General features: G+C 72.2%; 50 protein-coding genes, 1 pseudogene and 2 riboswitches (1 of these 53 only partly in view). Of the genes and pseudogenes, 30 read left to right on the forward strand and 21 right to left on the reverse strand.

Features of this window, described 5'->3' with window-relative positions; all coding sequences use genetic code 11:
- On the reverse strand, window positions 1-708 hold a 708-nt coding region (locus ACZ67M_RS35350; RefSeq protein WP_469854114.1), incomplete at its 3' end, for a maltotransferase domain-containing protein.
- A 414-nt stretch (window positions 709-1122) separates the two neighbouring features.
- Here ACZ67M_RS35350 and ACZ67M_RS35355 point away from each other — a divergent pair.
- A complete protein-coding gene (locus ACZ67M_RS35355) occupies window positions 1123-3741 on the forward strand; it encodes a glycosyltransferase family 1 protein (RefSeq protein ID WP_469854115.1) in 2619 nt (872 codons plus the stop codon).
- A 34-nt stretch (window positions 3742-3775) separates the two neighbouring features.
- Here the strand turns inward: ACZ67M_RS35355 and ACZ67M_RS35360 are convergent, their stop codons facing one another.
- The 8 genes from ACZ67M_RS35360 to glgX form a co-directional block, all read right to left on the reverse strand.
- Window positions 3776-4282, reverse strand: a complete 507-nt coding sequence (locus ACZ67M_RS35360; protein WP_125489476.1) for a DUF1990 family protein — start codon at window positions 4280-4282, stop codon at window positions 3776-3778.
- Window positions 4283-4352: 70 nt separating this feature from the next.
- Window positions 4353-5990 (reverse strand): M4 family metallopeptidase, encoded by a 1638-nt coding sequence (locus tag ACZ67M_RS35365; protein WP_392016453.1) that lies wholly within the window; start codon window positions 5988-5990, stop codon window positions 4353-4355.
- A gap of 306 nt (window positions 5991-6296) precedes the next feature.
- Window positions 6297-8348 (reverse strand): M4 family metallopeptidase, encoded by a 2052-nt coding sequence (locus tag ACZ67M_RS35370; protein WP_467321357.1) that lies wholly within the window; start codon window positions 8346-8348, stop codon window positions 6297-6299.
- Window positions 8349-8638: 290 nt separating this feature from the next.
- Window positions 8639-10408 (reverse strand): ABC transporter ATP-binding protein, encoded by a 1770-nt coding sequence (locus ACZ67M_RS35375; protein WP_392016457.1) that lies wholly within the window; start codon window positions 10406-10408, stop codon window positions 8639-8641.
- Window positions 10405-12186: an ABC transporter ATP-binding protein gene (locus ACZ67M_RS35380; protein WP_392239666.1), complete on the reverse strand. Its 1782-nt coding sequence runs from the start codon at window positions 12184-12186 to the stop codon at window positions 10405-10407. Before ACZ67M_RS35380 ends, ACZ67M_RS35375 begins: the two co-directional genes overlap by 4 nt.
- Window positions 12187-12223: 37 nt before the next feature.
- Complete coding sequence (locus ACZ67M_RS35385) at window positions 12224-14095, reverse strand: ABC transporter ATP-binding protein (protein WP_469854116.1); 1872 nt, start codon at window positions 14093-14095, stop codon at window positions 12224-12226.
- Window positions 14092-15933: an ABC transporter ATP-binding protein gene (locus ACZ67M_RS35390; protein ID WP_469854117.1), complete on the reverse strand. Its 1842-nt coding sequence runs from the start codon at window positions 15931-15933 to the stop codon at window positions 14092-14094. The genes ACZ67M_RS35385 and ACZ67M_RS35390 overlap by 4 nt, the downstream gene beginning before the upstream one ends.
- Window positions 15934-16034: 101 nt before the next feature.
- On the reverse strand, window positions 16035-18302 hold the full coding sequence (gene glgX, locus ACZ67M_RS35395) for a glycogen debranching protein GlgX (protein WP_469854118.1): 2268 nt from the start codon (window positions 18300-18302) through the stop codon (window positions 16035-16037).
- A 155-nt stretch (window positions 18303-18457) separates the two neighbouring features.
- Between glgX and ACZ67M_RS35400 the strand changes: the two genes are divergently transcribed.
- The 7 genes and pseudogenes from ACZ67M_RS35400 to ACZ67M_RS35430 form a co-directional block, all read left to right on the forward strand.
- The gene (locus tag ACZ67M_RS35400; protein WP_392016469.1) at window positions 18458-19684 is read left to right on the forward strand and encodes a L,D-transpeptidase; all 1227 of its coding nucleotides are present in this window, start codon (window positions 18458-18460) and stop codon (window positions 19682-19684) included.
- A 150-nt stretch (window positions 19685-19834) separates the two neighbouring features.
- Window positions 19835-21034: a L,D-transpeptidase gene (locus ACZ67M_RS35405; RefSeq protein ID WP_385803884.1), complete on the forward strand. Its 1200-nt coding sequence runs from the start codon at window positions 19835-19837 to the stop codon at window positions 21032-21034.
- A 124-nt stretch (window positions 21035-21158) separates the two neighbouring features.
- Complete coding sequence (locus ACZ67M_RS35410) at window positions 21159-21926, forward strand: enoyl-CoA hydratase/isomerase family protein (protein ID WP_361366847.1); 768 nt, start codon at window positions 21159-21161, stop codon at window positions 21924-21926.
- Window positions 21927-22188: 262 nt separating this feature from the next.
- Window positions 22189-22692: an ATP-binding protein gene (locus tag ACZ67M_RS35415; RefSeq protein ID WP_163015966.1), complete on the forward strand. Its 504-nt coding sequence runs from the start codon at window positions 22189-22191 to the stop codon at window positions 22690-22692.
- 98 nt (window positions 22693-22790) lie between these two features.
- A complete protein-coding gene (locus ACZ67M_RS35420) occupies window positions 22791-23402 on the forward strand; it encodes an ADP-ribosyltransferase (protein WP_385803888.1) in 612 nt (203 codons plus the stop codon).
- A gap of 92 nt (window positions 23403-23494) precedes the next feature.
- On the forward strand, window positions 23495-23710 hold the full coding sequence (locus tag ACZ67M_RS35425) for an EF-hand domain-containing protein (RefSeq protein ID WP_064729931.1): 216 nt from the start codon (window positions 23495-23497) through the stop codon (window positions 23708-23710).
- A 184-nt stretch (window positions 23711-23894) separates the two neighbouring features.
- Window positions 23895-24566 (forward strand): annotated as a pseudogene (locus tag ACZ67M_RS35430) (NADPH-dependent F420 reductase); the annotation flags it as partial.
- A 4-nt stretch (window positions 24567-24570) separates the two neighbouring features.
- On the opposite strand, the gene ACZ67M_RS35435 reads toward ACZ67M_RS35430, so the two are convergent.
- Window positions 24571-25128 (reverse strand): glycoside hydrolase family 25 protein, encoded by a 558-nt coding sequence (locus ACZ67M_RS35435; RefSeq protein WP_376303264.1) that lies wholly within the window; start codon window positions 25126-25128, stop codon window positions 24571-24573.
- A 177-nt stretch (window positions 25129-25305) separates the two neighbouring features.
- On the opposite strand from ACZ67M_RS35435, the gene ACZ67M_RS35440 reads away from it, so the two are divergent.
- Together ACZ67M_RS35440 and ACZ67M_RS35445 are read left to right on the forward strand one after the other, a co-directional pair.
- Entirely contained in the window at window positions 25306-26040 is a 735-nt protein-coding gene (locus ACZ67M_RS35440) for a D-Ala-D-Ala carboxypeptidase family metallohydrolase (protein ID WP_385799867.1), read from the forward strand.
- A gap of 78 nt (window positions 26041-26118) precedes the next feature.
- Window positions 26119-26712 (forward strand): TetR/AcrR family transcriptional regulator, encoded by a 594-nt coding sequence (locus tag ACZ67M_RS35445; RefSeq protein ID WP_361366858.1) that lies wholly within the window; start codon window positions 26119-26121, stop codon window positions 26710-26712.
- A 12-nt stretch (window positions 26713-26724) separates the two neighbouring features.
- Here the strand turns inward: ACZ67M_RS35445 and ACZ67M_RS35450 are convergent, their stop codons facing one another.
- A complete protein-coding gene (locus ACZ67M_RS35450) occupies window positions 26725-27753 on the reverse strand; it encodes an SMP-30/gluconolactonase/LRE family protein (protein WP_469854119.1) in 1029 nt (342 codons plus the stop codon).
- Between the two features lie 172 nt (window positions 27754-27925).
- Here ACZ67M_RS35450 and ACZ67M_RS35455 point away from each other — a divergent pair, with 172 nt between their 5' ends.
- A complete protein-coding gene (locus ACZ67M_RS35455) occupies window positions 27926-29734 on the forward strand; it encodes a flavin-containing monooxygenase (RefSeq protein WP_469854120.1) in 1809 nt (602 codons plus the stop codon).
- Between the two features lie 33 nt (window positions 29735-29767).
- Here the strand turns inward: ACZ67M_RS35455 and ACZ67M_RS35460 are convergent, their stop codons facing one another.
- Complete coding sequence (locus tag ACZ67M_RS35460; protein WP_469854121.1) at window positions 29768-30556, reverse strand: SDR family NAD(P)-dependent oxidoreductase; 789 nt, start codon at window positions 30554-30556, stop codon at window positions 29768-29770.
- A 164-nt stretch (window positions 30557-30720) separates the two neighbouring features.
- Here ACZ67M_RS35460 and ACZ67M_RS35465 point away from each other — a divergent pair, with 164 nt between their 5' ends.
- The gene (locus ACZ67M_RS35465; RefSeq protein ID WP_392103913.1) at window positions 30721-31347 is read left to right on the forward strand and encodes a TetR/AcrR family transcriptional regulator; all 627 of its coding nucleotides are present in this window, start codon (window positions 30721-30723) and stop codon (window positions 31345-31347) included.
- Between the two features lie 55 nt (window positions 31348-31402).
- On the opposite strand, the gene ACZ67M_RS35470 is transcribed toward ACZ67M_RS35465, so the two are convergent.
- The 4 genes from ACZ67M_RS35470 to gcvT form a co-directional block, all read right to left on the reverse strand.
- Entirely contained in the window at window positions 31403-32770 is a 1368-nt protein-coding gene (locus ACZ67M_RS35470; protein WP_469854122.1) for an L-serine ammonia-lyase, read from the reverse strand.
- A 98-nt stretch (window positions 32771-32868) separates the two neighbouring features.
- Window positions 32869-34146, reverse strand: coding sequence for a serine hydroxymethyltransferase (gene glyA / locus ACZ67M_RS35475; protein ID WP_361366875.1), 1278 nt, complete (start codon window positions 34144-34146; stop codon window positions 32869-32871).
- A gap of 14 nt (window positions 34147-34160) precedes the next feature.
- Window positions 34161-34538 (reverse strand): glycine cleavage system protein GcvH, encoded by a 378-nt coding sequence (gcvH, locus tag ACZ67M_RS35480; RefSeq protein WP_122617587.1) that lies wholly within the window; start codon window positions 34536-34538, stop codon window positions 34161-34163.
- A 110-nt stretch (window positions 34539-34648) separates the two neighbouring features.
- Complete coding sequence (gene gcvT / locus ACZ67M_RS35485) at window positions 34649-35767, reverse strand: glycine cleavage system aminomethyltransferase GcvT (protein WP_361366878.1); 1119 nt, start codon at window positions 35765-35767, stop codon at window positions 34649-34651.
- 43 nt (window positions 35768-35810) lie between these two features.
- A riboswitch (glycine riboswitch) is annotated at window positions 35811-35927 on the reverse strand.
- Window positions 35928-36022: riboswitch (glycine riboswitch) on the reverse strand. It lies immediately after the preceding riboswitch.
- A 178-nt stretch (window positions 36023-36200) separates the two neighbouring features.
- Between gcvT and ACZ67M_RS35490 the strand changes: the two genes are divergently transcribed.
- The 9 genes from ACZ67M_RS35490 (at window position 36201) to ACZ67M_RS35530 (ending at window position 46114) form a co-directional block, all read left to right on the forward strand.
- Entirely contained in the window at window positions 36201-36869 is a 669-nt protein-coding gene (locus tag ACZ67M_RS35490; protein ID WP_392103921.1) for an AAA family ATPase, read from the forward strand.
- A gap of 74 nt (window positions 36870-36943) precedes the next feature.
- Window positions 36944-37720, forward strand: coding sequence for an enhanced serine sensitivity protein SseB (locus ACZ67M_RS35495; protein WP_361366883.1), 777 nt, complete (start codon window positions 36944-36946; stop codon window positions 37718-37720).
- Between the two features lie 165 nt (window positions 37721-37885).
- A complete protein-coding gene (locus ACZ67M_RS35500) occupies window positions 37886-38683 on the forward strand; it encodes an enhanced serine sensitivity protein SseB C-terminal domain-containing protein (protein ID WP_361366885.1) in 798 nt (265 codons plus the stop codon).
- 314 nt (window positions 38684-38997) lie between these two features.
- Complete coding sequence (locus tag ACZ67M_RS35505; protein ID WP_361366887.1) at window positions 38998-40005, forward strand: ABC transporter permease; 1008 nt, start codon at window positions 38998-39000, stop codon at window positions 40003-40005.
- Window positions 40006-40075: 70 nt separating this feature from the next.
- On the forward strand, window positions 40076-41869 hold the full coding sequence (locus ACZ67M_RS35510; RefSeq protein ID WP_361366890.1) for an ABC transporter substrate-binding protein: 1794 nt from the start codon (window positions 40076-40078) through the stop codon (window positions 41867-41869).
- A gap of 108 nt (window positions 41870-41977) precedes the next feature.
- Window positions 41978-42976, forward strand: coding sequence for an ABC transporter permease (locus ACZ67M_RS35515; protein ID WP_064729945.1), 999 nt, complete (start codon window positions 41978-41980; stop codon window positions 42974-42976).
- On the forward strand, window positions 42973-44070 hold the full coding sequence (locus ACZ67M_RS35520; protein ID WP_361366893.1) for an ABC transporter ATP-binding protein: 1098 nt from the start codon (window positions 42973-42975) through the stop codon (window positions 44068-44070). The genes ACZ67M_RS35515 and ACZ67M_RS35520 overlap by 4 nt, the downstream gene beginning before the upstream one ends.
- A gap of 29 nt (window positions 44071-44099) precedes the next feature.
- Complete coding sequence (locus ACZ67M_RS35525; protein ID WP_392103923.1) at window positions 44100-45386, forward strand: ABC transporter ATP-binding protein; 1287 nt, start codon at window positions 44100-44102, stop codon at window positions 45384-45386.
- A gap of 68 nt (window positions 45387-45454) precedes the next feature.
- Window positions 45455-46114: a trimeric intracellular cation channel family protein gene (locus ACZ67M_RS35530; RefSeq protein ID WP_125489431.1), complete on the forward strand. Its 660-nt coding sequence runs from the start codon at window positions 45455-45457 to the stop codon at window positions 46112-46114.
- A 4-nt stretch (window positions 46115-46118) separates the two neighbouring features.
- On the opposite strand, the gene ACZ67M_RS35535 is transcribed toward ACZ67M_RS35530, so the two are convergent.
- The gene (locus tag ACZ67M_RS35535; RefSeq protein ID WP_469854123.1) at window positions 46119-47339 is read right to left on the reverse strand and encodes an erythromycin esterase family protein; all 1221 of its coding nucleotides are present in this window, start codon (window positions 47337-47339) and stop codon (window positions 46119-46121) included.
- 58 nt (window positions 47340-47397) lie between these two features.
- On the opposite strand from ACZ67M_RS35535, the gene ACZ67M_RS35540 reads away from it, so the two are divergent.
- Both ACZ67M_RS35540 and ACZ67M_RS35545 read left to right on the forward strand, forming a co-directional pair.
- Window positions 47398-48189: a TioE family transcriptional regulator gene (locus tag ACZ67M_RS35540; RefSeq protein ID WP_469854124.1), complete on the forward strand. Its 792-nt coding sequence runs from the start codon at window positions 47398-47400 to the stop codon at window positions 48187-48189.
- 76 nt (window positions 48190-48265) lie between these two features.
- Window positions 48266-49126, forward strand: coding sequence for a thioesterase family protein (locus tag ACZ67M_RS35545; protein ID WP_392016513.1), 861 nt, complete (start codon window positions 48266-48268; stop codon window positions 49124-49126).
- A gap of 45 nt (window positions 49127-49171) precedes the next feature.
- On the opposite strand, the gene ACZ67M_RS35550 is transcribed toward ACZ67M_RS35545, so the two are convergent.
- Entirely contained in the window at window positions 49172-49798 is a 627-nt protein-coding gene (locus ACZ67M_RS35550) for a TetR family transcriptional regulator (RefSeq protein ID WP_361366907.1), read from the reverse strand.
- Window positions 49799-49903: 105 nt separating this feature from the next.
- Here ACZ67M_RS35550 and ACZ67M_RS35555 point away from each other — a divergent pair, with 105 nt between their 5' ends.
- The 3 genes from ACZ67M_RS35555 to ACZ67M_RS35565 are packed head-to-tail and all read left to right on the forward strand — an operon-like array spanning window position 49904 to window position 51593.
- Window positions 49904-50071 carry a hypothetical protein gene (locus tag ACZ67M_RS35555; protein ID WP_122617602.1) on the forward strand — a complete coding sequence of 56 codons (168 nt, stop codon included), beginning with the start codon at window positions 49904-49906 and terminating at the stop codon, window positions 50069-50071.
- Window positions 50072-50091: 20 nt separating this feature from the next.
- Window positions 50092-50367 (forward strand): DUF4190 domain-containing protein, encoded by a 276-nt coding sequence (locus ACZ67M_RS35560; protein ID WP_469854125.1) that lies wholly within the window; start codon window positions 50092-50094, stop codon window positions 50365-50367.
- Window positions 50368-50423: 56 nt separating this feature from the next.
- On the forward strand, window positions 50424-51593 hold the full coding sequence (locus ACZ67M_RS35565) for a cysteine desulfurase family protein (RefSeq protein WP_122617604.1): 1170 nt from the start codon (window positions 50424-50426) through the stop codon (window positions 51591-51593).
- An 18-nt stretch (window positions 51594-51611) separates the two neighbouring features.
- On the opposite strand, the gene ACZ67M_RS35570 is transcribed toward ACZ67M_RS35565, so the two are convergent.
- Window positions 51612-52340 (reverse strand): N-acetylmuramoyl-L-alanine amidase, encoded by a 729-nt coding sequence (locus tag ACZ67M_RS35570; RefSeq protein WP_469854126.1) that lies wholly within the window; start codon window positions 52338-52340, stop codon window positions 51612-51614.
- Window positions 52341-52401: 61 nt separating this feature from the next.
- Between ACZ67M_RS35570 and mnmA the strand changes: the two genes are divergently transcribed.
- Complete coding sequence (mnmA, locus tag ACZ67M_RS35575; protein ID WP_385799895.1) at window positions 52402-53532, forward strand: tRNA 2-thiouridine(34) synthase MnmA; 1131 nt, start codon at window positions 52402-52404, stop codon at window positions 53530-53532.
- 70 nt (window positions 53533-53602) lie between these two features.
- Here the strand turns inward: mnmA and ACZ67M_RS35580 are convergent, their stop codons facing one another.
- Entirely contained in the window at window positions 53603-54382 is a 780-nt protein-coding gene (locus ACZ67M_RS35580) for an alpha/beta hydrolase (protein ID WP_469854127.1), read from the reverse strand.
- Window positions 54383-54435: 53 nt separating this feature from the next.
- Complete coding sequence (locus tag ACZ67M_RS35585) at window positions 54436-54759, reverse strand: DUF427 domain-containing protein (protein ID WP_392016524.1); 324 nt, start codon at window positions 54757-54759, stop codon at window positions 54436-54438.
- Window positions 54760-54848: 89 nt separating this feature from the next.
- Between ACZ67M_RS35585 and ACZ67M_RS35590 the strand changes: the two genes are divergently transcribed.
- The 3 genes in view from ACZ67M_RS35590 to ACZ67M_RS35600 are tightly spaced (at most 30 nt apart) and all read left to right on the forward strand, a layout consistent with a single transcriptional unit that may run on beyond the window.
- Complete coding sequence (locus ACZ67M_RS35590; protein WP_385799899.1) at window positions 54849-55388, forward strand: LOG family protein; 540 nt, start codon at window positions 54849-54851, stop codon at window positions 55386-55388.
- 18 nt (window positions 55389-55406) lie between these two features.
- Window positions 55407-56105, forward strand: coding sequence for an SDR family oxidoreductase (locus ACZ67M_RS35595; RefSeq protein ID WP_469854128.1), 699 nt, complete (start codon window positions 55407-55409; stop codon window positions 56103-56105).
- 30 nt (window positions 56106-56135) lie between these two features.
- On the forward strand, window positions 56136-56784 hold the 5' portion of the coding sequence (locus tag ACZ67M_RS35600; RefSeq protein WP_361366926.1) for a methionine synthase. Its footprint extends 359 nt past the window's final position; the window shows 649 of its 1008 coding nt (coding positions 1-649); its start codon is at window positions 56136-56138; the stop codon falls past the right edge of the window.

The raw sequence follows: 56784 nt of genomic DNA on the forward strand, positions 1-56784 counted from the left end.
GGTGCCGTGGGGCTGCTCGGGGGTGCCCTCGGAACGGGGGAAGAACTCGTACCAGGCGCCGTACAGGGCCCGTTCGCGTTCGACCAGCAGGGGCATCGGGTCGGAGGAGGTGACCAGTTCCCGCAGTGGATGGCGGGCCAGGACCGCGTCCACCTCCGGCGTCAGCGCCGCCGCCAGCCGGGTGGCGGCCGGCCGGGTCTCGTCCCGCAGTGCCTCGACGGCGGCCAGCAGCACCCGCCGGTCCTCGGTCCCGGGCACGTCGGCGGCGGCCCGCTCGTACAGCTGGACGCCCTCGTCGAGGACCAGGTCGGTGTCGATGCCGGCCGGGATCTTGATGCGCGCGTGGTGCCGCCAGGTGGAGACCGGGTCGCCCCACGCCTCCACGGTGTACGACCACGTGCCGGGCTCGCCCGCGGTGACGGTCGCCCCCCAGCGGTCGGTGCCCGGCGCCAGCTCCCGCATCGGCGTCCAGGGCCCCGGCCGGCCCCGCGGATCTCGGAGGACGACGTTGGCGGCGACCGCGTCGTGGCCCTCGCGGAACACGGTGGCGGAGACCTCGAAGGACTCGCCGGTGACGGCCTTGGCGGGCCGGAGACCCTGCCGGACGGCCGGGCGCACGTCCAGGACGGGGATGCGTCCGACGGAGGTGGTCCGGTCCGCGCCGGTGCTGTCCGGCTCGGTCGGTGACGAGTGGTGCGTGGCGGGCATGACCGCTCCTGTCCGCGTCAACATGGGTGGGCGGATGACTCTGGGGAGGTGGGTCCTGCGGGTTCGTGCGGGGCGTACCGCAGGAGCCTTCCCACACTCTTCTGGTGGGCAATCCGGCACTTTGTTAACTACTCGTGCGTATGTCGACATACATGACGCGCCGACACGCACGACGGGCCTGTCCCAACGCCTTCCCGGATGCCGTTGCCGCAATCAGCGCCTTCGCGACATGTGCAGCCTTTCGCGCTGGAGCGAAGTGCCACAAGAAGGCCGACGGGAGGAGATCCGGCCATATCGCCGGGCCGGTCCGCATTAGCCCGTCCGGCGTTTGCCGGCGAGGCCGTTCAGGCCGAATCGGAGGCCTGCGGGCGAAGCCCCCGGCGAGGGACACATCGCCCCGGTAACGTCGTGGAGGTGAAGGCGATCCGTCGACTGACCGTCCGTCCCGTTCTCCCCGACCCCCTCCGGCCGCTCAGTGACCTGGCCCGCAATCTGCGCTGGTCCTGGCACCCGGAGACCCGTGACCTCTTCCAGTCCGTCGACCCCGCGTGCTGGGCCTCGTCCGGCCGCGACCCGGTGAGACTGCTCGGCACCGTGCCGCCCGCGCGCCTCGCGGAGCTGGCCGAGGACCGGCGCTTCCTGCGCCGGCTGACCGCGGTGGCCGACGACCTCGACCACTACATGACCGGCGACCGCTGGTACCAGGCCCAGTCCGGCCGACTGCCCGCCGCCGTCGCCTACTTCTCGCCCGAGTTCGGCATCACCGCCGCCCTGCCCCAGTACTCCGGGGGACTCGGCATCCTGGCAGGCGACCACCTCAAGGCGGCCAGCGACCTGGGCGTGCCGCTCATCGGCGTCGGCCTGCTCTACCGGCACGGCTACTTCCGGCAGTCCCTCTCCCGGGACGGCTGGCAGCAGGAGCACTACCCCGTCCTCGACCCCCACGAGCTGCCCCTGGCGCTCCTCAAGGAGCCCGACGGCACCCCCGCCCACGTCGCCCTCGCCCTGCCCGGCGGCCGGGAGCTGCGGGCCCGTATCTGGCTGGCCCAGGTCGGCCGGGTGCCCCTGCTGCTCCTCGACTCGGACGTCGAGGAGAACGACCTCGGCGAACGGGGCGTCACCGACCGGCTCTACGGCGGCGGCAGCGAGCACCGGCTCCTCCAGGAGATGCTGCTCGGCATAGGAGGTGTCCGGGCGGTGCGCACGTACTGCCGGCTCACCGGACACGCCGGTCCCGAGGTGTTCCACACCAACGAGGGCCACGCCGGCTTCCTGGGGCTTGAACGCATCGCCGAACTCTGCTACGAGGGCCTTGAGTTCGGCTCGGCGCTGGAGGCGGTGCGGGCCGGGACCGTGTTCACCACCCACACCCCCGTGCCGGCCGGCATCGACCGCTTCGACCGCGAGCTGGTCGCCCGCCACTTCGGCCCCGACTCCGAACTGCCGCGCATCGACGTCGAGCGCATCCTGCGGCTCGGCATGGAGACCTACCCCGGCGGCGAACCCAACCTGTTCAACATGGCCGTGATGGGCCTCAGACTGGCCCAGCGGGCCAACGGCGTCTCCCTGCTGCACGGCGGGGTCAGCCGCTCCATGTTCGCCGGACTCTGGCCCGGCTTCGACGCCGACGAGGTGCCGATCACCTCCGTCACCAACGGCGTGCACGCCCCCACCTGGGTGGCGCCCGAGGTGCTCCGGCTCGGCGCCCGGCAGATCGGCGCGCAGCGGGCCGAGGACGCCCTGGCCGTCGGCGGCTCGGACCGCTGGGACTCGGTCGCCGACATCCCCGACCAGGACATCTGGGAGCTGCGGCGCACCCTGCGCGAGCAGTTGGTCGAGGAGGTGCGGGAGCGGCTGCGCGCCTCCTGGCGGCAGCGCGGCGCCGGCACCGCGGAGCTGGGCTGGATCGACGACGTCCTCGACCCGGACGTGCTCACCATCGGCTTCGCGCGGCGCGTCCCCTCGTACAAGCGGCTGACGCTGATGCTGCGCGACCGCGACCGGCTGATGGACCTGCTGCTCCACCCCGAGCGGCCGATCCAGATCGTCGTCGCCGGCAAGGCCCACCCGGCCGACGACGGCGGCAAGCGGCTGGTCCAGGAACTGGTGCGGTTCGCGGACGACCCGCGGGTGCGGCACCGCATCGTGTTCCTGCCCGACTACGGCATGGCGATGGCGCAGAAGCTCTACCCGGGCTGCGACATCTGGCTGAACAACCCCCTGCGCCCCCTGGAGGCGTGCGGCACCTCCGGCATGAAGGCGGCGCTCAACGGCTGCCTCAACCTGTCGGTCCTCGACGGCTGGTGGGACGAGTGGTTCCAGCCCGACTTCGGCTGGGCGATCCCCACCGCCGACGGACCGGGAACCGACCCGGACCGGCGCGACGCCATAGAGGCCGCCGCCCTCTACGACCTGCTGGAGCAGCGGGTGACCCCCCGCTTCTACGAGCGGGCGGCGAGCGGGCTGCCCGACCGGTGGATCGAGATGGTCCGCGGGACCCTCAGCCTGCTGGGCCCGAAGGTGCTGGCCGGCCGCATGGTCCGCGAGTACGTCGAGCGGCTCTACGCCCCGGCCGCCGAGGCCCACCGCGCGATGGACCCGGACTCCGCCCGCGGCCTCGCGGAGTGGAAGACCCGGGTGCGGGCCGCCTGGCCCGGCGTGAGCGTCGACCACGTGGAGACGGGCTCCGCCACCGCGCTGGCGGAGCTGGGCTCGACGCTCGGGCTGCGGGTGCGGGTGAAGCTGGGCGATCTCGCGCCGGAGGACGTCGAGGTGCAGGCGGTCTCCGGGCGGGTGGACTCCGAGGACCGGATCACCGACGCGTCGAAGGTGCCGCTGAAGCCGGTGGGCGGGCCCGACATGGAGGGCCGCTGGGTGTACGAGGGCCCGCTGGCCCTGGACCGCACCGGCCCGTTCGGCTACACGGTCCGTGTGCTGCCCGCGCACCGTCTGCTGGCGTCCGGCGCGGAGACGGGGCTCGTGGCCGTGCCCTCCGACGACCTGGCCCAGGCTGCGGGGCTGCTGATGAGGTGAGTGCGGGCGGCCGGGCGGCGGCAGGCCGGGGCGTTCAGTCCTCGTCGCCGCCGCTCAGCCGTCGCAGCACGCTGCCGCACCGGCGGGCGTAGGCGTGCTGGAAGGCCCGGGCGGCCGGGCCGCCGGCCTTGGCGTACCACTTGGCGGGCCGGCTGAAGGCGCTCACCGTGAGCCACACCGTGCCGTCACCGGTGCGGTCCACCACGAAGGCCTCCTCGCCGGACTCCGGGTGACCGGGCAGCGTGCCGTAGGCCCAGCCGGCCCGGCGGGGTTCGTCCAGCGTCCACACCACCCGGCAGGGCGCCTTGATCATCCCGGCGAGGGTGACGGTGACGTCGACGCCCGGCGCGGCCCGTTCCGCGCTCGCGTCGATGCCGACGCCCATCTCCCGGTGCATCTCCCAGGTGAGTACGGCCTCCACGGCCCGCTGGAACACCGGTTCGCCCTCACCGAGGCGGGTGCGTACGTGCATATGGCGGAAGCCGGGCGGGCAGTGGCCCTGCTCGCGGGTGGCGCCGACGTCGTCGTACGTGAAGGACATGGGCACCAAGACTAGGACGGCACCCGGGAACCGCTGGTCCCGGGTGCCGTCCGCCGCGTGTTGGGGTCGGTCAGTTCACGCTGATCGCGGTCCAGGCCGCGCCCACCGTCTTGTACTCGGTGCTGTCGGCGCCGTACAGGTCGGACGCCGCGCTCAGGGTGGCCGTACGGGCCGCCTTGTAGTTCGTCGTCGACGTCATGTACGTGGTCAGCGCCTTGTACCAGATCTGCAGCGCCTTCTCGCGGCCGATGCCGGTGACGGTGGAGCCGTCGGAGGTCGGGGAGTCGTACTGCACCCCGTCGACCGTGCGCGCCCCGCTGCCCTCGGCCAGCAGGAAGAAGAAGTGGTTGGCCGGGCCCGAGGAGTAGTGCACGTCGACGCCGCCGAGGCCGGAGGACCAGTAGTCCTTGGACGCGCCGTCCTTGCTGGGCTTGTCCATGTAGCGCAGCGGGGTGCCGTCGCCGTTGATGTCGATCTTCTCGCCGATGAGGTAGTCGCCCTTGTCGGCGGCGTTCTTCGCGAAGTACTCCACCCCGGTGCCGAAGATGTCGCTGGTCGCCTCGTTGAGGCCGCCGGACTCGCCGCTGTAGTTGAGGCCCGCGGTGTTGGAGGTGACACCGTGGCTCATCTCGTGCCCGGCGACGTCCAGCGAGGTGAGCGGGTTGGTGTTGCCCGTGCCGTCGCCGTAGGTCATGCAGAAGCAGGCGTCGGACCAGAAGGCGTTGACGTAGTTGTTGCCGTAGTGGACGCGGGAGTAGGCCGCCTTGCCGTCGTTCTTGATGCCGCTGCGCCCGAAGGTGTCCTTGTAGAAGTCCCACGTGGTCTGCGCGCCGTAGGCGGCGTCGACGGCGGCGGTCTGGTCCTTGGCGTCGGCGGAGGCGGTGCCGGTGCCCCACGCGTCGTCCGCGTCGGTGAACAGGGTGCCGGTGCCGGACGTGCCCCGGTTGAGGTTGTACGTCTTGTGGCCGCCGCGTCCGGTGTCGTACAGCTGGTACGACGAGCCCGACTTGGTGGTGCCGAGGGTCACCTCGCCCGAGTACAGGCTCTTGCCGGAGCCGGTCTCGATGCCCTGGTACTCGTACAGCTTGGCGCCGGTGGCGGCGTCGGTGATCACGTGCAGCTCGTTCGGGGTGCCGTCGTCCTGGAGGCCGCCGACCACGGTCTCGTAGGCGAGGACCGGCTTGCCGGTGGCCGCCCAGATGACCTTGCGGGGCGCGGAGTCGGCCGCCGTCTTCGACGAACCGGCGTCCTCGGCCGCGGACAGCGCCTGCCGCTCGGCCTTGGCCGCGTCGACCTTCGGCGTCACGGTGGCGACCTTGACGGCGGCCTTCGTCGCTCTGGTCACGCCCTCGGCCGCGCCGGACTCCGAGCGGTGCACGACGAGGTCGCCGCCGAGGACGGGCAGTCCGTCGTAGGTGCGCTCGTAGCGGGTGTGCACGGTGCCGTCGCGGTCCTTGACCACGTCCTTGACGACCAGCTTCTCCTTGGCGCCGAGGCCTATCTCGCGCGCGGTGCCGGCCGCGCCGGCCTGCTGCTCCTGGATGAGCGCGGTGCGGGCGGTGTCCGACAGCAGGAGGGGGGCGCCCGGCAGGGCGGGGCTCGCGGTGGCGCTGCCCGCGCCCAGTGCGGTGCTGAGCAGTGCGCCGGCGGCGACCGCGGTGGCGAGGGCGAGGGTGGTGCGCTTGTGGCGCGCGATGTGGGGGGACACACAGACTCCTTCGGTGGGGGATCCGGTCGGCGTGGGGTGTCCGGCCGGAGTTGACTGCGAAGTTGTGCGGCGGATCACCGAAGACTGACACCCGGGGCGCGTACATGTCAGGAGGGTCGAATGATGTTGGCCGAAAGTTGACGGCCGGGTGAATGTTGCGGGTGTGTGAACCCGTGTGACCTCGGCAAAGCGGCAACCCTCGGTGCGTATGGCCTTGGCAAAAAAGAGGGCGGACGCGGGAGGGCGCCGCCCCGGGGATTCGAACCACCGGGACGGCGCCCTGACCGTGGGGCCCCGTGTGCGGGCCTACGGGAAGGTGAGCTTGAAGGAGTTGATGTAGCCGGTGTCGCGGGCCGCCACGTCCTGGACGCGCAGCTTCCAGGTGCCGTTGGCGGTCTCCGAGGAGGCGTTCACCGTGTACGTCTGGTTCACGTTGTCCGCCGAGTCGGAGGAGCTGGAGTTCTTCAGGCGGTACGCGGTCCCGTCCGGGGCCAGCAGGTCGACCACCAGGTCGCCGCGCCAGGTGTGCACGATGTCCACCGCCGCCTGGAGGTTGGCGGGCGCGTTGCCCGCCCGGCCGGTCACGGTGACCGACGAGGTGACCGCCGCGCCGTTGTCCGGGATCGCCACGTCGGCGGCGTTCTCGAAGGAGGTGCCGCCACCGCCGCCGCCGGAGCGGGCGCCGACGTTGATGCCGGCCCACGCGTCCTGCACCCGCTTGTACTCGGTGCTGTCGGTGCCGTACAGCTCACCGGCGGCCGCGAGGGTGCCGGTGCGGGCCGCCGCGTAGTTCGTCGTCGACGTGAACTTCGTGGTCAGCGCGCGGAACCAGATCTTCGCGGCCTTGTCGCGGCCGATGCCGGTGACCGGGAGGCCGTCCGAGGTGGGCGAGTCGTAGGTGACACCGTTGATGGTCTTGGTGCCGCTGCCCTCGCTCAGCAGGTAGAAGAAGTGGTTGGCCGGGCCCGACGAGTAGTGGACGTCGATGCTGCCGATGCCCGAGTACCAGGCGTCCTTGGACGCGCCGTCCTTGCTCGGCTTGTCCATGTAGCGCAGCGGCGTGCCGTCGCCGTTGATGTCGATCTCCTCGCCGATGAGGTAGTCACCGACGTCGCTGGAGTTGTTCGCGTGGAACTCGACGGCCGCGCCGAAGATGTCCGAGGTGGCCTCGTTGAGCCCGCCGGACTCGCCGCTGTAGATCAGGCCCGCGGTGTTGGAGGTGACGCCGTGCGTCATCTCGTGCGCGGCCACGTCGATGGACGTCAGCGGGTTGGCGTTGCCCGAACCGTCGCCGTACGTCATGCAGAAGCAGCTGTCCGACCAGAAGGCGTTGACGTAGTTGTTGCCGTAGTGGACGCGCGAGTAGGCGCCCACCCCGTCGCCGCGGATGCCGGACCTGCCGTGGACGTTCTTGTAGTAGTCCCACGTCAGCGCGGCCCCGTAGTGGGCGTCGGCGCCGGCGGTCTCGGCGTTGGAGGCCTGGCCGTTGCCCCAGACGTCGTCGGGGCCGCTGAAGAGCGTCCCGGTGCCGGAGGTGCCGCGGTTCAGGTTGTACGTCTTGTGGTTGCCGCGCGCGGTGTCGGTCAGCGTGTACGACGACCCGGACTGCGCGGTGCCCAGCGTCACCGAGCCGCTGTACATGGTGTTGCCGGTGCCGTTGTGGATCGCCTGGTACTCGAAGAGCTTGGCGCCGGTGGCGGCGTCGGTGATGACGTGCAGCTCGTTCGGGGTGCCGTCCTCCTGGAGGCCGCCCACGACCGTCTCGTACGCCAGCACCGGGGTGCCCTGCGCCGCCCAGACCACCTTGCGCGGGGCCCGGTCGGCCTCCGCCCCCTCGGCTCCGGCGGCCTTCGCGACGGACACGGCCTGCTGCTCCGCCTTGCCGGCGGATATCTTCGGCGTCACCGTGGCCGGCCTGATCGCCTTGGACGTGGCCTTCACCACGCGCTCGGTCGTCCCGGCGTCGCTGGTCACGACCAGGTCGCCGCCGAGCACGGGCAGCCCGTCGTAGGTCCGCTCGTAGCGGGTGTGCAGCGTGCCGTCGCGGTCCTTGACCACGTCGCGGACGACCAGCTTCTCCTTGGCGCCCAGGCCCAGGTCTCCGGCGGTCTCGGCCTTGGTGGCGTTGGCGTCGCGGATCAGCTCGGCGCGCTGGGCCGGGGTCAGCGTGACCGACTCGGCGCCCGGTGCGGGTGCCTGAGCGGGCGCGGCGGTGGCGGCGCCGGACTGCACCGCGGTGGCGATCAGCGCGGCGACACCGGCCAGCGCGACCGCCGCGGCACGCCGGTGCGCGACGCGGCGGGAGGGGGTGTGGGACGTGGTGTGGGAGGTGCGTCTGTGGGGAGAACTGCTGCTCAACACCGACTCCTTCTGCGTGGCCGCGGGGTGCGCGGCCAGGGGAGACCGGTCGGCGGGTGGCCGGCCGGGCGGAACTGTGCGATACGCAGAGATCACGTGCGGGAGCTGGTCGCCGCACAACGCTCGTGAGGAAGCTGTGGGGGCGCTGTGAAGGGACCGACGGAAGAGTGGCAGGAGCACGCCCTCTTTGTCAGGGGCGCGTCAGTAAGTTGGCTGGAAATGGTTCGTTGACCGGGAGTTCACGTTCGATAAACGGAACCGTCGCCCAGGACCGGCTACTGACTGCCCGCTCAGTCAGTAGCCACCCGCTCGGACGGCTCCCCGTGCCAGGAACCCCACAGCGCCGCATAGGCCCCGCCGGCCGCCACCAGTTCGTCGTGCGTGCCCAGTTCGGTCAGCAGGCCGCCCTCCATCACGGCCACCCGGTCCGCGTCGTGCGCGGTGTGCAGCCGGTGCGCGATGGCGATGACCGTACGGCCCTTCAGCACCGCGGCGAGCGCCTGCTCGGTGTGCCGGGCCGTCGTCGGGTCCAGCAGGGCGGTGGCTTCGTCCAGGATCAGCGTGTGCGGGTCGGCCAGCACCACCCGGGCCAGGGCGAGCTGCTGGGCCTGCGAGCCGTCCGTCCGGTGCCCTTTCGCACCCAGCTCGGTGTCCAGGCCCCCGGGCAGCCCCCGCACCCAGGGTTCGGCACCCACCGCGGTGAGCGCCGCCCACAACTCACCGTCCCCGGCCTCCGGTTCGGCGATCAGGAGATTGTCCCGGACCGTGCCCAGGAACACGTGGTGCTCCTGGGTGACCAGCACGACCTGGCGGCGCAGCCGCTCCGGACCGAGGGCGACCACGGGCACCCCGCCCACCGTCACCGAGCCCGCGGTCGGCGCGTCGACGCCCGCGAGGAGCCGGCTCAGCGTGGTCTTGCCGGCGCCCGACGGACCGACGACCGCCAGCCGCTCGCCCGGCCGCACGGTCAGGTCCACGCCGCGCAGCACCTCGCCGCCCCGCTCGTAGGCGTACCGCGCCCCGCGGACGTCGATGCGGTCGTCCGCCGGGACCGCCGACTCGTCCGCCTCCGCCCGCGGGGCCCGGGCCAGCCCCTCCACCCGGGCGAAGGAGGCCGCGCCCGCCTGGAGCTGCTCGGTCCGCATCAGCACCTCGTCGAGCGGCCCGGCCAGCTGCTGGAGGTACACGGCGCACGCCACCACCGCCCCGAGGCTCACCGACCCGCGCGCGTGCAGGAACCCGCCGCACAGCAGGACGCCCGCCACCGGCAGGACGTAGGAGATGTCCACCGCCGGGAAGAACACGCAGCGCAGGAACAGCGTCCGCATCCGGGTGCGGCGCGAGACCTCCAGCGCCTCCCGGTTGGCCGACACGCGCCGGGCGGCCAGGTGGAACGCCTCGACCGTGCGGGCCCCCGCCACCGTGGCGGCGAGGCTCTCCGCCACCTCCGACGTGGCCGCGCCCTCGGCCAGGTACCCGGCCCGCGCGCGGCGCAGATACCAGCGCAGCGCGACCCAGGCCGGTGTCAGCCCCAGCACCCCGACCGCGCCGAGCAGCGGGTCGAGCACGAACACCGCGCCCATCAGGAACAGCGCCTGCACCGAGTTGACCAGGAGATCGGGCCCGGCGTCCCGCAGCGTGGTGCCGACGGTGGTCACGTCGGCGGTGCCGCGGGTCGTCAGATCGCCGGTGCCGGCCCGCTCCACCACGGAGGCGGGCAGGGCGAGCGCCCGGTCCACGTACCGCTCCCGCACCCGGGCGAGCGTCCGTTCCCCGAAGCGGTGGCCCACGTAGCGGGCCCAGCGGGCCAGCAGCAGCTGCGCCAGCGAGCAGACCAGAATGGCGAGGGCCATCCGGTCCACGGCGCCGACCCCGCCGCCCGCCCGCACCTCGTCGACGATCCGGCCCAGCAGCCACGGGCCGGCCAGTCCGGCCGCGGCGGCCAGGGCGTTGAGGCCGAGGACGGTGGCGAGGGCGCGGCGGTCCTCGCCCAGCAGCCGGGCCGCGGCGCGCCGGACGCCGGCCCGGTCGGCGACGGGGAGTTGTGCCGCGGACGTCATCGGACCACCTCTTCGTCGTCCCTCGCGACCAGGGCCCGGTACCCCGGTTCGGTGTCGAGCAGGTCGCGATGGGCGCCGGTGGCGGCCACCTTGCCGTCGACCAGGAACACCACCGTGTCGGCGCGGTCCAGCATCAGCGGGGAGGTGGACGCGACCACGGTCGTACGGCCCGCGCGGGCGTCCCGCAGGCGGGCCGCGACCGTCGCCTCGGTGTGGGCGTCCAGCGCGGAGGTCGGTTCCACGGCGAGGAGCACCTCCGGGGCGGTGAGGAGGGCGCGGGTCAGGCGGATGCGTTGTCTTTGGCCGCCGGACAGGTCGCTGGCCTGGGCCGCGACCTGTGAATCGAGTCCGTCGGGGAGGGTGCGGATGATGTCTTCGGCGGCGGCTGCGTGGATGGCTTGGGTGAGGTGCGCATCAGAGACTGCCCCGGTATGCCGCCCGGCGGGTGCGGGTGCGCCGTGGCTTGTCGCGCAGTTCCCCGCGCCCCTCAGGGGCGGCGTGTCCTGGTCGCCGACTACGTCGCGCAGGGGGCCTGCGAAGAGGTCGGCCTCCGCCTCGGCGACCAGGATGCGGTCGCGGATCCGGGGGAGGGGGATGCCGGACAGCGGGACGTCGCCCCACGTCGCGTCGGACGGGGTGTAGCGGCCCAGGCGGTCGATGACCTCGGCGGCGTCGGTGGGGCGGGAGCCGGCCAGGGCGGTCAGCCGGCCCGGGAGGACGCGTACGCCGGAGGCCGGGTCGTACAGCACCGAGGGCTCGGCGGGGGCGTCCCGGGTGCCGGTGTCCGGCTCGGGCTCCAGGCGCAGGAAGGCGACCACCCGGCGGGCGGCCACCACACCCCGGCTGAGCAGGTGGCCCATCTCGATGAGGAACGACACCGGCCAGCCCAGCGCGACCACGTAGCCGTACACCGACACCAGTTCACCCACGCTGATCCGGCCCTCCGCGGCCAGCCGCGCGCCCAGCCAGGTGACCAGCGCCAGGAACAGCACCGGCAGCCCCACCCCGAGGGCCTGGATCCAGCTCGTCACCGCCCCGACCCGGTAACCGCGCTCGCGCAGCCGCTCCGAGTCCCGGCGGAACGCGTCCGCGACCAGGCCCTTGCCGCCCAGCCCGTTCAGCACGCGCAGCCCGCCCGCGAGGTCGCCGATCCGCGCGGTCAGCACGGCCTGCCCGTCCCGGTAGTCGGTCTCCCGGCCCTGGAGGCGCCCCATGAGCGGGCCCAGCAGCACCCCGAGCACCGGCACCCCGATCAGCACCACCAGGGCGAGCCGCGTCGACACCGACAGCATCAGACCGCCGACCGCCGCGTACGCGACGACCGCCCCGACGCCCGGCCCCACGGCCGTCAGCGAGGTGCTGATGGTCTGCACGTCGCCCACGCCGATGGTGACGACCTCGCCGGTCCCCACCTGTCCGCGCAGTGCGGCGCCGAGCCGCGTGGCGTGTCCCACGACCACCTTGACCGTGCGGAAGTTGGCGTCCAGCCGCACCAGCGTCATCGTGCGGTGCCGCAGCATGCCCAGCCAGGCGTTGACCGCCCCGACCCCGACCAGCGCGCCCGTCCAGCCCGCCAGCGCGCCCATGTCACCGGGCTCCAGGCCGTGGTCGACGGCCCGCGCCATCAGGTACGGCGTCGCCGCCAGCAGCACCATCCAGGTACTGGCGAGGACCGCGCCCGCCAGACAGCGCGGCCACTGCCGGGCGACCAGCCAGGCCAGGTACCGCCAGCCGCCCCGGCGGTCCGGCGTGCCGGGATCCTCGTACGCGTCGATCACCGATGACTCCCCCCACGGGCCCCGGGCCCGCCCGTCCTCACGCGAGGCTGTCCCGCCATGCCCGGTGCAGATCCGCGAACCGGCCGGTGCCGGCGATCAGTTCGTCCGGGGGGCCGTCCTCCACGATCCGGCCGTGCTCCATGACCAGCACCCGGTCCGCGATCTCCACGGTCGACAGCCGGTGCGCGATGACCACCGCCGTACGGCCCTTCAGCACCGTCGTCATCGCCCGCTGCACCGCACGCTCGCCGGGCACGTCCAGCGAGCTGGTCGCCTCGTCCAGGATCAGCACCGCCGGATCCGCGAGCAACGCCCGCGCGAACGCCACGAGTTGCCGCTGACCGGCGGAGATGCGGCCACCGCGCTTGCGGACGTCGGTGTCGTAGCCGTCCGGCAGCGCGGCGATGAAGTCGTGGGCGCCGATCGCCTTCGCGGCCCGCTCGATCTCCTCGCGCGTCGCCTCCGGCCGGCCGATCGCGATGTTGTCGGCGACCGTGCCGGAGAACAGGAACGCCTCCTGCGTCACCATCACCACCCCGCGCCGCAGCTCGGGCACCGCCAGGTCGCGCAGGTCGACGCCGTCGAGCAGGACCCGCCCGTGGGAGGGGTCGTAGAACCGGGCGAGCAGCTTGGCCAGCGTCGACTTGCCCGCGCCGGTCGACCCGACCACGGCGACCGTCTGCCCGGCCGGGAGCGTCAGGGCGAAGCGGGGCAGCACCTCGCCGCCGGTGCGGTAGCCGAAGCTCACCGCGTCGAAGACCACCTCGCGGCCGGGGTGCTCGGAGACCGCCGGGGGAAGCTCCTTCGGCGCGGCAGGTTCGGGCACCGAGGGCGTCTGCGCCAGCAGCCCGGCGATCTTCTCCAGGGAGGCCGCCGCCGACTGGTACGAGTTCAGGAACATGCCGAGCCGGTCGATCGGGTCGTACAGCCGCCGCAGGTACAGCACCGACGCCGCCAGCACCCCGAGCGCCAGCGTGCCGCCCGCGACCCGGTAGGCGCCCCACAGCACGATGCCCGCGACGGCCGTGTTGGCGACCAGCCGGGACCCGACGACGTAGCGGGCCATCTCCAGGAGGGCGTCGCCGTTGGTCCGCTCGTGGCGGCGGTTCAAGGCCGCGAATCCGGCGTCGTTGGCGGCCTCCCGGCGGAAGGCGCGCACCGGACGGATGCCGTTCATCGTCTCCACGAACTTCACGATCACCGCCGCGATCGCCGTGGACCGGTGCCGGTACACCCGCGCGGCGCGCCGCTGGTACAGCCGCACCAGCGCGTACAGCGGCACGAACGAGGCCACCGCGACCGCGCCCAGACCGAGGTCCAGCCAGAGCAGCAGGGCCGCGATGTAGACGAAGGAGAGGATGACCGTCACCAGCTCCTGGAGCCCCTCGTCGAGCAGTTCGCGCAGGGACTCCACGTCCGTGGTGGAGCGGGAGATGAGCCGACCCGAGGTGTAGCGCTCGTGGAAGTCGACGCTCAGCGCCTGCGCGTGCCGGAAGATCCGCCCGCGCAGGTCGAGGAGGACGTCCTGGCTGACCCGGGCGGCCGCCGCGATGAACGCGTACTGGAGGCCGCCCGCCGCCAGCGAGCACAGCAGGAAGCCGGCGCCCACCGCGACCAGCGGCCCGCGGTCGTCGTCCCGCAGAGCCGGCACCGCGTGGTCGATGGCGTACGCCACCAGCAGCGGGCCCGCCTGCACCGCCGCCTGCTGGAGCAGCAGGAGGACGGTGGTCAGGGCGACGCGGGCCTTCAGGGGCGCCAGCAGGGAGCGCAGCAGGCCGCCGGTCGCGCCGGGCGGGCTGGGCAGGACGTCCTGGTCGAACAGGTCGCCGTCCGCGCGCGCCCCGCTCCCGGCCGGGCCCACGCCGTCCGGCTGCTCCCGGTCCGGCGCGGTGGCCGTGGGCGCGGTCATCGGGCGTCCTCCTTCTGGAGTCGCCCGGGCGCGCCGGGCGACTCGTGCCCGTCGAGCCCGGACATCAGGTGGGCGTACTCGGCGTTGTCGCGCAGCAGTTCGTGATGGGTGCCGACGGCCGCGATTCGGCCCCCGGAGAGCAGGGCGACGCGGTCGGCGAGCATGACGGTGGAGGGGCGGTGGGCCACGATCAGGGCGGTGGTGTCCGCGAGGACGTCGCGCAGGGCGGCCTCCACGGCGGCCTCGGTGTGCACGTCGAGCGCGGACAGCGGGTCGTCCAGGACGAGGAACCTCGGTCTGCCCACCACGGCCCGGGCGAGCGCGAGGCGCTGGCGCTGGCCGCCGGAGAGGCTGAGGCCCTGCTCGCCGACCTGGGTGCCGGTGCCCTGGGGGAGCGCGTGCGCGAAGTCGGCCTGCGCGACCGACAGCGCCCGGCCCAGCTCCTCGTCGCCGGCGCCGTCGCCCGCGCCCATCAGCACGTTCTCGCCGACGGTGGCCGAGAAGAGGGTGGGCTCCTCGAAGGCCACGGCGACCATCGAGCGCAGCTCCTCGCGGGAGAGCGCGGTGATGTCCTCGCCGTCCAGCGTGATCCGTCCGGCGGTCAGCTCGTGCAGGCGCGGGACGAGCGCGGTCAGCGTCGTCTTGCCGCTGCCGGTGGCGCCGACCAGGGCCATGGACTCACCGGGGCGGATGTGCAGGTCGACGTCGGTCAGGAGGGGCGGGGAGCCGGGGGCCGCGTCGGGGTACCGGAACCGGACGTTCTCGAACCGCAGGCCGTCGGCCCGCCCGGCCGCGGGCGGCCGTGCCGCGGCGGGGGCGGCGTCGCCCTCGGTCTCGACGTCGGCGTCCATCACCTCGAAGTACCGGTCCGTGGCCGTCGCCGCCTCCTGGCTCATCGCCAGCAGGAAGCCGATGGACTCCACCGGCCACCGCAGGGCCAGCGCGGTGGACAGGAACGCCACCAGCGTCCCCGCCGACAGCGACCCGTCCGCCACCTGCACCGACCCGACCACCAGCGCCGCCCCGATCGCGACCTCCGGCAGGACGACGATGACGGCCCAGATGGACGCCAGCAGCCGCGCCTTGCGCAGCTCCGTCCCGCGCAGCGTGTGGGACAGCTCGTGGAAGGCCCGCGCCTGGCTGCGGTGCCGGCCGAACCCCTTGATGATCCGGATGCCGAGCACGCTCTCCTCGACCACGGTCGTCAGATCCCCGACCTGGTCCTGCGCCTTCCGCGCCACCTCGGAATACTTCTTCTCGAAGATCACGCAGGTGACGATCACGGGGACGGCGGGCCCGAGGACGACCAGGCCGAGCGTCCAGTCCTGAACCAGCATGATGCCCACGCCGACCAGGATCGTCACCCCGTTGACCAGCAGGAACGTCAGCGGGAAGGCGAGGAACATGCGCACCAGCATCAGGTCGGTCGTCCCGCGCGACAGCAACTGCCCCGACGCCCACCGGTCGTGGAAGGCCACCGGCAGCCGTTGCAGACGCCCGTACAGGTCCGCGCGCATCGCCGCCTCCACACCGGCCAGCGGACGGGCCACCATCCACCGCCGCAGCCCGAACAGCAGCGCCTCCGCCAGCCCGAGCAGCAGCAGGTACAGCGCCCCGAGCCACACGCCGGCCGGATCGCGGTCGGCGACCGGCCCGTCCACCATCCACTTCAGGACGAGGGGGATCACCAGCCCCGTGCACGAGGCGACGATCGCGACGCACGCGGCGGTCGCCAACCGCACGCGCACGGGGCGTACATACGGCCACAACCGCGACAGCGAGCGCACGGTGGAACGGTTGCCGGAGGAGTCCGGGGCGGAAACGGGTGTAGTGGGCATCAGCAGCGAGCCTACGGTTCACCACTGACACTGCCCACCGAGTTTTCGCGCGCACGGGGGTCGTACGGGGGCATCCTCCGCCGGGCCGGCCGCCCTCCGCGCTACCCCGCCCGCAGCAGCAGGACCGTCCGTCCCTCCACCCTGACCGGCGCTCCCGCCGGATACTCGGTGCCCGGTGCCCCGGTCTGGTCCTCGCGGCCCGTGTCGACGAGCAGTTCGTACCGCTGGGCCCACGGCGGCCCGGGCAGGACGAAGTCGGCCGGCGCCTCACCCGCGTGGAGCACGGCCAGGAAGCTGTCGTCGGAGATCGCCTCGCCCCGCTCGTCGCGGCCCGGGATGTCCCGCCCGGACAGGTACATGCCGAGCGTGGCGGCCGGGGCGTACCAGTCCCGTTCCGTCATCTCCGCGCCCCGGGCGGTGAACCAGGCCAGGTCGCGCAGGCCGTCCGCGGAGTGCGCGCGCCCGGAGAAGAAGGCCCGGCGGCGCAGCACGGGATGCCGGTGGCGCAGCGCGATCAGGCGGGAGGCCAGCTCGAACAGGGGGCGCCACTCCGGGTCCTCCAGCAGGCTCCAGTCCACCCAGCTGATCTCGTTGTCCTGGCAGTAGGCGTTGTTGCTCCCTCGCTGGGTGCGGCCCATCTCGTCGCCCGCGACCAGCATCGGCACCCCGGTCGACAGCAGCAGCGTGGTCAGCAGGTTGCGCAGCTGGCGCCGCCGCAGCGCCCGTACGTCCGCGTCCTCCGTCTCCCCCTCCGTACCGCAGTTCCAGGCCCGGTTGTCGTCCGTGCCGTCCCGGTTGCCCTCGCCGTTCGCCTCGTTGTGCTTGCGCTCGTAGCTCACCAGGTCCCGCAGCGTGAAGCCGTCGTGCGCGGTGACGAAGTTGACCGACGCGTACGGCCTCCGCCCGCCCCAGGCGTACAGGTCGCTGGAGCCCGACAGGCGGTAGCCCATCTCCCGCACGTCCGGCAGCGCGTGCCGCCAGAAGTCCCGCACCGCGTTGCGGTAGCGGTCGTTCCACTCCGTCCACAGCGGAGGGAAGGCGCCCACCTGGTAGCCGCCCGAGCCGACGTCCCACGGCTCGGCGATCAGCTTCACCCGCCGCAGCACCGGGTCCTGCGCGATCACCGCGAGGAACGGGGAGAGCATGTCGACGTCGTGCATCGAACGGGCCAGCGCCGCCGCCAGGTCGAAGCGGAAGCCGTCCACGCCCATCTCCGTCACCCAGTACCGCAGCGAGTCGGTGATCAGGCGCAGGACGTGCGGCTGGACGACGTGCAGCGTGTTGCCGCAGCCCGTGTAGTCGGCGTACCGGCGGGCGTCGGCCTGGAGGCGGTAGTACCCGCGGTTGTCGATGCCCTTCAGGGAGAGCGTCGGGCCCAGCTCGCCGGCCTCCGCCGTGTGGTTGTAGACCACGTCGAGGATCACCTCGATGCCCGCCGCGTGCAGCGCCCGCACCATCCGCCTGAACTCGCCGACCTGCTCACCGGTGGTGCCGGAGGCGGCGTAGGCGGCGTGCGGGGCGAAGTAGCCGATCGAGTTGTAGCCCCAGTAGTTCTTCAGCCCGCGGTCGAGCAGATGGCTCTCGTGCGCGAACTGGTGCACCGGCAGCAGCTCCACCGCCGTCACGCCCAGTCGCGTCAGATGCTCGATCGCCGCCGGGTGCGCGAGGCCCGCGTACGTGCCGCGCAGCTCCTCGGGGATGCCCGGGTGCCGCTTGGTGAAGCCGCGCACGTGCAGCTCGTAGATGACCGAGTCCGCCCACGGCGTCTTCGGCCGCCGGTCGTACGTCCACTCGTCGTCGGGACCGCCGTCGTCGACCACGACACCCTTCGGGACGTACGGCGCCGAGTCCCGCTCGTCGCGCACGGTGTCCGCCACCCGCTGCTCCGGCCAGTCCCGCACGTGCCCGTACACCTGCGGCGGCAGCCCGAAGTCGCCGTCCACGGCGCGCGCGTACGGGTCGAGCAGCAGCTTCGCCGGATTCCAGCGGGCGCCGGTCCACGGGTCCCAGCGGCCGTGCACCCTGAAGCCGTAGCGCTGCCCCGGCAGGACGCCCGGCACGAAACCGTGCCAGATCTCGTGGGTCAGCTCGGTCAGCCGCACCCGGCGCTCCCCGCCCCCGTGCCCCGGCCCGTCGAACAGGCACAGCTCCACCGCCTCCGCCCCGCCCGCCCACAGCGCGAAGTTCGTCCCCGCCACCTGGTCGGGGCCGGCCCGGAAGCGTGCGCCCAGCGGCACCGGCGTGCCCGGCCAGGCCGGCACGGTCGGCGGCGGCGCGGCGCGCCGGGCGCCGTTGACCACGACGGAGGGGCGCGCGTCGTCGGCGGCCCGATTCCCGGCCACCGCCTCCTGCTCGGCTGCGCTGGACACCTGTCAGCCTCCCACGGCTCATGGAACGACGTCCGGCAAGAGGGCGTGCGGCGTCCCGGCCGCTGCTCCCCGTCGCGTCGTCCTCCCCACAGTTCTGCCCACCGGTTGGCTCGCACTCACGTTTCCCCAGGGCGGGCCGGTCGTTACGGGTGGATGTGAGGCACGTACATGGGCGCGCACGGCGCGCGGGGGCCGCTCTGGCCGCCGTACTGACATGGGCAGGACTGCTGGCCGGGGCCGCCGGATGCACCTCGGACGGCGGCGGCATCGGCGGGGTGTTCGGCAAGCCACCCGCCGCCGAGGACGTCATCCGCGTCACCCCGGACGACGGCAGCAGGGCCGTCCGGCCGGAGAAGAAGCTGTCGGTGCGGGTGCCCGACGGACGGCTGGAGTCGGTGAAGGTCGTCAGGTCGCAGGACGCGCAGGAGACACCGGTGCCCGGCCGGATCTCCGACGACGGCCTCAGCTGGCACCCCCACGACGACCGGCTCGCCCTCGCCGCGAAGTACACGGTCGACGCGGTGGCCCTGGACGGCGGCGGGCACCGCTCGGCCCGGCACACCACCTTCACCACCTACGTCCCCGAAGAGCGCTTCATCGCGTACGTCGCGCCCGAGAACCGCTCGGTCGTCGGCACCGGAATGATCGTCTCGCTGGAGTTCAACCGGGAGATCACCGACCGGGCCGCCGTCGAACGGGCCGTCTCGGTGACCGCGAAGCCCGCCGTCGAGGTCCGGCCCCACTGGTTCGGCAAGGAACGCCTCGACTTCCGCCCCGAGGAGTACTGGAAGCCCGGCACCGAGGTCACCGTCGACCTCGACCTCCGCGACGTCGAGGGCGCGCCCGGCACCTACGGCCTCCAGCACAAGAAGGTCACCTTCACCGTCGGCCGCAGCCAGGTCTCGCGGGTCGACGCGGTCCTGCGGACCATGGAGGTGCGCCGCGACGGCTCGCTGCTGGCCACCGTGCCGATCACCGCGGGGGCGCCCTCCACCCCCACGTACAACGGCAGGATGGTGATCACCGAGATGCTCGACGTCACCCGCATGAACAGCCGCACGGTCGGCTTCGGCGGCGAGTACGACATCCCGGACGTCCCGCACGCCATCCGCCTGACCAGCTCCGGCACCTTCCTGCACGGCAACTACTGGGCGCCGGAAGACACGTTCGGCCGGGCCAACGTCAGCCACGGCTGCATCGGGCTCCGCGACGACAAGGGCGGCGGCTCCGACACCCCCGGGGGCTGGTTCTTCGACCGCAGCCTCGTCGGCGACGTCGTCGAGGTGGTCAACAGCAAGGACAAGACGGTCGCCCCGGACAACGGACTCGGCGGCTGGAACATGGGCTGGAAGAAGTGGAAGGCCGGCAGCGCCGTGAAGTGACCCCGTCGCCCCCCTCGCCCCGGCGTCAACTCGGTACGGAACGGTGACATTTCACCAGTCCCCTGTCCCCCTGGCCTGCGGTTACGATGCGCCGGTGCGCGCGGGCGCACCGGGGTGCGGGCCGGACCGGGCCCGGCGAGGGGAGACAAGTTGAACGTGCGTCCGATATCGGGGGCGGTGCTCGCCGTGCTGATGCTGGCGGTCACCGCGTGCGGCGGGGGCGGATCGGGCTCGGGGGGCGGTGCCGGGAACGGCAAGGGCAAGGACTCCACCGCGGCACAGAGCAAGCAGTCCGAGGCCGTCGTCACCATCGCGCCGAAGAACGGGGCCAAGGCCGTCGACACCAGCGGCGCGCTCAAGGTCGCGGCCGCCGAGGGCAAGCTCACCGAGGTCGTGGTCAAGGACGCCGAGGGCGCGAAGGTCGACGGGAAGATATCCGGGGACGGCGCCACCTGGACGCCGTCCACCCACCTGGCCGCCTCCACCACGTACACCGTGCACGCGGTCGCCAAGGACGCCGAGGGGCGTTCGGCGGCCGAGGACTCCCGCTTCACCACGCTGACGCCCGAGAACACCTTCATCGGCACCTTCACGCCGGAGGACGGTTCGAAGGTCGGCGTCGGGATGCCGTTCTCGATCCGCTTCACCCGGGGCATCACCAACCCCGAGGAGGTCGAGAAGGCCATCCGCATCAAGACCGAGCCGGCCGTGGAGGTCGCGGGCCACTGGTTCGGCAACGACCGCCTCGACTTCCGGCCCGAGAAGTACTGGAAGCCCGGCACCAAGGTCACCGTCGACCTCAACCTCGACGGCGTCGAGGGCCGCGAGGACGTCTACGGCGAGCAGGCCAAGACCGTCTCCTTCACCGTCGGCCGCAGCCAGGTCTCCGTCGTCGACGCCAAGAAGCACACGATGAAGGTCGTCCGGGACGGCAAGACGATCAGGACCGTCCCGGTCACCACCGGCTCGCCCGGCTACGAGACCTGGAACGGCCAGATGGTCATCACCGAGCGGCTCGCGGTGACCCGGATGAACGGCGAGACGGTCGGCTACGGCGGCGAGTACGACATCAAGGACGTCCCGCACGCCATGCGCCTGTCCACCTCCGGCACCTTCATCCACGGCAACTACTGGGGCGGCGACGCCTTCGGCAACCGCAACGCCAGCCACGGCTGCATCGGGCTGCGCGACGTGCGCGGCGGCTGGGACGAGAAGGCGCCGGCCGCGTGGTTCTTCGAGAACTCGCTGATCGGCGACGTGGTCGTGGTGAAGAACTCCGAGGACGCGACCATCGCCCCGGACAACGGCCTCAACGGCTGGAACATGTCCTGGGAGAAGTGGAAGGCGTAGGAAAGAGAGCCGTCCCCGCGCCCGAAGGGGCGCGGGGAACTGCGCGAGCAACCCACCTCCGGCCGTCGGCCGACGACGCACCCGCAAGTGTCACGGCGAGTGAACGCCCGCTAACCTGCGGAGCATGACCGTGAATCTGGAAGTCGCCGACGGCGTCGGCACGCTGCGTCTCGACCGCCCGCCCATGAACGCCCTGGACGTCGCCACACAGGACCGGCTCAAGGAACTCGCCGAGGAGGCCACCCGCCGCGACGACGTGCGCGCCGTGGTGATCTACGGCGGCGAGAAGGTGTTCGCGGCGGGCGCGGACATCAAGGAGATGCAGGCGATGGACCACGCGGCGATGATCGCGCGCGCCCGCGCCTTGCAGGACTCCTTCACCGCGGTGGCCCGCATCCCCAAGCCGGTGGTCGCGGCCGTGACCGGCTACGCGCTGGGCGGCGGCTGCGAACTCGCGCTCTGCGCCGACTTCCGCATCGCCGGGGAGAACGCCAAGCTGGGCCAGCCCGAGATCCTGCTCGGCCTGATCCCGGGCGCCGGCGGCACCCAGCGGCTCTCCCGGCTGGTCGGCCCCTCCCGGGCCAAGGACCTCATCTTCACCGGCCGGCAGGTGAAGGCCGACGAGGCGCTGACGCTCGGCCTGGTCGACCGCGTGGTCCCGGCCGGTGAGGTCTACGCGCAGGCGCACGCCTGGGCCGCGCGGCTGGCCAAGGGGCCGGCCATCGCGCTGCGCGCGGCGAAGGAGGCCGTCGACACGGGTCTGGAGACGGACATCGAGACCGGCCTCGCCGTCGAACGCAACTGGTTCGCCGGTCTGTTCGCCACCGAGGACCGCGAACGCGGCATGCGCAGCTTCGTGGAGGAGGGCCCCGGGAAGGCGAAGTTCGCCTGACGGGCTTGCAATTGACGCGATGTCTGATCCGGGTCCCTCGATGGGGCGGTTTATGGCAGCCTTAACGCACCATTAAGCGTGTCGTGTCGAGGGAGGCCTCCGCTTGTCTCCGGCCGAGTCGTCCGCCCAGGTCAGTGGGGCCTTTCCCGGCGCTGAGCTGCCCCTGGCATATGCCGATCGCCCCGCGTCGGGCCCCGCCCGCGCGGAGGTGTATTCCCCGGGAACGGCCCCGGAGCCCCCCGGGGGCGGCCATGATGGGGGCATGGCGGGGCTGGAGGGTACGGAACAGCCGCGGGGAGCCGGACGTGCGACCGCGGCGCGCTGGTCGCCGGCGGTGGAGGACGAGCGCGCGCACCAGGCGCTGGAGCTGTTCGGCAACCCCACGGAGCACGAGGTTCCGTTACCGTCCCGCCCCGAGTCCGCCGCCACCGCCCGCCGGCTCGCCCAGGTGGTGGCGCTGCGTCAGTGGCAGCTCGGCCCCAAGGTCACCGAGGACACCGTCCTGCTCGTCTCCGAGCTGGTCGGCAACGCCGTCCGGCACACCGGCGCCCGGGTGTTCGGCCTCCACATGCGCCGCCGTCCCGGCTGGATCCGCGTCGAGGTCCGCGACCCCTCCCGGGGGCTGCCCTGTCTGATGCCGGTGCAGGAGACGGACATCAGCGGACGGGGCCTCTTCCTCGTGGACAAGCTGTCCGACCGCTGGGGCGTCGACCTGCTGCCGCGCGGCAAGACCACGTGGTTCGAGATGCGGGTCGTGGACCGGTGAGTGACCGTCCGGGGCCGGGAGCAACACGGTTCGCCGGACACGCCACCTACGGGTGAGAATCCGGAACGCGCCGCTCCGCGAACGGGATCGTGGTCCGCATGATCACCCCTCGTCTGCGCCGCAGGGCCGCCGCCGCCGTCCTGTCGCTCGCCGCCGTCTTCGCCACGTCGGCCGCCACCGTCCCCGGCTCGGCCGCCACCACGACGGCGCCCGCCAAGGCCGCACCGGCCTGCCCCAAGTTCGACGACAAGACGAAGGCCGCCGCCGACCGCGGCGTCGACGTCGACCGCATCACCCCCGAGCCGGTCTGGCGCACCACCTGCGGCACCCTCTACCGCAGCGACAGCCGGGGCCCGCGGATCGTCTTCGAGGAGGGCTTCCACGCCAAGGACGTGTACAACGGCCAGTACGACGTCGAGAAGTACGTCCTGGTCAACCAGCCCTCGCCGTACGTCTCGACGAGCTACGACCACGACCTGTACAAGACCTGGTACAAGTCCGGCTTCAACTACTACATCGACGCCCCCGGCGGCATCGACGTCAACAAGACCATCGGCGACCAGCACAGGTGGGCCGACCAGGTCGAGGTGGCCTTCCCCGGCGGCATCCAGCGGCAGTACATCATCGGGGTGTGTCCGGTCGACCGGCAGACCAAGACCGAGATCATGAGCGACTGCGAGAGCAACCCGCACTACCGGCCCTGGCACTGACGCCGCGGCGCGGGCAGATATTCTGACCCGCGTCAGATTCGTCCACGGGGCGAGCAGAGCAGACCAGCCGAGCAGGAATGAGGGGCGGACCGGTGGCGGACATCGAGGAAGCACGCAGGCAGTTCGACCGCATCGACACGGACGGTGACGGGTACATCACCGCCGCCGAGTTCAAGAAGGCGCTCGCCCAGGGCGGCGACTGGAACGTCACCGAGTCGGTGGCCGAGGCGATCATCGCCAACCGCGACCTCGACGGCGACAAGCTGATGTCGTTCGAGGAGTTCTGGGCCCCCCTGAACAAGTCCTGAACAGCGACACCCACACGACGGGGGCGCCTTCCGGCCGAGCCGGGGCGCCCCCGACGCGTACCCGCGGTTGCTGCGGTGGAGTGAAGCCGGGCCGGCACCGGAATAGGCCGCCCGGGACCGGGGTTGACCGGCTCGTCGGCGCGGACCGCGCCGGCGACCCGGAACACGATCCCGAAGGGCCAGGCGACTTGGCATCATGAAGATCGGCATCATCGGCGCGGGCAACATCGGCGGCAACCTCACCCGGCGGCTGACCGCCCTGGGACACGACGTCTCCGTGGCCAACTCGCGGGGACCCGAGACACTCGCCGCACTGGCCGAGGAGACCGGCGCCACGCCGGTCCTCGCCACCCAGGCCGCGCGCGGCGCCGAAGTGGTGGTCGTCACGGTTCCGCTGAAGGCGGTCCCGGACCTGCCGTCGGGGCTGTTCGACGGGGCGGCCGACGGCGTGGCGGTCATCGACACCGGCAACTACTACCCGCAGCGGGACGGCAGGATCGCCGGCATCGAGGACGAGGGGCTCACCGAGAGCCGCTGGACCGAGGGCCACCTGGGGCACCCGGTGATCAAGGCGTTCAACGGCACCTACGCCCAGGACATCCTCGACCGCCCCCGCCCGGCCGGCGCCCCCGACCGCCTCGCCCTGCCGGTCTCCGGCGACGACGGGGCGGCCAAGGCGAAGGTCCGCACCCTGATCGACCAGCTCGGCTTCGACACCGTGGACACGGGAGGCATCGACGACTCCTGGCGTCAGCAGCCCGGCACCCCGGTGTACGGCCTGCGCGAGGGTGTCGACGGCGTGACCAAGGCGCTCGCCGAGGCGTCCCCGGAGCGCCCGGCGGACTTCCGGGGCTGACCTCTCAGGCGCTCTGCGCCCACTCCTTGAGCGCCGTCTTGCTCGCGAAGTCCGCGACGTTGGTGTCGACCGGGTCGTCCGTGTACTGGTGGAAGCGCCAGTTGGCCTGGATGCGCGGCTTGCCCGCCGTCACGTAGTCGGCGATCCAGAGGCCGTCACCGGCGTACGAGGTCGTGTCGACGTTCAGCCAGAAGTTCCTGTTGCAATACAAAATGACCCGGTTGTCCGGCCGCAGCGCCCGGACCTTACGGATGAAGCTGTCCTTCTCCGCGTTGCTCGCGTGGGTGCCCTCGCCCGTCGTCTCCCAGTCGACGGCGAGGATGTCGCCCTTGCGGTCGGGGGCCTTGGAGACGAAGTACGAGGCCTGGGCGTCGAGGTTGCCCGGCCACAGGAAGTGGTAGAAGCCGACGACGAGTCCGGCGTCGCGGCCGCGCTCCGTCTGCGCCGCGAGCTTCGGGTTGACGTAGGTGCGGCCCTCCGTCGCCTTGACGAAGACGAAGGAGAGGCCGTCCGTGCCGTAACTGGACGACTGGTACGCGCTGACGTCGATGCCGCGCAGCATGGGACCTCCCTGAGGGGCTGTGGGGGAACGGGAGTTGGTTATTCCCCACCATGGCACGGGTGATCCCCGCCCGAAGCGGAAACGTCGACTTCGCTTGTCCTGGGCGCTGTTGACGCGCGTAGCCCCGTATCGCAGGCTGGTCCGGTCCATGTTCGGCTCGACGGTCGGGAGGCCGGGATGTTCAGACGCGCGTCACGCCTGCTTCTCTCATTTGTCATGCTCATGGCTGGAGCGGCGGTGGGGGTGGGCGCCACCGCCACCACCGCTCAGGCGGACTCCTGCTACACCTGGGGCCGCACCCTGTCCCAGGGGACCTCCGGCGGCGACGTGACCCAGCTCCAGATCAGGGTCGCGGGCTGGGTCACCTCGGGGGAGCGGCTCTCCTACGACGGCCAGTACGGCGCGCGCACCACCGCCGCCGTGAAGAAGTTCCAGTCCGCGTACGGACTGGCCGCGGACGGCGTCGCCGGCCCGGCCACCTTCAACAAGATCTACTCGCTCCAGGACGCGGACTGCACCCCGGTCCACTTCAGTTACGCGGAACTCAACAAGTGCAACTCCGACTGGTCCGGCGGCGCGGTCTCCGCGGCCACCGCCAAGGCGAACGCGCTGAAGACGATGTGGAAGCTGGAGGCGATGCGGCACGCCCTCGGCGACGTGCCGCTCACCATCTCCAGCGGCTTCCGCTCCCGTGCCTGCAACAGCGCCGTCGGCGGCTCGGCCACCAGCCGGCACCTCTACGGCGACGCGGCCGACCTCACCGGATCACCCAGCTTCTGCCGCCTGGCGCAGCAGTCCAGGACCCACGGCTTCTCGGAGATCCTCGGCCCGGGCTACCCCGGCCACAACGACCACACCCACGTGGCCTTCGACCCCTCGCCGTACTGGTCGGCGCCGAGCTGCGGCATCTGACGGGCCGGGGCCGGGCCCGGCACCGGGCATGGCGTCCGGTCGCGGTCGGGCCCGGCACCCGCCCGATACCCTCTCGGGGTGACGCAGCAACGCACGCGCGACGAACGGCGGCCCGCGAACGACGGGCGCAAGGCCGCTGCCCGCAACCGGGCCGCGCTGATCGCCGCTGCCCGGGAGATCTACGCCGACTCCGGTCTGAACGCCCCGCTGTCCGCGATCGCGCGTCGGGCCGGCGTCGGCCAAGGGGTGCTGTACCGGCACTTCCCCGACCGGGCCGCCGTGGCGACGGCGGTCCTGGAGGAGAACGTGCGGCAGATCGAGCAGGCCGCGGCCGAGCCGGGAGCGGACATCGTCGGGATCCTGGGCGTCCTGACGTGGCACCAGACGCAGTCGGCGGCCTTCATCAGCCTGCTGCACGCGGACAGGGCGGGTGAGGTGTCCGCGGTTCCGAAGTACGCCTCCGCCCTGTCCGAGCGGGTCGAGCGGGCCCTGCGTGAACACCTGCCGGCCGGGCATCGGCTGGGCGGAGAGCGGGAGGACCTCATGGTCGCCGTCGCGATGGTCTCCGGTGCCGTCACCGGACCCACCCGTGAGCACAGGGAGCGCAGGGCGCTGGCGGCCTGGCGGCTGCTCGGCGTCGAGGTGGGCGCGGTGCGGCCCTACGAGGGGTGAGCGGCGGCGCGGTCAGCCGCCGTTGGACTGCCGTACGCCCCGCCCCAGGGCCTCGAAGCCGTACAGGTAGCCGCCGGCGGGACCGCTGACGGTGAGGTAGGCCCGGGTGCCGCCGGGGGTGATCGCCACATTGGTCGCGGACTGGAGGCCGGCGGCGGCGCGGGCGGGGACCTCGACGGTCGCCAGGCGTTCACCGTGCGGGCTGTACACGGCCATCGCGGGTCGGCCGTGCAGGGCCTGGTAGAGGTTGCCGTCCGCGTCCACGGCGATCGAGTCGGTCTGGGCGACACCGCCGTCGACCCGGATGGCGGTGTGGCGTGAGGCGGCACGGCCCTCGTCGTCCAGGAGCAGGTAGGAGACGCGGTTCTCCGTGAGTTCGCTGAACCACAGTCCGCGGTAGCGCGCGTCGAACGAGATCCCGTTCGGCGCCGCCAGCCCGGACGCCAGCACCGTGGCCTTCTTCCCGGTCCGGTCGACGCGCACCACGCGGCCCTTCGGCTCCCCCTCGGACATGCCGCGTGAGTCGCTGACGTACAGGTTGCCCTCCCGGTCGAAGGCGAGGTCGTCCGGGTTCATCGGGGCGCCGTCGACCTCGCCGGAGAAGAAGGTGCGCGGGTCGCCCCCGTCCGGGGCCAGGCTGACGATGTCGCCGTGGGAGAAGTCCGTCAGGTAGATCCGTCCGTCGTACGGGCTGAACTGCGCTGACGTGTAGGTGCCGCGGGTGTCGGTGTGGACGGCGCGCGACGTCTTGCGGTGGAGGTCGACCCGCAGCACCTTGGGCTCACCGGCGGGGGCGGTGACGTCGACGACGAGCAGGTCGCCGTTCCCGTCGAAGGTGGGGCCCTCCAGCAGGGTCATGCCGGTCTCCTGGTGGGTCTGCGTCAGCCGCATGACCTTCTCCGCCCGGACGGTCCTGCCCTCGCCGGTCGCGGCCGGCGTGTCCGCGGCCGGGCCCGTGGTGGTGGCGGTGCCGCACCCGGTGAGGGTGAGCAGGGCGGTCGTGGCGAGCGCGGTCAGAGATCGGATCGGGAGTCGTCGCATGGGTGTCACTCTTCCTGTCCGAGGGATGCGGAAGCTGGCTCGATCGCAACCGGACAACACTGTCCGGTACTTGCTACGGTAGTGCATGCCTGCTCAAGTCCGTTGCTCCTGCGACCACTTCACGGACGGGGCGGGCACTTGGCAGTGAACCGGAAGGATCGAGGCCCCCCACATGACGCACACCGAAGCGCTGTCCCCCGAGGCGCTGGCCGAGCTGAGGCGGCGCTACCGCCTCGAACGGGAGCGCCGGGTACGGCCCGACGGCGCCCGGCAGTACCTCGCCGCGGAGGCCCGTTTCGGCTACTACGCCGAAGACCCCTACGCGGACGCGGCGACCGGGCGGGAGCCGCTGCGGGACACCGTGGACGTCGTGGTCGTCGGCGGCGGGTTCGGCGGCATCCTCGCGGGCGCGCGGCTGCGTCAGCAGGGCGTCGGCCGCATCCGGATCGTCGAGAAGGGCGGTGACTTCGGAGGCACCTGGTACTGGAACCGCTACCCGGGCATCCACTGCGACGTCGAGTCGCACGTCTACCTGCCGATGCTCGACGAGACCGGGTACGTGCCGGAGTGGAAGTACGCGCCCGGCGAGGAGATCCGCCGCCACGCGGTGCGGATCGCCGAGAAGTCCGACCTCTGCGCGGACGCGTTGTTCTCCACGGTGGTGACATCCCTGACCTGGGACGACACCTGTGGTGCGTGGACCGTCACGACCGACCGGGGCGACGAGTTCCGCGCCACGTACGTCATCACGGCCACCGGCACCCTGACCGAGCTCAAGCTGCCCGGCATCCCCGGGATCGAGCAGTTCGAGGGCCACACCTTCCACACGTCGCGCTGGGACTACGCGTACACGGGAGGGACCCCGCAGGGCGGTCTGACCCGGCTCGCGGGCAAGCGGGTGGGGGTCGTGGGCACCGGCGCCACCGGAATCCAGGTCGTCCCCGCGCTGGCCGAGGACGCCGGACACCTCTACGTCTTCCAGCGCACGCCGTCCACGGTGGACGTCCGCGGCAACCGGCGCACCACCGCCCGGGACGTCGGCGCCGACCGGGACGGCTGGGCGCGGAAACGCCGCGACAACTTCCTGGGCATCGTCTCCGGCGAGCACGTCGACGACGACCTCGTGGCGGACCGGTGGACCTCGTCGGCCGGCCTCCTGGAGAAGCTCCTGCCGAGTTTCCGGCGGCACGGGGACCCGGCGGCCTTCGAGGCGGCGTACGAGGCCGCGGACGCCGCGAAGATGAACGAGATCCGTGCCCGCGTCGAGCAGGTCGTCACCGACCCGGACACGGCCGAGCGGCTCAAGCCCTGGTACCGGTACGCCTGCAAGCGCCCCACGTTCTCCGACCTGTACCTCCAGGCCTTCAACCGGGACAACGTCACTCTGGTCGACACCGCCGACACGCAGGGCATCGAGCGGATGACCGCACGCGGTGTCGTGGTCGGCGACACCGAGTACGCCCTCGACTGCCTCATCTTCGCGACCGGATTCTCCGTCGGGAACTCCGGCGTGCACTCCGGCCGACTGCCCGTGTACGGCAGGGGCGGGGTCGCGCTGCGGGACGCCTGGCGGGAGCGGGGGCCGCGCACGCTGCACGGGTTCACGGCCAACGGCTTCCCGAACCTGATCCAGCTGGGGGGCGTCCAGGGCGCCGCCAGCGTCAACTTCACTCACGTGCTCGACGAACACGCCGTGCACGCCGCGGCGTTGGTCGCCGCCGCCGAGGACCGGGGTGCGGTGATCGAGCCGTCCCGCGAGGCCGAGGACGCCTGGCTCGCGGTGCTGGCCGAGCACGCCCCGGACCACGAGTGGTTCCACGCCGAGTGCACCCCCGGCTACTACAACGGCGAGGGGCGCGGCCGGCCCAACGGTCCGCACGCCTACCCGCACGGCGCGTTCGCCTTCCACGAGCTGTTGAGGGCGTGGCGCGAGACGTCGGTGGACGAGGTCCTCACGCCCGGCGGGCGGGCGCGGACCTGAGCGTCCGGTCCGGCCAGGGACGCCGGAGGCCCGTCAGACGGCGGACCAGCCGTCGTCGACCGGCAGGATCGCGCCGTTGACGTTGCTCGCGGCGTCCGAGGCGAGGAAGAGGATCGCGGCGGCCTGCTCCTCCGGCTGCGACACCCGGCCGAGGTTGACGAAGTGCGGGCCGATCGCCGCCGGGCCGTGTGCCTTCGGGTCGGCCCGCACTCCGATGGCGGTCGCCGTGCCGCCCGGGCAGATCGCGTTGGACCGGATGCCGTTGTTGCGGTACATCACCGCCAGCGACTTCGTCAGCCCCACCACGCCGTGCTTGGACGCCGTGTACGCGGCACCCGCCGCGCTGCCGCGCAGGGCGGCCTCGGAAGCGGTGTTCACTATGGCGCCCCGGCCCGCGGCCAGCATGTGCGGCAGTACGGCGCGGGTGAGCAGGAAGGGGGCGGTGAGGTTGACCCGGATGAGCCGTTCCCATTCGGCGTCGCTCACGTCGGCCAGGGCCGACATGCTGTCCATGATCCCCGCGTTGTTCACCAGGACGTCCACGCAGCCGAACCGCTCAACGGCCGTCGCCGTGACGCGGTCCACCACGCTCTGCTCACTCAGGTCGCCCGTGACGGCCACCGCGGTGCCGCCCGACCGCTCGATCTCCGAGACGGTCGCCGCGGCCCCGTCGGCGTTGAGGTCGGCCACCACGACACGGTCGCCCTGGGCGGCGAAGGCGAGGGCGGCCGCGCGGCCGATGCCCGATCCGGCTCCGGTGACGATCACGCCGCGTCCGTGCGGTTGGCCGGTGTCGGCGCTTTCGGCGGTGTCGCCGGTCATGGAGTGCTCCGTCCGCTGAGGTGTCTGTCGGTGCGGCGGTACGCCACCGCGCCACCGCACCGGCATCCTAGCTCCTTCGTGTCGCTCAGTGACATAAAGTCGTGGCGACCGGAACCGGAGGGAGAATGGACCCGGCATCGACGACCACAGGGGCCGGAGGACAGATGACCGCAGCGAGCGGACGGACCGGACGGCCGCCGTTGACCGAGGAGCGGAAGACCGCCATCCGGCTGGAGATCGCCAGGGCGGCGGTCGACCTGTTCGTCGCCCAAGGTGTGGCCGCGACCACCGGAGAGCAGATCGGACGGGCGGTCGGTGTCTCGGCCCGCACCGTCTGGCGCTACTTCCCCACCAAGGAGAGCTGCGTACGGCCGCTGCTGGCGACCGGCGTCGACACGATCGCCGAGGCCCTGCGGCACTGGGAACGCGGACGCCCCCTGCCGGAGGCATTCGGCGAGTTGTGGGCCGGCGACGCCGCGCTGCCCGGCCCCGACGTCGGCGCCCTGCTCCGCCTGGCCCGGACCGAGGCGGGATTGCGCGCGGTCTGGTTGCAGACCCACGACGAGGCCGAACCCGTCTTCGCGCGGGCCCTCGCCGAGCGGGCCGGGCTCCCCGACGGCGACCTACGGCCGGCCGTCTGGGCCGCCATGCTCAACGCTGCCCTGCGTGCGGCGGTCGAGCACCACGCCTTCCGCCCGGCCGGGCCGGGCGCCGACGCCGCGTCCGCGCGGGCGGACCTGGCGACGACCGTACGGACCGCGCTCGCCGTCGCGGCGGCCGGAATCGTCTGACCGCGACGGGCACGCCCGACGACCGCGAGGCGCTCGTCGGGCGTGCCCGGCGGGCTCAGCACTCGATGATGTTCACCGCCAGCCCGCCCCGGGCCGTCTCCTTGTACTTCACGGACATGTCGGCGCCGGTGTCCTTCATGGTCTTGATGACCTTGTCGAGGGAGACCTTGTGGGAGCCGTCGCCGCGCATCGCCATCCGGGCCGCCGTGACCGCCTTCACCGCGGCCATGCCGTTGCGCTCGATGCACGGGATCTGGACGAGGCCGCCGACCGGGTCGCAGGTCAGGCCGAGGTTGTGCTCCATGCCGATCTCGGCGGCGTTCTCCACCTGCTCGGGGGAGCCGCCCAGCACCTCGGCGAGGGCGCCCGCCGCCATCGAGCAGGCGGAGCCGACCTCGCCCTGGCAGCCGACCTCGGCGCCGGAGATGGAGGCGTTCTCCTTGAAGAGCATGCCGATCGCGCCGGCCGCGAGCAGGAAGCGGACCACGCCGTCCTCGTCGGCGCCGGGCACGAAGTTGACGTAGTAGTGCAGGACGGCCGGGATGATGCCCGCGGCGCCGTTCGTCGGGGCGGTGACGACCCGGCCGCCGGCCGCGTTCTCCTCGTTCACGGCCATCGCGTAGAGGGTGATCCACTCCATGGCCAGGGCCTGCGGGTCGCCCTCGGAGCGCAGCTTGCGGGCGGTGTTGGCGGCGCGGCGGCGGACCTTCAGGCCGCCGGGGAGTATGCCCTCGCGGGTCATGCCGCGGTCCACGCACGCCCGCATCACCTGCCAGATCTCCAGCAGGCCCTCGCGGATCTCGTCCTCGTCGCGCCAGGCCCGCTCGTTCTCCAGCATCAGGGCGGAGATCGACAGGCCGGTGTCCCGGGCCAGGCGCAGCAGCTCGTCGCCGGTGCGGAAGGGGTACTTGAGCACCGTGTCGTCGAGCACGATGCGGTCCGCGCCCACCGCGTCCTCGTCGACGACGAAGCCGCCGCCGACCGAGTAGTAGGTCTTGGTCAGCACCTCGGCGCCCTCGGCGTCGTACGCCCACAGGGTCATGCCGTTGGCGTGGTAGGGGAGGGTCTCGCGGCGGTGCAGGACCATGTCGTCGTCGTAGGCGAAGGCGATCTCGTGCTCGCCGAGGAGGCGGATGCGGCCCGAGGACCTGATCGTCTCGACGCGGTCGTCGGCCGTCTCCACGTCCACCGTGCGCGGCGAGTCGCCCTCCAGGCCGAGCAGCACCGCCTTGGGGGTGCCGTGGCCGTGTCCGGTGGCGCCGAGCGAGCCGTACAGCTCGGCCCGGACGGAGGCGACGGAGTCCAGCAGCTCCTCGTTGCGCAGGCGGCGGGCGAACATGCGGGCCGCGCGCATCGGGCCGACCGTGTGCGAGCTCGACGGGCCGATGCCGATCGAGAACAGGTCGAAGACCGAGATGGCCACGGGGGTCTCCTCAGAACGGGGGTGGTGCAGAGGGTGGTGCTTCGGGGCGGGGCGCCGGACCCGCTTGTGGCGGGCGCGGCGCCCCGATCACGGGGTGTCTACTTGTTCAGACCGGGGTACAGCGGGTGCTTGTCGGCCAGGGCCTTCACCCGGGCCGCCAGCGCCTCGGCGTCGGCCGCCCCGAAGGGAGAGGGGGCCTTCAGCGCCTCGGCGATCACGTCCGCGACCTCGGCGAAGTCCTCGGCCGTGAAGCCGCGGGTCGCCAGGGCCGGCGTACCGATGCGCAGCCCGGAGGTCACCATCGGCGGACGCGGGTCGTTCGGGACGGCGTTGCGGTTGACCGTGATGCCGACCTCGTGCAGGCGGTCCTCGGCCTGCTGGCCGTCCAGCTCGGAGTCGCGCAGGTCGACCAGGACCAGGTGGACGTCCGTGCCACCGGTCAGGACCGACACGCCCGCCGCCTTCGCGTCGTCCCGCACCAGGCGCTCGGCCAGGATGCGGGCACCCTCCAGCGTACGGGTCTGGCGCTCCTTGAAGTCCTCGCTCGCGGCGACCTTGAAGGCGACGGCCTTGGCGGCGACCACGTGCTCCAGCGGTCCACCCTGCTGACCGGGGAAGACGGCGGAGTTGATCTTCTTGGCCAGGTCGGCCGTGGAGAGGATCACACCGCCGCGCGGGCCGCCCAGCGTCTTGTGGGTCGTGGTGGTGACCACGTGCGCGTGCGGCACCGGGTTCGGGTGCAGGCCCGCCGCGACCAGACCGGCGAAGTGCGCCATGTCGACCATGAGGTAGGCGCCGACCTCGTCGGCCACCTTGCGGAAGGCGGCGAAGTCGAGCTGCCGGGGGTAGGCCGACCAGCCGGCCACGATCAGCTTCGGCCTGCTCTCCTTGGCGAGGCGCTCCACCTCGGCCATGTCGACCTGGCCGTCCTCGCCGACGTGGTACGGGACCACGTTGTAGAGCTTGCCGGAGAAGTTGATCTTCATGCCGTGGGTCAGGTGCCCGCCGTGGGCGAGGTTCAGACCCATGATCGTGTCGCCCGGCTTGAGCAGCGCGAACATCGCGGCGGCGTTGGCCTGCGCGCCCGAGTGCGGCTGCACGTTGGCGTGCTCGGCGCCGAACAGCGCCTTGACCCGGTCGATGGCGATCTGCTCGACCACGTCGACGTGCTCGCAGCCGCCGTAGTAGCGGCGGCCGGGATAGCCCTCGGCGTACTTGTTGGTCAGGACCGAGCCCTGGGCCTCCATCACCGCGACGGGTGCGAAGTTCTCGGAGGCGATCATCTCCAGGGTGGACTGCTGGCGGTCCAGCTCGGCGTCGACGGCGGCGGCGACGTCGGGGTCGAGCTCATGCAGGGGTGTGTTCAGAAGCGACATGCGTCCGTGACTCCTCAGGCGCCGGCGAATGCGGTGTACTCGTCGGCGGAGAGCAGGTCGCCCGGCTCGTCCGTGACCCGCACCTTGAACAGCCAGCCGCCCTCGAAGGGGGCGCTGTTCACCAGCGACGGGTCGTTGACGACGTCCTCGTTGATCTCGGTGACCTCACCGGAGACGGGGGAGTACAGGTCGGAGACGGACTTGGTCGACTCCAGTTCGCCGCAGGTCTCGCCCGCGGACACCGAGTCGCCGACCTCGGGAAGCTGCACGAAGACGACGTCACCGAGCGCGTTGGCCGCGTGCTCCGTGATGCCGACCGTCGAGGCGCCGTCCTCGGCGGCCGACAGCCACTCGTGCTCCTTGCTGTAGCGCAGCTGCTGGGGGTTGCTCATGGCCTGAATTCTCCTGTACGCGGGTGACTGCTGATGAATGGGGGACTGCTGACACTGCCGTTGAGCAGCAAGGACACGCGCGGAGGCCGGTGGCCGTCCGCCCTCAGTGTCTACTTCTGGCGCTTGTAGAAGGGCAGTGCCACGACCTCGTACGGCTCGTGGCTGCCCCGGATGTCCACGCCCACACCCTCGGTCCCCGGAGCCGCGTGCGCCGCGTCGACGTACGCGATGGCGATCGGCTTGCCCAGCGTGGGGGAGGGGGCGCCGGAGGTGACCTCGCCGATCACCTCGCCGCCGGCGACGACCTGGTACCCGGCACGCGGGACCCGGCGGCCCTCGGCGATCAGGCCGACCAGCACGCGGGGCGGGTTCTGCTCGGCCTCGGCGGCGGCCCCGGTCAGCGCGGCGCGACCGACGAAGTCGCCCTCCTTCTCGAACTTCACCACCCGGCCGAGCCCGGCGTCGAAGGGCGTCAGGGAGGTGCTCAGCTCGTGCCCGTACAGCGGCATGCCCGCCTCCAGGCGGAGCGTGTCCCGGCAGGACAGGCCGCAGGGGACGAGACCGACGCCCTGGCCCGCCTCGGTCAGCGCCTGCCACAGCTCGACGGCGTGCTCCGGCTTCACGAACAGCTCGAAGCCGTCCTCGCCGGTGTAGCCGGTGCGCGCGATCAGCGCCGGGACGCCGGCCACCGTGCCGGGCAGACCGGCGTAGTACTTCAGGCCGTCCAGGTCGGCGTCGGTGAGGCTCTTGAGGATGCCCGGGGACTCGGGGCCCTGCACGGCGAGCAGCGCGTAGGCGTCGCGGTCGTCGCGCACCTCGGCGTCGAAACCGGCCGCCCGCTCGGTCAGCGCGTCGAGCACGGTCTGCGCGTTGGAGGCGTTGGCGACGACCATGTACTCGGCGTCCGCCAGCCGGTAGACGATCAGGTCGTCCAGGATGCCGCCGTCCTCGCGGCAGATCATGGTGTAGCGGGCGCGGCCCGGCTTCACGCCGCCGATGTTGCCGACCAGCGCGAAGTCAAGGAGCGCGGCGGCCTGCGGCCCGGTGACGGTGATCTCGCCCATGTGCGAGAGGTCGAAGAGACCGGCCCGGGTGCGCACCGCGACGTGCTCGTCACGCTCGGAGGCGTAGCGCAGGGGCATGTCCCAGCCGGCGAAGTCGGTCATCGTCGCGCCCAGCGCGCGATGCGTGGCGTCGAGCGCGGTACGGCGGGTGTTCGAACTGCTCATCGGTCGGTCGTCTCCCAGGACAGGACGGCACGGGCGAGGTCGGTCCTCCCCATCTGTCATCGGAACCTGAGAGGTTCGCCACGACCACCGGAGTACGGCGATCAGGGCTTGCACCTTGGGTGGGGCAGCCGTCGAACGGCGGCCCGCTTTTCAGATGTGCCTCGCCCGCGCGGTAACGGGGGCCTGAGAGATTCAAGGGAGGGACTTGCTCCTTCGGCGCCCCGGCGTGGCCGGGGACTCTCCCGCGCGGATTCAAACGGCCGGTATGCAGTTGGCGCCGCCATCATTGCACGACCGGCCGATTCGTGGCAGACCGTGATCTGTAACCGGCTTGTGGCAGTAAGCGAACGAAATCGCGAGACCCGCGCATTACCTTCTCTTTACACTCGACGGGGATGGGAACTCGTGAACCGCCCCAGGGGAGACGATCACGGTGAACAGGACCACGGCCTACGCCACGACCTCGGGCCTCGCGCTGCCCGAGCAGCCCTCCGCCCCGGCCCCGCAGTCGTGCGCCGAGCGGCCCGCACCCGTCGTCCGCGACCTGCGCGAGCGGGACGGGCGCGGCCCGCACGCCCTGCTCTTCGGACCCCGGGACCTGGTGGTGATCACCGGCCTGCCCGGCAGCGGCAAGTCCACCCTGATGGCGCGCACCGTGCGCGGCCCGCGCATCGACTCCCAGGACACCCGCGACCGCTGGGAGCGCCGCATGCCGGGCTTCCTGCCGTACGCGCTCTACCGCCCCCTGGTCCGCCTCGCCCACTACGCGGGGCTCCGCAAGGCGCTGCGCTCCGGCGAGGGCGTCGTCGTGCACGACTGCGGCACACAGTCCTGGGTGCGCGGCTGGCTGGCCCGGGAGGCCCGGCGCCGCGACGGCACCCTGCACCTGCTGCTCCTCGACGTCGGCGCCGACCAGGCCCTCGCCGGGCAGCGCGAGCGCGGCCGCGGCGTCTCGCGGTACGCGTTCCTGCGGCACCGCGCGGCCAACTCCCGCCTGCTGCGCGCCGTGACCGGAGGCGCCCTGCCGGCCGGCTGCACCTCGGCGATCGTCCTGGACCGGGCGGCCGCGGACAACCTCCGCCGCATCGCGTTCACCGGATGACGGACCACGGGGGGCTGCGCCGAACGGGTTAGCCTTTTCAGCCAGGACAGCGGTACCAGGCAGGCGGTAGGCAGATGGACTTCCCCGAGTTCCCGGCACAGGCACACCCCCACCCGCACGGCGGTTGGCCCGGCAACGAGCTGGAGGAGGTGCTCTCCGCCTCCCTCGGCATACCCGGCGCCGGCGGGCGGATCGTGGAGGTGCTCGGCCGCAGCTTCCTCTGGATCCCCCTGCCGAACGGCGGCGGCCCGCACAGCGGCCCCCTCGACCTGCCCTCCCTGGAGATCGACGGCCAGGCCTACGTGCCGGTGTTCAGCTCCGAGGAGCAGCTCCGCCAGGTCGCCGGGGCGCAGATGGCGTACACCGTCGCCCCCGCCGCGGAGTTCGCCCGCGGCCTGCCCCCGCAGATCGGCATCGCCGTGAACCCGGAGGGCGTGGTCGGCATCCCGCTGCCGCCGCCCGCCGTGGCCGAGCTGTGCCGGGCCGGCCGCACCCCGCTGGACGGGCCCGCATCCGGCGGCCGGGTCCGCCTCTTCGAACCGGACTGGCAGGACGACCCGGTGGACTTCCTCGCCGCGGCCTCCGCCGAGTTCGCCGCCACCGGCGTCGTGCGCACCGCCCGCCGCTGCCTGGCCGCCGTCGAGACCGCCGACCCCACCCTGTTCGTCGGCGTCGAACTCACCCACTGGGAGGGCGACGCCCGAGCCCTCCCCCTGGACGCCCTGGGCCGCGCCCTCACCGCCGCCCCGCCGAAGTGGCCGGTCAACCTGGTCCTCCTGGAGGCCGCCCAGGACCCCGTCTGCGACTGGATGAGGGACAGGGTCCGCCCTTTCTACGACCGGGACTTGTAAACACCGTTGAGGTAAGCGCCCCTCAGGGGCGCGGGGAACTGCGCGACAAGCCACGACGCACCCGCACCCGCAGGACGACAGCGCCCCCCGAGCTCATAGGCGCCCCCCACCCCGCGGAGCCGTAAGCTGTTTCCACGACCGGGACTTCCAGAAAGGGCCACAGACGTGAGCGCCAGCGGCACCACGACCGGGCAGGTCGAGCACATGCTGCGCCAGGTGACGCCCGGGCGCTACGACGCCTACGAGGCCCTGCTGCGCGCGCTCGCCACCCCCACCTCCGGCCAGGTCTGGATGCTGCTGTGGCAGGGCCAGGCCGGCTCCCCGGACGCCCAGTACGGAAACATGGAGGTCGAGGGCTACGGCTACGCGCCGTGCGTCACCTCCGCCCAGGAGCTGTCGGCCAGCGGCTGGAACAGGTCGTACGAGGTGGTCGACGGCCTGGAGGCGGCCCGCGCCCTCTACCCGGACCACTTCGGCCTCTGGCTCAACCCGCACGCCCCCGGCGGCGGCGTCGGCATCCCCTGGCCGGACCTGCGCCGGATCGCCTCCGGCCTGGACCGCCAGCCCGCCGGACCCCTGCGGCTGTCCGAACCGGCCATCGAGATCCCCCAGTTCTACGCCCTGCTCACACAGAACGCCCACCGCACCCCTGCCGTCCGCGCCCTGCGCCGCGCCTGGGTGCAGCCCGCGCTCGGGGCGCCGTACCTCGCCATCGGTCTCGAGGTCTACGACACCTCACCGCAGGCCGTCGACGCGGTGCGCGCGATGATGCAGCAGTCCGTCGGCGCGGTACCGGACGGGCTCGCGGTGTCGACGGTGGCGATGACCGACCTCCACGACCCGGTCGCCATGTGGCTGCGCGCCCACGCCCGTCCGTTCTACGACCGCGAGGCCCATGCCCCCGCCCCGGCGCAGGCGCCGGCGGGCGGGTACGGATACCCTCCGGCCGGGGGCCGGTACTGACCGTCGCGGGTCCGGCCCCGGGGGGACCGGTGGCGATCTTCGCGCGTAGATGAGGGTGCAAAGCGCCGCCTTGTCCCCTCTGTCCCAACTCATCCGTGTCCGGCCCCCGTTACCCACTGTCCGGATAACGGAACACCTCAAACAGCATCACGGTTGCGCATCCATTCACCGTCAAGTCTGGCTACAGATCGCCAAAGCGTTGAAGACTCCCGCAACAAGGGGTGGATGCTCGCCCCTTTGTACGACGGACGGATCACGCCGCTACAGCGGCAAGTGCGGGCCGGCTACCGCCGGTTGAGAGGGGTCCCTGCCAGATGACGGCACCATTGCACGAGCCGACCGCGGAGACGGCCCCGAGTGCGGCCGAGGAAGCGGCGGTTGCCGGCGCCGAAGCCAAGGCGGTACAGGGGCGTTCCCTTGGCAGGATCGCCTGGGAGCGCCTGAAGCGGGACAAGCTCGCCCTGACGGGCGGCGTCGTCGTGCTCCTGCTCGTCGTGGTCGCGATCTTCGCGCCCTTGATCACCAACATCGTGGGGCAGGACCCGGACGTCTACCACGAGGACCTGATCGACCCGCTGTTCGGCACGCCCCGGGGGTCACTCGGCGGCATCAGCGGCGACCACTGGTTCGGCGTCGAGCCGGTCAACGGCCGCGACATCTTCGCCCGCATCGTCCACGGCGCCCGGATCTCGCTGCTCGTCGGCTTCCTGTCCGCGATCGTCGCCGTGATCATCGGAACCGTCCTGGGTGTGCTCGCCGGCTTCTTCGGCGGCTGGGTCGACGCCCTGATCAGCCGGGTCATGGACGGCCTGCTGGCCTTCCCGCAGCTGCTCTTCATCATCGCGCTGGTCTCGGTGATGCCGAACGAGATGCTGGGACTGAGCGGCACGGGCGTGCGCCTCTTCGTCATGATCCTCGTCATCGGCTTCTTCGGCTGGCCCTACATCGGGCGCGTGGTGCGTGGCCAGACGCTCTCCATGCGTGAACGGGAGTACGTGGAGGCCGCCCGGTCCCTGGGGGCCGGACGCTTCTACATCCTGTTCAAGGAACTGCTGCCCAACCTGGTGGCCCCGATCATCGTGTACACGACGATGATGATCCCCACCAACATCCTCACCGAGGCGGCACTCAGCTTCCTGGGCGTGGGCGTCAAGCCGCCCACGTCGTCCTGGGGGCAGATGCTCTCGAGCGCGATCGACTACTACCAGTCGGATCCCATGTACATGGTGATCCCCGGTCTGGCGATCTTCATCACCGTTCTTGCCTTCAACCTCTTCGGCGACGGCGTACGCGATGCGCTGGACCCGAAGGGCTCCCGCTGACCTGCCGTACCGGCAAGCGACCCGTGGCACCTGCACGGGGTCTCTCATCTAATCCGGAGGATCCGAGATCGTGACTACCCAACGCACCTCAGGGCGGCGCAAGCAGGCCATGGCCGCTGCCGCAGTGGTCGCCGCGCTGCTGACCACGGCGGCGTGCGGCGGCGGCGGTGACAGCGACGGGGGATCGAAGAACGGCGCGGCCGGCTTCGACGCCGCGAACAACAAGATCGCCCAGGCCGACCTGGCCAAGAAGGGCGGCGAGCTGAAGTTCGCCAGCGCCCAGGACGCCGACTCGTGGGACACCACGCGCGGCTACTACGGCTTCATGTGGAACTTCTCGCGGTACTACTCCCGCCAGCTCGTGACGAACACGCCGGCGCCGGGTGAGAAGGGCGCGGGCGTCACCCCCGACCTCGCCACCGACGTCGCCAAGGTCTCGGACGACGGCAAGACCTACACGTACACCCTGCGTGACGGCGTGACCTGGGAGGACGGCAAGCCGATCACCTCCAAGGACATCAAGTACGGCATCGAGCGCGTGTGGGCGCAGGACGTCCTCTCCGGCGGTCCGACGTACCTCAAGGAGGTGCTCGACCCCGAGGACAAGTACCAGGGTCCCTACAAGGACAAGTCCGCGGACAAGCTGGGCCTGAAGGCCATCGAGACGCCGGACGACAAGACCATCGTCTTCAAGCTGCCGCAGGCCAACTCGGACTTCGAGGAGATGCTCGCGCTGACCTCGGCGTCCCCGGTCCGCCAGGACAAGGACACCAAGTCCAAGTACGGCCTGAAGCCGTTCTCCTCCGGCCCGTACAAGTTCCAGTCCTACAACCCGGGCAAGGACCTCACCCTGGTCCGCAACACCGAGTGGAAGCAGGAGTCGGACCCGGTCCGCAAGGCGTACCCGGACAAGGTCACGATCAAGTTCTTCACCAACGCCAACGAGCTGGACCAGCGTCTGATCGCCGGTGACTACGACGTCGACCTGGCCCAGACCGGTCTGTCGCCGCAGGGCCGCACCACCGCCCTGAAGCAGCACAAGGGCAACGTGGACAACCCGGTCTCCGGCTACATCCGCTACGCGGTCTTCCCGCAGAGCGTGAAGCCGTTCGACAACATCCACTGCCGCAAGGCGGTGCTCTACGGGGCCGACCACGTCTCGCTCCAGACCGCGCGCGGCGGCCCGCAGGCCGGTGGCGACATCGGCACCAACATGCTGCCGCCGGCGGTGCCGGGCTCCGAGGGTCAGAAGTACGACCCGTACGAGATGGCCGGTGCCAACCAGAAGGGCAACGTCGCCAAGGCCAAGGAAGAGCTGAAGGCCTGCGGCAAGCCCAACGGCTTCAAGACCACCATCGCGGTCCGCAACAACAAGCCGGTCGAGGTGGCCACCGCCGAGTCCCTCCAGGCGTCGCTGAAGAAGATCGGCATCACGGTCGACATCGACCAGTTCGACGGCTCGCAGACCGCCGGCATCATCGGCAGCCCCTCGAACGTGCTGAAGAAGAACTACGGCATCATCATCATGGGCTGGGGCCCCGACTTCCCGTCGGTCCAGGGCTACGGTCTCCCGCTGTGGAGCAGCGACTACATCCTCGAGAGCGGTAACAACAACTACGCGCTCATCAAGGACAAGGACATCGACGGCCTGTTCGACAAGTACGTCACCACCCTGGACGACGCCGGCAAGGCGGACATCGCCAAGCAGATCAACCACAAGGTGATGGAGGGCGGCTACTACCTGCCCTTCGTCTTCGAGAAGTTCATCAACTGGCGCTCCAGCCGCCTGGCGAACGTCTACACGACCGACGGCTACAGCGGTATGTACGACTTCGTCAACCTCGGCCTGAAGTCCTCGAAGTAACCGGTACACCCGCCGTACGGCACGAAAGGCAGGTGAAGGCCGGCGCGGCGTGACCGCGGGCCGCCGGACGACCTCCGGCGGCCCGCGATCCGCGGCGGGCCGTAAGCTGTGCTCGCTTACCTCATCAGGCGGCTGTTCGCCGCCGTAGTGATGCTCGTGGTCATCATCCTGGTGGTCTTCGGCATCTTCTTCCTCGTCCCCAAGTGGGCGGGCGTCGACATCGCCACGAGCTTCGTGGGCAAGCAGGCCGACCCGGCCTCCGTCGAGGCGGTTCGCCAGAAGCTGGGTCTGGGCGACCCGATCTTCGTCCAGGCCTGGGAGTTCTTCAAGGCGATCTTCGCCGGCCGGACCTACTCGGGCGGCGGCGACGTCACCGAGTGCGCGGCCCCGTGCTTCGGCTACTCCTTCCGCAGCGAGCAGGCCGTCTGGCCGGTGCTGACCGAGCGTTTCCCGGTGACCCTGGCTCTCGCGCTCGGTGCGGCCGTGCTGTGGCTGATCTTCGGTCTCGCGGCGGGCGTGCTCTCCGCGCTCAAGCGGGGCACCCTGTGGGACCGCGGTGCGATGGTCGTCGCGCTCGCGGGCGTCTCCCTGCCGATCTACTTCACCGGTCTGCTCAGCCTCGCGGTCTTCTCCCACAGCCTGGGCTGGATCAACGCGGAGTTCGTCCCGCTGGACGAGAGCTTCTCCGGCTGGTTCGGCGGCATGATCCTCCCCTGGATCACCCTGGCCTTCCTGTACGCCGCGATGTACGCCCGGATCACCCGGGCCACCATGATGGAGATCCTCGGTGAGGACTACATCCGCACGGCGCGGGCCAAGGGGCTCAAGGAGCAGGTCGTCATCCGCAAGCACGCGATGCGGTCCACGCTGACCCCGCTGCTGACCATGCTCGGCATGGACCTCGGCGCCCTCATGGGCGGCGCGATCCTGACCGAGACCACGTTCAGCCTCCCCGGCCTCGGCCAGAAGGTGCTGGACGCGATCCAGAACCAGGACCTGCCCTTTATCCTGGGTGTCGTCCTGATCACTTCTCTCGCGGTGCTGATCGCCAACCTCGTGGTGGACGTCCTGTACGCCGTGATCGACCCCCGAGTGAGGCTCGCATGACCGAACTCAGCAAGAGCGGGGCGGCCGTGGGCGAGCCCACCGCCACCTCGCCCGCTCCGAAGGCGTTCCTGGAAGTGCGCGACCTCAAGGTGCACTTCCCCACCGACGACGGTCTGGTCAAGTCCGTCGACGGGCTCAGCTTCCAGCTGGAGAAGGGCAAGACCCTCGGCATCGTGGGCGAGTCCGGCTCCGGCAAGTCGGTGACCTCGCTCGGCATCATGGGCCTGCACACCGCCGGCCAGTACGGCAAGCGCAAGGCCCAGATATCCGGCGAGATCTGGCTGGACGGGACCGAGCTGCTCTCCGCCGACCCGGACCACGTGCGCAAGCTGCGCGGCCGGAACATGGCGATGATCTTCCAGGACCCGCTGTCCGCGCTGCACCCGTACTACACGATCGGGCAGCAGATCGTGGAGGCGTACCGCATCCACCACGACGTGGACAAGAAGACCGCCAAGCGCCGCGCCGTGGAGATGCTCGACCGCGTCGGCATCCCGCAGCCGGACAAGCGGGTGGACAGCTACCCGCACGAGTTCTCCGGCGGTATGCGCCAGCGCGCGATGATCGCGATGTCGCTGGTCAACAACCCCGAACTGCTCATCGCGGACGAGCCGACCACCGCCCTGGACGTGACCGTCCAGGCGCAGATCCTGGACCTGATCCGGGACCTGCAGAAGGAGTTCGGCTCCGCGGTCATCATCATCACCCACGACCTGGGCGTCGTCGCCGAACTGGCCGACGACCTCCTGGTGATGTACGGCGGCCGGTGCGTCGAGCGGGGCCCGGCGGAGAAGGTGTTCTACGAGCCCCGGCACCCCTACACCTGGGGCCTGCTCGGCTCGATGCCGCGCCTCGACCGCGACCAGCAGGAACGCCTCATCCCGGTCAAGGGCTCCCCGCCCTCCCTCATCAACCTCCCGTCCGGCTGCGCCTTCAACCCGCGCTGCCCGTACGCCGACGTGCCCAAGGACGACGTCACGCGCACGGTCCGCCCGGAGCTGTCCGAGGTCGGCGGCAGGCACTGGGCGGCCTGCCACATGTCGCAGGAGCAGCGGGAGCGGATCTGGACCGAAGAGATTGCGCCGAAGCTGTGAGTGACAAAGCGAAGGCAGAGGACACAGCGGTGACCATCCCCGCACAGAGCAGCGGCGCCACCCTCACCAAGGACGCCGCACCCGGCGAGACCCTGCTGAAGGTCACCGGGCTCCAGAAGCACTTCCCGATCAAGAAGGGCCTGCTCCAGCGCCAGGTCGGCGCCGTGCGCGCCGTCGACGGCATCGACTTCGAGGTCCGCTCCGGCGAGACCCTCGGCGTCGTGGGCGAGTCGGGCTGCGGCAAGTCGACCATGGGCCGGCTCATCACCCGGCTGCTCGAACCGACCGCGGGCAAGGTCGAGTTCGAGGGCAAGGACATCACCCACCTCGGGGTCGGCGGGATGCGTCCGCTGCGCCGCGACGTGCAGATGATCTTCCAGGACCCGTACTCCTCGCTGAACCCGCGCCACACCATCGGCACGATCGTCAGCGCCCCCTTCAAGCTCCAGGGCGTCGAGCCCGAGGGCGGGGTCAAGAAGGAGGTCCAGCGGCTGCTGTCGGTGGTCGGCCTCAACCCCGAGCACTACAACCGCTACCCGCACGAGTTCTCCGGCGGCCAGCGCCAGCGCATCGGCATCGCCCGCGCGCTCGCGCTCAACCCGAAGATGGTCGTGGCGGACGAGCCGGTGTCCGCCCTGGACGTGTCGATCCAGGCGCAGGTCGTCAACCTGCTCGACGACCTCCAGACCGAGCTGGGTCTGACGTACGTGATCATCGCGCACGACCTCTCCGTCGTCCGGCACGTCTCGGACCGGATCGCGGTGATGTACCTCGGCAAGATCATGGAGCTGGCCGACCGCGACCTGCTCTACAAGTCGCCGATGCACCCGTACACCAAGGCCCTGATGTCGGCGGTGCCGATTCCGGACCCGGCGCGCCGCGGTGCCAAGAGCGAGCGCATCCTGCTCAAGGGCGACGTGCCCTCGCCGATCGCGCCGCCGAGCGGCTGCCGGTTCCACACCCGGTGCTGGAAGGCGACGCAGATCTGCACCACCACCGAGCCGCCGCTCAAGGAGCTGCGTCCCGGCCAGCAGGTGGCCTGCCACCACCCGGAGAACTTCGCGGACCAGGCCCCGCAGGACGTCGTCCTGCTCACGGCCGCCAAGGAGGCCGCGGAGCTGGTGTCGGAGGACGCCCTCGCGGAGTCGGCGGCGACCTCGGCGGCCGTGGCCGCGGAGGTCGAGGCGATCGCCGAGGCCGAGGAGGCGTCCGCCGCGGCCGAGGAGGCGTCTGCCGAGGCCACCAGCACGGAGGCCACCAGCAGCGAGGCCACCTCCGAGGCCACCGACGAGGAGCCTCCCGCCAAGGAGAAGTGACCCGTCCGCCGACGAGCCCCCGCCCTCATGCGTGAGGCGGGGGCTCGTCGGCGGGTGAGAATGGCCGGGTGTACGAGGAACTCTTCAGCCCCACCGTCCAGCACACGCTCGACCTGATCGGCATCTTCGTCTTCGCCATCTCCGGCGCGCTGCTGGCCGTACGCAAGAACTTCGACGTGTTCGGCATCGCCGTCCTCGCCGAGGTCACCGCCCTGGGCGGCGGGCTGTTCCGGGACCTGGTCATCGGGGCGGTGCCGCCCGCCGCGTTCACGGACCTCGGGTACTTCGTCACCCCGCTGCTCGCCACGGTGCTGGTCTTCTTCCTCCACCCCCACGTGGAGCGCCTCCAGACCGGCGTGAACATCTTCGACGCGGCCGGCCTCGGCCTGTTCTGCGTCGCCGGCACCACCAAGGCGTACGACTACGGGCTGGGCCTGACCGCCTCCGCCTGCCTGGGCCTGGCCACCGCGGTCGGCGGCGGCGTCCTGCGCGACGTGCTCGCCAACGAGGTGCCCTCACTCCTGCGCTGGGACCGCGACCTGTACGCCGTCCCGGCGATCGTCGGCTCCGCGATGGTCGCCCTGTGCATCCGCTACGAGGCCCTCACCCCGTTCACCAGCGCACTCGCGGTCGTCACCGCCTTCGTCCTGCGGCTGCTCGCGCTGCGCTTCCACTGGCGGGCCCCCCGTGCCTGGAACCGGCGGTCGACGGTGATGGAGGGGGAGTGATCCGTCAGGGCCTGACCGGCACGTCCCTGTCCGGCATGTCCTTGATGAAGACGACGCCGTCGATCGTGTCCAGGTGGGCGGGGTCGAGCGGGGCGTAGCCGAACCAGGGGGACACCCGGGGCGCGGGCCGCGGCTCGCCGAGGGCGGAGGCGAGCCGTCCGGCGTCCACGACACGGCGGTCCTCCGGCAGCGCGTACAGGTGGCCTTCGAGGGTGCCGGGCGGGGGAGCGTCCACACCCCGGTGGCGGATCGTGCCGAGGGCCGTGGCCACGAAGGCGTACTCCTCGCCGAGCCGGGCGCTCACCAGCGCACCGGCGCTCCACCACGCCACCGGCCCCTGCCACATGCGCATCGAGCTTCTCTCGCGCTGGAGGTGGGAGTTGTGGGCGTGGACCAGCACCCGGCCGCGCTCCGCGAGCGCGAGGAGGTTGCCGGCCATCATCCGGTCCCGCACGCCGAGCAGCCGGTTCATCCGGGCCGGGGAGGCGTCGGCCATCCAGCGGTGGTAGTCCAGCAGTCCGGTCGCGGTACGCCCGTACAGCCGCGCCCGGTCCCAGTCGTCCCGCGAGCCCGTCGCGAGCAGGTGCGGCGTCTGCTCGTCGAGGAGCGCCACCAGGTCGTGGGCGAGGGCCCGCAACTCCCCGGCCTCGGCCGTCCGTCCCACCGAACGCGCCGGGTCCGTCATCGCCGCGGGCTCGGCCCACATCTCGTCGGCGCCGAGCAGGCGGTCGAGGGTCCCGGCGGTGCAGGGGAGCAGGCCGGGGTCGACGTGTGCCGACAGGTGGTCGTGGAGCGCGGTGACGGCCCGCCGGGGGCTCGCGGCGCCGGTGATCTCCAGCGGGCCGTCGAGACCGGCGAAGCGCACCCGCTCGGCCGGGGGCCGGCCGTCGTTGTACGCGCGCATCCAGCGCACGAGGTCGCGGTTGGCGTCTGAGGAGCCGAGGCCGTGGCTGAAGCCGTGCCCCATCGCGTCGTCGAGCGTGCCGGTGCCCGAGGTGACGTAGTCGTCCACGACCAGGCCGGCCAGGCAGTCGCTCTCGATCGCGAGGGTCCGGTAGCCCTCCTGCTCGACGAGCTGTCGGAAGAGATCGTTGCGCACGTCGAGGAGGGTGTCCTCGCCGTGGGTGGGCTCGCCCAGGGCGAGCACGCGGGGCCGGGCCCGGAGCATGCCCAGGACGGCAGCGGCGTCCGCGGGGAGCGTGATGTCCTTGATGCCAGTAGCCATGTATTGAACGGTATCGTTGAACTTTCGGTTGACACTTGGCCGCGATAACGTCCGGTGTGTGGCGCACGACCTTCAAAGCAGGGGAAAGCTCAGGCCGGTCGATCTGGCCCGCGGGCACGGTCTGTCCACGCAGGCGGTCAGGAACTACGAGGCGGCCGGCATCCTTCCGGCCGCCGACCGCACGGTCCACGGCTACCGCACCTACACCCCGCTGCACGCGCGGGCGCTGGACGCCTTCCTCGCCCTGCTGCCGGGCCACGGCCACCGGACGGCGACCTCGGTCATGCGGGCGGTGAACGAGGGCGCGACGGCCGAGGCGTTCCGGCTGATCGACGAGAGCCACGCGCAGTTGCTCGACGACCGGCGGACCCTGGAGGCCGTCGAGGGCGCGCTGCGGGACCTCGGGCGACCGGGGTCGGGTGTCACCGCCACCGCCACCGCCACCGCCGCCACCGCCGCGGCAGCCACCGCGGCCGCGACCGTGACGTCCGCGTCCGCGGGCAGGTTCGTCGGGCCGCTCGCCCGCGAGCTGGGCATCCGGCCCGCGACCCTGCGCAAGTGGGAGCGTGCCGGGCTGGTGCGTCCGAGCCGCGACCCGCTGACCGGCTACCGGGTCTACGGCGAGGCCGACGTACGGGACGCCAAGCTGGCCCACCAGCTCAGGCGGGGCGGCTACCCGTTGGCCCGGATCGCGCCGGTGATCGAGCAGGTGCGGTCGGCCGGCGGACTGGAGCCCTTGGAGGCCACCCTGCGCGACTGGCACGACCGCCTCTCCGCCCGCGGCAGGGCGCTGCTCGCCGGGGCCGCGGAACTGGAGGCGTACCTGCGGGCGCGGGAGGGGCGGGGATGAGGCCGCAGCCGTGAGCCCGCACGCATGAGACAGAGAAAAGCTACCGCTTAGTAGTTCCCTGTTGTACCGTGCAGCCATGCCAGAAGCAGCCTCCGCCCCGGCCGTACCGGCCACCGTCGGCGACAGCGAGTTCGACCGGGACACCCACGTCACCCGGCGCGCCCCCGGCGTCTACGACATCGACCTCTCCGCCGGCTGGACGATCATCAACGCCGTCAACGGCGGCTACCTGCTGGCCGTCCTGGGCCGCGCCCTGGGCGACGCCCTCCCGCACCCGGACCCCTTCACGGTCTCGGCGCACTACCTGTCCGCCTCCCACCCGGGCCCCGCGGTCGTGCGCACCGAGACCGTCCGCGCGGGACGCGGCCTCTCCACGGGACAGGCATCCCTCTTCCAGTACGACGACGAGGGCAACGAGGTCGAGCGCATCCGCGTCCTCGCCTCCTACGGCGACCTCGACGCGCTGCCCGACGACGTCCGCACCTCCGCGAAGCCGCCCGCGATCCCGCCGGTCGAGCACTGCTTCGGCCCGGAGGACGGCCCCGCCCCCGTCGACGGCAGCTCCGCCATCGCCGACCGGCTGAAGCTGAAGCTCGATCCCGCCACGCTGGGCTGGGCGCTCGGACAGCCCTCCGGCCGGGGCGAGATGCGCGCCTGGTTCGGGCTGGCCGACGGCCGCGACGCCGACCCGCTCTCGCTGCTCCTCGCGGTGGACGCGCTGCCCCCGACCGCCTTCGAGATGGGGCTGAAGGGCTGGGTGCCCACGGTCGAGCTGACCGTGCACGTGCGGTGCCGCCCGGCGCCGGGCCCGCTGCGGGTCTCCATCACCACCCGCAACCTCGCCGGCGGCTTCCTGGAGGAGGACGGCGAGGTCTGGGACAGCGCCGACCGCCTGGTCGCCCAGTCCCGGCAGCTGGCCCGGGTCCGGCTCGCCTGACCCGCGCCGCGTCGGCCGCCCGGCGCTCCGGCCGCGGCGGTCCGTTCAGTCCAGCCAGTGCCGGCGGCCGACGCTGATCAGCCGCAGCTGGCGCGTCGCCGTCTCCGCGGCGCGCCCGCGCTCCTCCTCGGGGGCGTCCAGGGCCTCCAGGAACAGCGAGGCCGTGATCAGCATCTGGTCGACGTAGAGTCCGGCCAGCATCCGCAGGTCCGTCGCGCTCCAGCCCGCCGACTCCGCGTCCTTGGCCAGCTCGGCCTGCACCTCCTCGGCGAACCGCGCCAGTTGCTCCCGTATCGCCTCGCGCACCGGCTGCACGCCGCCGTGCCGCTCACGGGCGATGAACCGGACGTGCGCCGGGTGCGCCGCCACGTGTCCGGCGATCAACTCGACCGCGCGGGCGATGCGTTCGTCACTGTCCTCGGCCGGTGCCACCGTCGTCCGGATCATCGGGTGCAGGCTGCCCAGCGCCTCCTCGACCAGTGCCACCCCCAGGTCCGCCGTGGAGCGGAAGTGCCGGTAGAAGGCGGTCGGGGCCACGCCCACGGCGCGGGTGACCTCGCGCAGGCCCAGGCTGCTCAGGCTCTGCTCCTCCAGCAGCCCGAGCGCGGCGTCCAGGAGCGCCTGCCGGGTCTTGAGCTTCTGGGCCTGCCGAACGCCGGGAGTGTGACTCATACCATGCAGTTAACAACTGTTCTCTGGAATTGGAAAGCGGTGTGGAGCGCTAGACTGGGTAGTCAGTGAACAACTGTAATCAGAGATTGGGGGGATCCGCGCACCATGATCTTTCTCGTTGTCGCACTGCTGCTCCTCGGTGTGGTGCTGGGCACCGTCGCCCACGCGCCGCTCACCTTCTCCGTCGCCGTCGGCCTGGTCATCGCCGTCTGGCTCGGCGTCTTCGCGATCCGCGAGCGGCACGGCCGCCGACGGAGCACCTCCGCCCACTGACGCACGGCAGGGAGAACCTCATGCAGCTCACCGCACCGGCCAACCGCTCCACCCGCCCCACCGGCATCCGGGACACCGACGGCATGGCCGTCGCCTCCTTCGTCCTCGGCCTGCTCGGCCTGCTCGTCCTCAACGTCTTCCTGGGCCCCATCGCCATCGCCCTGGCCTCGGTCGCCCTGTGGCGCGGCACCGCCCGCCGCGGCCGGGCCCTCCTCGGCCTCGGCCTGGGCGTCGCCGACCTGCTGATCCTGGTGGCGTTCATGGCCACGGACAACACGATGTCGTGGAGTCTGTAAACCGGCCAACCTTGCCCTGAGGCCGGGCGCGAGGGCCCCGTAGAATCGGCCTCACCATGGCTTACCTCGACCACGCCGCGACCACCCCGATGCTTCCCGAGGCGGTCGAGACACTCACCGCCCACCTGGGCGTCACCGGCAACGCCTCCTCGCTCCACGCGTCCGGCCGCCGGGCGCGGCGCACCGTCGAGGAGGCCCGCGAGACCCTCGCCGAGGCGCTCGGCGCCCGCCCCAGCGAGGTGGTCTTCACCTCCGGCGGCACCGAGGCCGACAACCTCGCCGTCAAGGGCCTGTACTGGGCCCGGCGCGACGCCGACCCGGCCCGCACCCGGGTGCTGGCCAGCCCCGTCGAACACCACGCGGTCCTCGACGCGGTGCACTGGCTGGGCGAGCACGAGGGCGCCCGGGTCGAGTACCTGCCCGTGGACGCCCACGGCCGCGTGCACCCCGACACGCTGCGCGAGGCCGTCGCCCGCAACCCCGACGACGTCGCCCTCGCCACCGTCATGTGGGCCAACAACGAGATCGGCACCATCCTGCCGGTCCGTGAACTCGCCGACGTGGCCGCCGAGTTCGGCGTACCGCTGCACGCCGACGCGGTCCAGGCCGTCGGCCAGCTCCCGGTCGACTTCGCCGCCTCCGGGCTTGCCGCGATGACTGTTTCCGGCCACAAGATCGGCGGCCCCTACGGCATCGGCGCGCTGCTGCTGGGCCGCGAGTACACCCCGGTGCCCGTCCTGCACGGCGGCGGCCAGGAGCGCCACGTCCGCTCCGGCACCCTCGACGTCCCCGCCGTCGCCTCCTTCGCGGTCGCCGGACGCCTCGCCGCCGAGCAGCGCGAGTGGTTCGCCCGCGAGATCGGCGCCCTGCGCGACGACCTGGTCGACGCCGTGCGCACGGCGGTCCCGGACGCGATCCTCGGCGGCGACCCGGCACCGGAGGGGCGCCTGCCGGCCAACGCCCACTTCACCTTCCCCGGCTGCGAGGGCGACTCCCTGCTGCTCCTGCTCGACGCCCAGGGCATCGAGTGCTCCACCGGCTCCGCCTGCACGGCGGGCGTCGCCCAGCCCAGCCACGTCCTGCTGGCCACCGGGACCGACCCCGACCTGGCCCGCGGCACCCTGCGCTTCTCCCTCGGCCACACCTCCACGGAGGCCGACGTGGAGGCGCTCGGCAAGGCGATCGGCCCCGCGGTGGAGAGGGCGCGGGCGGCCGGACTGACGTAGGCGGGCGAGCCGCGCGGCCTACGCCCCGGACCGGGACGGACCGGGCGACGGGGTGCTCGTGGCCGCCCGGCGCACCAGCTTCATGTACCGCTCCCAGTCCCAGTGCGGACCCGGGTCGGTGTGGTCGGTGCCCGGCACCTCCACGTGGCCGATGATGTGCTCGCGGTCCAGGGGTATGCCGTACCGCGCGCAGATGCCCGCCGTCAGTCGCGCGGAGGCGGCGTACATCGCGTCGGTGAAGTCCTGCGGGCGGTCCACGAAGCCCTCGTGCTCGATGCCGACGCTGCGTTCGTTGTACTCGCGGTTGCCCGCGTGGTACGCCACGTCCAGCTCGCGGATCATCTGGGTGACGCCCCCGTCCTGGCCCACGATGTAGTGCGTGGCCGCCTGGTGCCCCGGGTCCTGGAACGCCTTCACCGCGCTGTCGAAGCTGCCCTGCGTCACATGCACGATCACCATGTCGACGCCGAAGTCGTCCGGCCGGTCGGCCCGCCGCCAGTTCGCGTCCGCCGCCGCCACCCAGCGCGCGCCGGAGTAGTCGACCGCGCCCTCCTCGCGGGGCCGCTCGACGCCCGGCACCCGCCACCACAGCCGGGCCAGCTCGTCGCGGGCCAGCACGGCCGTGCCCACGGCCGCCGCGGCGCCGCCGACGATCAGCGCGCGCCGGCCGATCCGCCGGTCCGCGTCGCCGGACCCGCCCGCGGACCCGTCCGCGGGCTCACTCGTGGATTCGTGCTTCGCCCCCATGCGATCTTCAACGCATACTCGCGCGCTCCGGTTCCCGCCCTCCCCTTACTCTGGAAGGGTTATGACTGACACCCCGCAGCGCACCCGTCCCCTCCGCGTCCTCGCCGCCATGTCGGGCGGGGTCGACTCCGCCGTCGCCGCCGCCCGCGCGGCCGAGGCGGGGCACGACGTGACCGGCGTCCATCTCGCGCTCTCCGCGAACCCGCAGTCCTTCCGCACCGGCGCCCGGGGCTGTTGCACGATCGAGGACTCGCGCGACGCCCGCCGCGCCGCGGACGTCATCGGCATCCCGTTCTACGTGTGGGACCTCGCCGACCGGTTCCGCGAGGACGTGGTCGAGGACTTCGTCGCCGAGTACGAGGCCGGCCGCACCCCGAACCCGTGCCTGCGCTGCAACGAGAAGATCAAGTTCGCCGCGCTGCTCGACAAGGCGCTGGCCCTCGGCTTCGACGCCGTCTGCACCGGCCACTACGCCAAGGTGATCCTGCGCGAGGACGGCGTCCGCGAGCTGCACCGCGCCTCCGACATGGCCAAGGACCAGAGCTACGTCCTCGGCGTGCTGGACGACCGTCAGCTCGCCCACGCGATGTTCCCGCTCGGCGACACGCTCACCACCAAGGACGAGATCCGCGCGGAGGCCGAGCGCCGGGGCCTCGCGGTGGCCAAGAAGCCCGACTCGCACGACATCTGCTTCATCGCGGACGGCGACACCCAGGGCTTCCTCGCCGACCGGCTCGGCCGCGCCGAGGGCGACATCGTCGACGAGGCGGGCAACCGGCTCGGCACCCACGAGGGCGCCTACGGCTACACCATCGGCCAGCGCAAGGGGCTCCGGATCGGCACCCCGGCCCCCGACGGCAAGCCGCGCTACGTCCTGGACATCTCGCCGGTGGACAACACGGTCACGGTGGGCCCGGCCGCGGCGCTGGACGTCGACGCCCTCCGCGCGATCAAGCCCCGCTGGTGCGGCGCCGCCCCCGTCGGCCCCGGCACCTACACGGCCCAGCTGCGCGCCCACGGCGGCGAGACCGAGGTGCGGGCCGAGCTGGTCGGCGACGCACTGGAGGTGTCCTTCGCGGAGCCGGTGCGCGGCGTCGCCCCCGGCCAGGCGATCGTGCTGTACGACGGCACACGCGTGGTGGGCTCGGCGACGATCGCGACCACCACGCGCGCGACCGCCGGCGCGGCCTGAACACGGAGCCTGTCGTTTGGGCCGAAGCCCCGGAGACAGCCGGACCCCGGCCCCCGGAGCCCGCCCGGGCTCACTGACCCAGGAACTCCGTCAGCACCGGCGCCAGCACGCCCGGCTCCACCATGTGGGCCTGTCCCGCCACGGTGCCGTAGGTGCCACGCGGTGCCGCGTCGGCGATCGCCCGGGCCGCCTCGTGCCACCAGGCGTCGCTCACGCCGCCCGCGAGGGCCAGCAGGGGAGCGGTGATCGAGGCGATCGCGGCCTGGGGGACGCGGCTGTCGCCCATCACCGCGTCGTCGTACGCCAGGCTCGGCGCGACCGACTCCATGCCCGCCCACATCGGCGACTGCCGGGCGCCCCGGATCATGTCCTCGCCCAGGCCGGTCCGGCGCAGGAACAGCTCCACCGCCTCCCCGCGCCGGTCCTTGCCGAGCGCCTCGGCGAGCCCCTCGGTGTACTCCGCGGCGGACCGCGCCGCGGCGTCGTCCATCGCGTACGGCACCTCGTACACGGCGACCCGGCGCACCGGCAGCCCGCTCGCCGCCGCGCGGAGCGCCAGCGCGCCGCCCGACGACATGCCGTACAGACTCGCCTCGCCGCCCACCGCCTCGATCAGGGCGGCCAGGTCCTCGATCTCGCGCTCCACCGCGTAGGGCGCCGTGTCGCCGCTCCCGCCGCGGCCCCGGCGGTCGTACACGGTGACGTCGAAGCGGTCCGACAGCTCCGCCGCCAGGGGCGCGGTCGTGGCGCCCGTCGACATCGCGCCGCTGACGAGGACCACCGCGGGGCCCCGCCCGGTGCGTTCGTAGGCGATGCGCGTGCCGTCGCGCGAAAGGGTGTTCTTCTCCATGTCTGTGCAGAGTGCCCCAAAGCACGCGATTAATCGCTCAGGACACGGAGGGCTCAGGAGACCTCGACGTCGTAGAAGCAGAGGTGGTCCTTGATCTGAGCCACCTCCGTCTTCGGGTCCGGGTACGACCAGACCAGGTCGGCCGCCCCGGGCAGCGACCAGTAGGACGCGTCGCCCTTGAAGGGGCAGTGCGTCCGCGTGCCGGAGGGCGTCAGCAGGTCGAGCCGTACGTCCTCGGCCGGGATGTAGAACCGGTCCGGACAGCCCGTCTCGTGCAGGACCAGCGCCTTGTCGCTCTCCGCCAGGACCTGGCCGCCGTGCACCGCGCGCACGTGCCGGCCGCTCGGCTCCACGGTGATGATGTGTCCCTTGCTCACGTCGTCCTCCTCGGACAGTGGTTTCGGTCACTTCAGCGCGTCCGGAAGCCGGGTTCTTCCCCGCCGGGCGCCGAACGTACCGTTGCCCCATGAACATCTGCGTCTTCCTCTCCGCCGCCGACCTCGACGCGCGCTACACCGGCCCCGCGAAGGAGTTCGCCGAACTCCTCGGCAAGGGCGGCCACACCCTCGTCTGGGGCGGTTCCGACACCGGCCTGATGAAGGTGGTCGCCGACGGCGTGCAGGGGTCCGGAGGGCGGCTGCTGGGCGTCTCGGTGGGCTTCCTGGCCGCCAAGGCGCGGGAGGGCGCCGACGAGATGGTGATCGCGGGGGACCTCGCCGAGCGCAAGCGGCTGCTGCTGGAGAAGGCCGACGCCGTGGTGATCATGGTCGGTGGCACCGGCACCCTCGACGAGGCGACGGAGATCCTGGAGCTGAAGAAGCACGGGCACACCGACAAGCCGGTCGTCCTGCTCAACACGGCCGGCTTCTACGACGGCCTCAAGGAGCAGTTCCGCCGCATGGAGGACGAGGGCTTCCTGCCCCGCCCCTTGGCCGAGCTGGTCTTCTTCGCCGAGGAGCCGGTCGGCGCGCTGGCCTACCTGGAGGAGAGCCAGGGCATCGAGTAGCCCGCCGGTGGTGCGAGCATGGCGGGCATGGCTACACATGTGATCACCGGAGCGGGCTCCGGCATCGGCGCGGCCGTCACCCGCCGCCTGCACGAGCGGGGCGACGAAGTCGTCCTGCACGCGCGGGACGCGGGCCGCGCCAAGGAACTGGCGGCCGCCTACCCCGGTGCGAAGACGCTGGTCGGCGACCTGGCCGACCCGGAGAAGCTCTCCTGGGCCTTCTCGCACCAGGCGCTGCCGGGCCGCGTGGACTCGCTGCTGCACATCGCCGGCGTCGTCGACCTCGGACCGGTCGGCGACCTCACCCCGAAGACCTGGCGCCACCAGCTGGCCGTCAACCTGATCGCCCCCGCCGAGCTGACCCGCCTCTTCCTGCCCCAGCTCCGTGTCGCCCAGGGCCAGGTGCTGTTCGTCAACTCCGGTTCCGGCCTCAACGCCCACGCCGGTTGGTCGGCGTACGGCGCCTCCAAGCACGGCCTCAAGGCGCTCGCCGACGCCCTGCGCCAGGAGGAGCACGCGAACGGCGTCCGCGTCACCTCCGTCTACCCGGGCCGCACCGCGAGCCCCATGCAGGCCAAGGTCCACCAGCAGGAGGGCAAGGAGTACGACCCGTCGAGGTGGATCGACCCCGAGTCGGTCGCCACGACCGTCCTGACGGCCCTCGACCTCCCGAGGGACGCCGAGATCAACGACCTCACGGTCCGCCCGGGAAGGTGACGCCGGCGGGGTGTTCCGTAGGCTGCTGCGGTGAGTGAAAACAGCCAGCCCAGGTTCGGTCCCGCCACGGGCGTCGGCTCCCTCCCGGGGGACGACGCCCGCGAGGCCGTCAAGACCGCCACCGGCACCTTCGAGGACTTCCCCTTCCTCCCCGAACTGCCCGCCCGCGGCCCCGGCGCCGACATGATCGGCCGCACCGCCGGGATGCTCGTCGAGCTGTACGCGCGCGTGGAGCCCAGCGGCTGGCGGCTGGGCGACCGGCCCGGCCGGGACACCAAACGGGCGCGCGCCTGGCTCGGGGAGGACCTGGACGCCCTGGAGGAGTTCACTCAGGGCTACCAGGGGCCGCTGAAGGTCCAGGCCGTCGGCCCGTGGACGCTCGCCGCGGCCCTCGAACTCCGGGGCGGCGAGGCGGTCCTGTCCGACGCCGGCGCCTGCCGCGACCTCGCCGCCTCGCTCGCCGAGGGCCTGCGCCTGCACCTGGCGGAGGTGCGGCGCCGCGTGCCCGGCGCCCGTGTCGTGCTCCAGCTCGACGAACCCTCCCTCACCGCCGTCCTGCGCGGCCGGGTGCGCACCGCCAGCGGCTACCGCACCCACCGTGCCGTGGACCGCCAGGTCGTCGAGGCCACCCTGCGCGACGTCGCCGGGGCGCACGGCGGCGACCCCGTCGTGGTCCACT

The organism is Streptomyces sp. NPDC107500, assembly GCF_055582785.1.

Excerpts from the sequence above, each read along its gene's own strand:
- ACZ67M_RS35360 (WP_125489476.1), bottom strand. The coding sequence starts at position 4,282 with ATGTCCTTCACGTACGACGACGTCGGCGCCACCCGCGAGCAGGGCCAC.
- ACZ67M_RS35375 (WP_392016457.1), bottom strand. The coding sequence starts at position 10,408 with ATGACGTCCGCGGCACAACTCCCCGTCGCCGACCGGGCCGGCGTCCGG.
- ACZ67M_RS35385 (WP_469854116.1), bottom strand. The coding sequence starts at position 14,095 with ATGACCGCGCCCACGGCCACCGCGCCGGACCGGGAGCAGCCGGACGGC.
- ACZ67M_RS35390 (WP_469854117.1), bottom strand. The coding sequence starts at position 15,933 with ATGCCCACTACACCCGTTTCCGCCCCGGACTCCTCCGGCAACCGTTCC.
- ACZ67M_RS35410 (WP_361366847.1), top strand. The coding sequence starts at position 21,159 with ATGACCGTGAATCTGGAAGTCGCCGACGGCGTCGGCACGCTGCGTCTC.
- ACZ67M_RS35415 (WP_163015966.1), top strand. The coding sequence starts at position 22,189 with ATGGCGGGGCTGGAGGGTACGGAACAGCCGCGGGGAGCCGGACGTGCG.
- ACZ67M_RS35420 (WP_385803888.1), top strand. The coding sequence starts at position 22,791 with ATGATCACCCCTCGTCTGCGCCGCAGGGCCGCCGCCGCCGTCCTGTCG.
- ACZ67M_RS35435 (WP_376303264.1), bottom strand. The coding sequence starts at position 25,128 with ATGCTGCGCGGCATCGACGTCAGCGCGTACCAGTCGTCCAGTTACGGC.
- ACZ67M_RS35440 (WP_385799867.1), top strand. The coding sequence starts at position 25,306 with ATGTTCAGACGCGCGTCACGCCTGCTTCTCTCATTTGTCATGCTCATG.
- ACZ67M_RS35450 (WP_469854119.1), bottom strand. The coding sequence starts at position 27,753 with ATGCGACGACTCCCGATCCGATCTCTGACCGCGCTCGCCACGACCGCC.
- ACZ67M_RS35455 (WP_469854120.1), top strand. The coding sequence starts at position 27,926 with ATGACGCACACCGAAGCGCTGTCCCCCGAGGCGCTGGCCGAGCTGAGG.
- ACZ67M_RS35460 (WP_469854121.1), bottom strand. The coding sequence starts at position 30,556 with ATGACCGGCGACACCGCCGAAAGCGCCGACACCGGCCAACCGCACGGA.
- ACZ67M_RS35465 (WP_392103913.1), top strand. The coding sequence starts at position 30,721 with ATGACCGCAGCGAGCGGACGGACCGGACGGCCGCCGTTGACCGAGGAG.
- glyA (WP_361366875.1), bottom strand. The coding sequence starts at position 34,146 with ATGTCGCTTCTGAACACACCCCTGCATGAGCTCGACCCCGACGTCGCC.
- gcvH (WP_122617587.1), bottom strand. The coding sequence starts at position 34,538 with ATGAGCAACCCCCAGCAGCTGCGCTACAGCAAGGAGCACGAGTGGCTG.
- gcvT (WP_361366878.1), bottom strand. The coding sequence starts at position 35,767 with ATGAGCAGTTCGAACACCCGCCGTACCGCGCTCGACGCCACGCATCGC.
- ACZ67M_RS35495 (WP_361366883.1), top strand. The coding sequence starts at position 36,944 with ATGGACTTCCCCGAGTTCCCGGCACAGGCACACCCCCACCCGCACGGC.
- ACZ67M_RS35505 (WP_361366887.1), top strand. The coding sequence starts at position 38,998 with ATGACGGCACCATTGCACGAGCCGACCGCGGAGACGGCCCCGAGTGCG.
- ACZ67M_RS35520 (WP_361366893.1), top strand. The coding sequence starts at position 42,973 with ATGACCGAACTCAGCAAGAGCGGGGCGGCCGTGGGCGAGCCCACCGCC.
- ACZ67M_RS35535 (WP_469854123.1), bottom strand. The coding sequence starts at position 47,339 with ATGGCTACTGGCATCAAGGACATCACGCTCCCCGCGGACGCCGCTGCC.
- ACZ67M_RS35545 (WP_392016513.1), top strand. The coding sequence starts at position 48,266 with ATGCCAGAAGCAGCCTCCGCCCCGGCCGTACCGGCCACCGTCGGCGAC.
- ACZ67M_RS35550 (WP_361366907.1), bottom strand. The coding sequence starts at position 49,798 with ATGAGTCACACTCCCGGCGTTCGGCAGGCCCAGAAGCTCAAGACCCGG.
- ACZ67M_RS35555 (WP_122617602.1), top strand. The coding sequence starts at position 49,904 with ATGATCTTTCTCGTTGTCGCACTGCTGCTCCTCGGTGTGGTGCTGGGC.
- ACZ67M_RS35560 (WP_469854125.1), top strand. The coding sequence starts at position 50,092 with ATGCAGCTCACCGCACCGGCCAACCGCTCCACCCGCCCCACCGGCATC.
- ACZ67M_RS35565 (WP_122617604.1), top strand. The coding sequence starts at position 50,424 with ATGGCTTACCTCGACCACGCCGCGACCACCCCGATGCTTCCCGAGGCG.
- ACZ67M_RS35570 (WP_469854126.1), bottom strand. The coding sequence starts at position 52,340 with ATGGGGGCGAAGCACGAATCCACGAGTGAGCCCGCGGACGGGTCCGCG.
- mnmA (WP_385799895.1), top strand. The coding sequence starts at position 52,402 with ATGACTGACACCCCGCAGCGCACCCGTCCCCTCCGCGTCCTCGCCGCC.
- ACZ67M_RS35580 (WP_469854127.1), bottom strand. The coding sequence starts at position 54,382 with ATGGAGAAGAACACCCTTTCGCGCGACGGCACGCGCATCGCCTACGAA.
- ACZ67M_RS35590 (WP_385799899.1), top strand. The coding sequence starts at position 54,849 with ATGAACATCTGCGTCTTCCTCTCCGCCGCCGACCTCGACGCGCGCTAC.
- ACZ67M_RS35595 (WP_469854128.1), top strand. The coding sequence starts at position 55,407 with ATGGCGGGCATGGCTACACATGTGATCACCGGAGCGGGCTCCGGCATC.